Origin of the sequence: Pseudomonas sp. HLMP (assembly GCF_046365545.1) — a bacterium.
Lineage (GTDB): Bacteria > Pseudomonadota > Gammaproteobacteria > Pseudomonadales > Pseudomonadaceae > Aquipseudomonas > Aquipseudomonas guariconensis_B.
Genome location: NZ_JBDLLR010000001.1, coordinates 3,375,517 through 3,432,436 on the forward strand (window position 1 = coordinate 3,375,517; position 56,920 = coordinate 3,432,436).

Sequence of the window (56,920 nt, forward strand, 5' to 3'; positions counted from 1 at the left end):
AGCCCTGACACCACCGACATATGGCAAGGGCTACGCCCTTGATCGCGGGCAAGCCCGCTCCCACGGGCCCCTGCAAACCACATTACTTGTGATCGACTCGACCACCCTGGGAGCCGGCTTGCCGGCGATTGGGCCAGCCCTGACACCACCGACATATGGCAAGGGCTACGCCCTTGATCGCGGGCAAGCCCGCTCCCACGGGCCCCTGCAAACCACATTACTTGTGATCGACTCGACCGGCCCTGTGGGAGCCGGCTTGCCGGCGATTGGGCCTGTCCTGACACCACCGACTATGGCAAGGGCTACGCCCTTGATCGCGGGCAAGCTGCTCCCACGGGCCCCTGCAAACCACATTACTTGTGATCGACTCGAGCACCCTGTGGGGGTTTGCCGGCGATAGGGCGATAGGCTGCAAAGCAGCCCCTGGGTCCCTCACCGATACCCCTGCCCGACCAGCCATCCCTTCACCATCGCCCGCTGCTGCATGGTCAATGGCTCCAGCAGCGCATCCAACGGCCCACCCACCTGCACCTGGCGCACCAGCGGCGCCAGCTCGATGCCCTGCAGGTGCCAGATCCCCAGTGGCTGGTCCTGGGTAACCACCACCTCGGCCTCGTCCACCCACCCTTCGCGCAGCACCGGCCGACGCTCCACCCGCACGGCCTGCCAATCGGCCTCGGCGTGCACCGGACGATCATCCGGCCAGGCACGCCGCCGGGCCCAGAACGCATGCTCGCCGCGGGCCTGCTCCTGGGCATAGAAATCCCGCCCGATCCGGGCGAAACGCAGGAACAACTGCTCGATACGCTCCTGGTGAAAACGCCGCGCCAAGGCCTCCCGCCGTGGCTCGCGCAACAGCGTGTTGATCACCGCTGGAGCCTGCAGCGCCGAGGACAGCGACTGGAAAATCCCATTCCCCGACAGGGGGTCCACGGCCATGGCCGCATCTCCCACGCGCAACCAGTCGCCACCGCTGCACTCGCCCGCCAGGATCGCCGTGCTGCTGCGCGCATGCACGGCAGCTGGCAACAGCGCGCGCTCGTCGAAGAACCCGGCCACCAGTGCCGAGCGCCGGCGCCGTTCGGCGCAGTACGCGGGCAGTGCCGCCTTGCCCGGCAATTGCGCCGCACCGGCATCCAGGGTGATCTGCCAGTAGCAGCGACCATCGGCCAGGCGCGCCATCCATGCCCAGCCATCGTCCAGGCTCTCGACCGCCGAGGCCGGCGTGCCTGGCGTGGACTGCCAGAGGTTGAGCAGGCTGACGGTCTCCGGGCCACGCAGCCGGTCGGCGGCCAGCGGTGCCTGGCGGCCACGGGCCTCGACCAGGAAATCGGCCTGCAGCAGCTGGCCGTCGTCCAGCCGCACCTGGTGGCCATCCACGCGCATGATCTCGCGTACCCGGCCTTCGATCAGCCTCACCCCGGCCTGCAGCAAGTCATCGCGCAGGGCCTGGTCGAAGCGCTGGCGGTCGAGCAGGAACTCCTGGTTCAGTTGCAGGTGCTCGCCGTTCCAGCGTACCTGTCGCGTCGCCGCTATCGCCGCCTCGGCCAGCCCGCCGGCGAGCCCGGCATGGCGCAGCCCTTCGAGCACCCGCTGGGACACGCCCTCCACCGCGGAGAAACGACGCCAGTCGCAGACCACCGTGACCGGGTAACCCAACCGGCGCAAGCCAATGGCGGTGGCCGCACCAGCAGGGCCGGCGCCCAGCACCAGGATCCGCGCTTCAGCCATCGCGGCCACCTCGCCGCTCCGGGCCGATGAAGCAAGCGCCCGCCCGCAGCCGCTCCACGACCTGCTGGCGGTCCAGGCCCGGGCACTCGCGCAGCCAGGCAGCGACCTGCCCACTCACCGCCGCGCAAGCCAGGCTCGCCCCGGCCAGCCCTTGACCGCCGACATAGCCACCGACATCCGCCTGGGCACTGCCCAGCCACGACCATTGCCCTGGCGCGCAACGGGCATCGCCGGTGATGCGCAGCACGCCCGGGTAGCTCGCCGGGTACACCGGCCCGCCACGCGCCGGGCTGGAGGCGCACAACAGCGCACCGGTCGCCAGGGCTTCGTCGCAGGCCTGGCGCAGCACGGGCCGGTCCTGGTGCAAGCCCAGGCTGAGATTGATCACGCTTGCGCCCTGCTCCACCAACCACAGCAACGCCGCGGCCACCTGCAGGGCACTGGTGCTCCACTGCTGACCGAATACCTGGGCCAGCAGCACCGGCATGTCGCCGGCTTGCGTCTGCAAGCAGCCCAGCACGGCACTGCCATGCCCCAGTTGGTCGGGCAGCGCTGGGCCTTCGCGCAGCACGCCGTCGTCGAGCCAGAAGCGCCGCGCCGCACGCAGCGCCAGGGCCTGCCCGGGCGAACAGCCGCTGTCGATCATGCCGATGCAGGCTTGACCGGTCATTTGTCGGCCATCGCCTGGGGCAGCACGCGCAACTGGCCATCGCCCAGGTGCAGGTGCAGGTCGGCGTCGGCCAGGGTCGAGGCACGGTGGCTGATGAGGATACGCGTGCGCCCGGCGAACAGCTGGTCGATGGCGGCGATCACCTCACGCTCGGTGGCTTCGTCCACCGCCGAGGTGGCTTCGTCGAGCACCAGGATCGCCGGATCCTGCAACAGCGCCCGGGCGATGGCGATGCGTTGCTTCTGGCCACCGGAAAGCTGCTGGCCACGTTCGCCCAGCAGGCCATCCAGACCCAGCGGCAGGCTGTCCACCAGGCTGTCCAGGCGGGTCAGGCGCACCACCCGCTCCAGTTCCGCGCGGCTGGCCTGTGGGCTGCTGTAGGCCAAGTTCTGCGCCAGGGTACCGCGAAACAGGACGATGTCCTGGCTGACCACGGCGATACGCCGGCGCAGGGCGGCCAGGTCCAGTTCGCGCAGGTCGGCGCCGTCGAGCAGGATACGCCCGGCGTCCGGGTCGTAGAAGCGTTGCAGCAGGTCGATCAAGGTCGACTTGCCCACCCCCGAGGCGCCGCTGATGGCGACCTTGAGGCCACCGGGGATGCGTACCTGCACGCCGCGCAGTACCGCGCCCTGGCGCCCGGCATGGGCGAAGTCCACGGCCTCCAGGCGCAGTTCGCCCGGCCCCTCCGGCATCGGCCGCGGCGCCTGCGCCTCGCGTACCGCCAGCGGCTCCTGCTTGAGCTCCATCACCCGCCCCAGGCTGACCGCCATGCGCTGCACCGCCACGTACAGCCCCAGCAGGCTCTGCACCGGGCCGACGGCCATGCCCAGGTAAGTGGAAAAGGCGATCAGCGCGCCCAACTGCCAGGTGCCCTGGATCACCCACCAGCCGCCAACCAGGAAAGCGCAGGCACGGCACAGGGAGGTCAGCGTGCCCGGCACGGCCTGGGTGAAGAATTCGGTGACCTGCACCTTGAGCAATTGCCCCATGTAGCCCTGGCCCAGTTGCTCCAGGCGCCCAGCCTCGCGCCGTTGCTGGCCGGCGGCCTGGATGAACTTCATCGCCGGCAGCGTCTCGACCAGGAACGACGACACGTCCGCCGAACGCTCGCGCAGGCTGCGCACCTCGCGCTCGACCTTGCGCCGCATCCAGCGCAACCACAGCACCTCGATGGGGATCAACAGCGCCAGCAGCAGCGACAACTGCCAGGACAGCATCAGCATCAGACCCACGGCGCCGAGCAGGCCGATCACGCTGGAGACCGCCGAGAACAGTGAATCCACGGCAAAACGCTGAATCTCGGCGACATCGCCATCGAGCCGTGACAGGATGTCGCCGGTACGCCGCCGGCCATAGAACGACGGCGACAGCTGCTGCAGGTGGCGATAGAGGTCATCACGCAGGGCGAACAGGATGCGCCCGGACAAGCGGGTGTGCAGGTAGCGGTTGACGCCCGCCAGCACGGTGCCGAGCAACCCGGCGCCGATCATCAGCGCCGCCATGTGCCAGAGGGTCTGGTAGTCCCGTGCCAGCAGGCCCTCGTCGATCAGGGTCTTGACCAGCCACGGCTGGGCCAAGGCCAGCAGCGAGGCGGACAGCGACAACCCCAGCAGCACGGCGATGGCCTGCCGCTGCGGGCGTACGAAGCCATACAGCCAGGCCAGGGCCTGGCGCATCAGCACGGGGTCGCTGGACTCCACCAGCCGCGCGAACAGGCCACCCATGGCTCAGCCGCGCAACTGCTTGAGCTTGCGGTACAGCGTCGCCCGGCTGATGCCCAGCGCCTCGGCGGCGGCCGAGACATTCCCCTGGTGGCGCGCCAGGGCGCCGCGGATCAGTTCCAGTTCGTTCTCGCGCAGGCTGCCGGAGGGCGCCGCGCCGCTGACCAACTCGTCCAACAGGCAGTCGGTAAGATGATCCAGGCCCAGCACCTGTTCACCGTCCTCACGCATGGCCAGGGCGGTGCGCAGCACCATCTCCAGCTGGCGGATGTTGCCCGGCCAGTCGAAGCCATCGAGCAGCTCGGCCAGGGCTGGGTCGAGGGTCACGCCCTTGGCGCCGAACTTGTCCAGCAGGCCCTCGATGATGCCTGCCAGGTCGTCGCGCTCGCGCAGCGCCGGCAAGCGCAGGGACACGCCGTTGACCCGGTAGTACAGGTCTTCGCGAAACGCCTGTTCGGCCACCTGGCGCTTGAGGTCGCGGTGGGTCGCGCAGATCAGCGCCACATCGATCGCCTGCTCGTCGGCAGCCCCCAGCGGCGCCACCCGGCGCTCCTGCAGTACCCGCAGCAGGCGGGCCTGCAGGGCCAGGGGCATGTCGCCGATCTCGTCGAGGAACAGGGTACCGCCATGGGCCTGCATCAGGCGCCCGACCATGCCGCCCCGGCGCGAGCCGGTGAAGGCGCCTTCGCGGTAACCGAACAGCTCCGACTCGATCAGGCCTTCGGGGATGGCCGCGCAGTTGACCGCGACGAAGGCTTTGTCGGCACGCGGGCTGGCCTGGTGCAAGGCACGGGCGACCACCTCCTTGCCGGTCCCGGTCTCGCCCAGCAGCAGCACCGGCAGGCCATTGGCCAGCCCCTGGCGGGCCATACGCAGCCCACGGGCCAGGCGCGCATCGCCGCCGGCCAGGGCCTGCAGTGCCGGCGACTTCGCCGAGGCGGCCGGCTTGCCGACGCCCGCTGCGCCATTGAGGTTGCCATGGCGCGGCAGTTGCAGGACCCGGAAGAAGAACTCGCCCTTGGCGGTCTGCACGCTGCTCACCCCGCCCTGCCACAGGCGGGCGATGAAGGCCGACGAGCGCTCGCCGAGCAGGTCGCTGCTGCGCCGCCCGAGCAGCGCCTGGCGCGGCACCTGCAGCAACTGGCAGGCGTTGTCGTTGGCCGCCAGCACCTCGCCATCCAGGCTCAGGGCCAACAGCCCCTGCCAGGCGCTGGCCAGGTACTGGGGCCGGCTGTGGAAGGCCAGCACCCACTGCTCGGGGTGGCACAGGCCGAACAGCCGGCCTTCGATATTGCCGGCCGCCAGCATGAGGGTGCAGAGGCTGTCCTGGGGCTGGGTCATCACCCCCTCGCGGGTGATGTCCAGCACACCGATCACCTCCCCGCGCGGGTCGCGCAGGGGCACCGAGGTGCAGGAGAACGGGCTGAGCCGGTCGAGGTAGTGCTCGCCACAGTTGATCAGGGTCGGCCGCCCTTCGACCACCGCCGTGCCGATGGCGTTGGTGCCACGCAGCGACTCGCTCCAGCAACTGCCCGGGTGCAGGTCGCGCAGGCCATCGCGGTTGAGCACGTGCTTCTGCCCTTCGATGGCCAGGACGTTGGCCTGGGCGTCGCCGAGGATGACGATGCCGCTCTTGCCCTGGCGCTTGACCAGGTAGTCCAGCTCCGGGGTGACCGCATCGATCAGCAGCCGGTTGTGCTCCAGCAAGGCGCGCAGGTCATGGCCGTGGCGCATGCCCAGGCCCACCTGCTCGCCTTGTAGGCAATCCAGGCCATGGCCGAGGCTACGGCGCCAGGAGGCATCGATCTCGTCGCGCAGCATCCCGGAGGGCAGTTCGCCTTCGTTGGCCAGCTTGAGCCGGGCCTGGCGGGACTCGTGCAAGGGGTTGCGGGCGTTTGTTATGGGTATGTGTCGCGCCATCGTTCACTCCAGCGGTGCCTCCGCGAGCGGGGCAACGGGCTTCGGGACTTGTTGCAGTGTGCTTCAGAATCCGCGAGCCGTCATCAGGCTGGGGTGGAGGGTGGCACAAAGCTTACGTTTACGTAAAGGCAGGGGGAGATGCTGCCGCTGACATTGGGGCCGCTTCGCGCCCCATCGCCGGCAAGCCGGCTGCCACGGACCAGCGGTGTTCACCCAGCATATGGGAGCCGGCTTGCCGGCGATGGGCTGCAAAGCAGGCGCGGTCCCCGATGGGTGCATGCAGGCTTGCCCGCGAAAGCGCCAGCCCGACCCACCACAAAAGCAGCCCCAATTCCCCAATGCTGGGGCCCCCAGCCCACCCGCCCAGCGCGCCAACCGATCCGGCCAACATCACCGCAGCCCTTGCGCCACAAGGCCTGCAGGGCAAGATCCACAAACTGGCACGGCTGTTGCCGATCCCTCGTCAGACGCCCCAACCCCTTGGGCCCGTTTGCAGGAGGGATTGACTCATGCACCGACCGATACCCCACCCGCTGGCAGTGGCGATCCTTGCCAGCATGCTCCAGCTACCGGCCCAGGCTGCGCTGTATGCGGTCGACCCGGGCCCCTACCTACCCGAGAACGGCAGGTTCGCCGCCTGGTACCAGGACACCCACGGCCGGACCCTCGACCTGTGCCTGTCCAAGGCCGTCAGCTCACGTGTCGGCGGCGCCCCCGGCGCACCGTCCTACATGTGCCCACTGACGCCGGCGCCGGGCGTGTTCGACGATACCCAGCCGATCCAGTTCCCTGGCAACTTCCCCGACGAAGCCTTCTGGTTCACCGCCGATGCCGAGATCGTCGATGCCGCCCGTGGCATCGAGTTGAGCTATGGCACGGCACTCGAGGCGGCGTTCAGCGTCGAGGAACCCATCGATGGCGACCAGATCAGCTTCGCCCGGGTGCGGATCCGCGTGGACGTGCCCGTGGCCGGTACCTACGTGGTCACCCACCCCTATGGCGTCGATGTGTTCGACGTGGAGACTCCCGGCCGCCGGGCGATCAACATGACCCGCGACCTGGGCATCGGCACCCCGCTCACCTACGACGGCGCGCTCACCGGTGACGTCGGGCCGTTCCTGCGCAGCGTCAATGGCCCCTACACCGAGACCAACCCGGTCACCGGCGCCAGCGAACGCTACATCGGCGACCCGAACCTCGAGGAGGCTGTCACCGGCAGCCCGTTCAACACCAACTACGTGCGCATCGAGGGCCCCAACGGCCTGGACCTGCGCACCGAGCTGTTCGCCGTCTCCGGCAAGCTCTCCGAGGTGCACCGGCCGACCCCGTTGCTGCCGCTGCGCAGCACCTACTCGCGGCACAGCGAGAACGGCGACCTGCGCGCCCAGCAAGATGTCTTCGTCATGGCCCCACCCCAGCCGGCCAGCGTCACCCTCACCAGCCAGACACCCAACCTGACCCTGACCGAAGCCAACAGCACCGGTGCCTGGTACGCCCAGTCGGCGCTCAACCCGAGCCTGCCCACCACCCTGGTGGTCAACGCCGACAACAGCGTGGCCATCCCCACCAGCAGCGCCACCAGCGCCAACCTGCCACTGACCGACCTGGTGACCATCAGCCGCGCCGAATACAGCCTGGCCAGCGGCCAGCTGACCCTGGTGGCCAGCAGCAGCGACGAAACCAGCCCGCCCGCCCTCACCGCCCATACCGGCAACGGCGCCCTGATCGGCAGCCTCTCCGGCAACGGCGCGGTGAAGACTCTCACCACCGGGCTCTCGCCGATCCCCCCGGCCAAGGTGCAAGTCACCAGCGCCCACGGTGGCAGCGACAGCGAAGACGTGGTGCTGGTGCCATGAACAGACAAAGGCTCCGCCTTCAAGGAGGCAGCATGAACACTTGGCCACGCCGGGCGCTATGCGCCGCCGGGCTCTCCTTCACCCTCTCCGGCGTGGCCTGGGCCGCGCTCTCCGAGGTCGATCCAGGCCCCTACACCCTGGCCACCGGGCGCTACCCGATGTGGTACAAGGACTCCACCGACCTGTCCCTGGAACTGTGCCAGTCGCGGGCGATCAGCTCGCGGGCGCCCGGCACCCCGGCAGCGCCGAACTACATGTGCATGCTCGCCGCCGAGCCAGGCTACGACGACAGGCTGCCGATGGTGTTCCCGGACAACTGGCCCTCGGAGCTGTTCTGGTTCCTGGCCGAGACCGAGATCCCGCAGGTGGGCAACAGCGGCTACGAGCTGGAGGTCTACGTCGCAGGCCTGGAGGCGGCCTTCGCCTCCGAGGTGCCGGTCGATGGCGACCAGCAGAGCTTCGCCCGCATCCGCATCCGCGCCACGATCCCACGCACCGGCGTCTACACCATCACCCACCCCTACGGGGTCGAGACCATCAACGTCACCTCCACCGGCCGACGCGCGATCAACATGACCCGCGACATCGGCATCGGCGGCCCGGGCAACTTCACCGGCGCGCTCAACGGCAACCTCGGGCCGTTCCTGCGCAGCGTCGACGGGCCCTACACCGAAGTCAACCCGGACACCGGCGCCACCGAGACCTTCGTCGGCGACCCGAACATCACCCAAGCCGTCACCGGCAGCCCGTTCAACACCAACTTCGTGCGTATAGAAGGCCCGGCCGGGACCATCCAGACCAACCTCTTCACCGTCTCCGGCAAGGTCCTCGACGCACGTGCCCAGACCCCGGTGGAGCTGCAGCGCGCCACCTACCAGCGCAATGCCGCCGGGACCCGCGTCGAGCTGTTCGCCAAGGCACCGAACAGCGCCAGCCTGTGCATGCGCAACGGCCTGGAGCTGATCGGTACGCCGCCCTCGCCCTGCCAGTTCAACCTGCTGACCGACAACAACGGGCTGTTCTTCAGCCAGCAACTGAGCCAGGCCGCACCGCCTGCGGTGGTGGTGGTCACCGCCAGCAGCACCGGTGCCACCCGCCCAACGTCGTTGTCGAGCACCCTCAGCGACGTGGTGAAGATTCGTACCGCGCGCTACGACTGGGCCAACAAGCGCCTGGTCATCGAGGCCAGCTCCAGCGATGAAGTGCAGGTCCCGGACCTGGTCGCCCAGGGCTATGGTCGCCTGTCCAAGGCCGGTACCCTGCAGAGCCTGACGGTCAATGACCTCGCCCAGCCACCTGCCAGCGTCACCGTCAAGTCCGCCGCCGGCGGCAGCGACGTCGAGCCGGTGGTGGTGGTCGGCAGCGCGCCGGTGGAAGCCGAGAACCAGCCGCCGCTGGCCCAGCCCGACAGCGGCAGCACCAGCGTCGGCGTCCCCGTGACGCTCAACCTGCTGGCCAACGACAGCGACCCGGACGGCAACCTGCCACTGAGCATCGCCGACCTGACCCAGCCCGGTACCGGCCTCGGCTCGGTGGTACTCAACGGCAGCACCGCGGTGATCTACACCCCGCCGCCCGGTGCCACCTCGCCGCTGGTGGCCACCTTCAGCTATCGCGCCCAGGACGCCAAGGGCCTGAAGTCGGAGCCGGCCACCGTGACCGTCAATGTCGCGCCCAACCAGCCGCCGACGGCAGTGCCGGACAGCGTCGCGACCCTGGGCGTGCCGCTGACCATCGACGTGCTGGCCAACGACAGCGACCCGGAAGGCAACCTGCCGCTGAGCGTGGCCAGCGTCACCCAGCCACCGGCCGGCCGAGGCACGGTCAGCACCGATGGCAGCGTGGTCACCTACACACCGCCGGGCACCGTCACCGCCCCGTTCAGCACCAGCTTCACCTACGTGGCGCGCGATGCCCTGGGGGCGCTCTCCGGCAGCGGCACGGTCACCGTGCAGGTGTCGCCACGCCCGGCCCAGGAGACCTTCACGGTCACCGCGGCCAGCGTCACGGCGCGCTCCAACAACCGCTTCAACTGGGATATCAGCGGCACGTCGTCGGTGACCACCGGCAACACCGTCACAGTGCAGGTGACCACCCCGAACGGCCTGGTGACCCTGGGCAGCGTCGCAGTGCCGATCACCGGCCGCTGGCGCCTGGCGGTGAGCAACAGCACCACGGTGATCCCGACGGCCAACCCGACGGCGATCATCCGCAGCAGCCAGGGCAGCGAACGCACCGTGCCGGTGAACGTGCAGTAGCCAAGGCCAGAGAGAGACGCCATGCAACGCCTGTATCCACTGCTGCTCGGCCTGGCCCTGGTGGGCCAGGCCATCCCGCCCGGCTGGGCCGATGACCTGATGGACAACGCCGACCTTGCCGCCGGCAACGACCTCGGCGAGCCGTCGATCGTCCGCCTGCTGCCGGCCGGCGCCGGCCAGTTGGCGGTGATCGAGCAGCAGGGCACGGGCAACCGCGCCGCCCTCGACCAGAACGGCCAGGCCCTGCTGGGCCGCATCGTCCAGGCCGGGGGCGCGCAGGAGGCGTTCATCCTGCAGGAAGGCAGCGACCTGATGGCGTCGATCACCCAGCAGGGCCAAGGCAACAGCGCGTCGATCCAGCAGCGTGGCAGCCGCAACAGCGCGTCGATCGAACAGATCGGCAACTACAACACGGCCAACATCGAACAGCACGGCAGCGGGCTCACCAGCGCCGTGACCCAGGCCGGCAACGGCCAGCAGATTCACATCACCCAATACCGATAGACCTGGAGGCACCATCATGTTCAAGCTCGCTCCCTTAAGCGCCGCCATCGTGCTGGCCCTGGCCGGCCAGGTCATGGCCGACGACAGCACCTCGACCCAGACCCAGCAGGGCAACGAGAACATCGCCGAGGTCCTGCAGAGCCTCGCGCCCTTCGCCTCGGCCACCCAGCACCAGACCGGCCAGGGCCACAACCACATGGCCGTGCAGGACAACAGCACCAGCGACATCCAGCAGAGCGCCACCGGCTCGTACAACGCCGGCTACGGCGAACAGCTGTACGAGAACGGCAGCCAGATCACCCAGCAGTCCAGCGGCACCCTCAACGACAATTTCGCCAGCCAGTCGATCGGCGAGAACAACCAGTCCCTGCAGGCCCAGCAAGGCACCGGCAACGTCTCGCTGGTGTTCCAGGACACCCAGGTGGGCAGCCAGGCCACCACCCAGCAATGGGGCAGTGGCAACGAGGCGGTCGTCGAACAGTTGTTCGGCGGCACCAACAACCGCAGCCTGATCATGCAAGGCGGCAGCGGCAACTTCGCCGCCGCCGAGCACCTGAGCCACCAGGACGGCGACATCCAGATCTACCAGGACGGCTCGGCCAACTGGGCCTACGGCGACCAGCGCGACGGCCTGGGCGGCACCATCGGCATCCTGCAGTACGGCACCGGCAACTCCATGGAGGTCTGGCAAGACAACCAGAACGCCAGCCAGGCCGCCGTGTACCAGCAAGGCCAGCTCAACGAAGGCTACATCGACCAGAGCTTCGGCCAGGCCAACACCGCCAGCCTGACCCAGAACGGCCAGCGTAACGCCAGCTGGTCGGATCAGTACGAGACCACCCAGTCGGTGACCAGCATTTCCCAGAACGGCAGCGACAACCTGCACTTCACCTACCAGACCGGTGACAACCACAGCCTGAGCATCACCACCACCGGCAATGGCAACAAGATCATGGCCAGCAACTGGAAGGGCGAGAAACCCGGCGGCCAGTTCGGCAGCGGCCAGCGTGCCGAGATCAACCAGACCGGCACCGGCAACGGCGTCAACCTGACCCAGGACGGCATGAACCAGCTGGCCCAGTTGAACCAGAAAGGCACCGGCAACCAGATGCAGACCAACCAGGTCGACAGCAACAACGAGCTGTACTTCGAGCAGAACGGCAGCGACAACCTGCTGATCGCCGACCAGCGCGGCAGCGACAACTACGCCACGGGCCTGAGCGCCGGCAGCGGCAACGCCATCACCCTCGAGCAGTCCGGCTATGGCAACCAGAGCTACACCTACCAGCTGTACGGCAGCGGCAACGAAGCCACCATCAAGCAGGCCGATGGTGTCAACGTCGCCTTCGTGACACAGGGAGGCAACGCCAACCTGGCCTTCGTCGACCAGAGCGGCGCCAACCAGACCGCCACCATCACCCAGTACGGCAACGCCAACCTGGCGACCGTGACCCAGCAATAACCCCCTCCCCCTTGGACCGCGGTGTGCTTCTCCCTGGCGCCGCGGTTCCTTTTTGTCCCTCTCCCCCCGTCGGCAAGCCCACCCAAGTCAGCACCGCAGTGAACCTTTGTGAGAAGGCTTATCCACGAAAAGCCCCACAACGCTACAATGGCCAGACCTCCGACCCGTGCCAGCACCATGATCCAGTCCGACCTCGACCTGTTCGGCCCCCAGCCGCAACGCCTGGCCAGCCAGACCGTGCTGCTGCCCGGCTTCGCCGTGCCCGAGGTCGAGGCGCTGCTCGACGCCTTGCGCCCGGTCCTGCGCGCCGCGCCCTTCCGGCACATGCGCACCCCGGGCGGCCTGCACATGGCGGTGGCCTTGACCAACTGCGGGTCGCTGGGCTGGGTGAGTGACGAAAAGGGCTATCGCTACAGCCCGACCGACCCGGTCAGCGGCCAACCCTGGCCCGCCCTGCCGCCGATACTGCTCGACCTGGCCGGCCGCGCTGCGGCCACTGCCGGCTTCGACGGTTTCGTCCCGGACGCCTGCCTGGTCAACCACTACCTGCCCGGCACCCGCCTGAGCCTGCACCAGGACCGTGACGAAGCGGACTTCGGCCAACCGATAGTGTCGATCTCGCTAGGCTTGCCGGCGGTGTTCCTGTTCGGTGGGCTGCAACGGTCGGACCGGCCCCGGCACATACCGTTGGGCCACGGCGACGTGCTGGTCTGGGGCGGCGAAGATCGCCTGCGCTTTCACGGTGTGCTACCAATCAAGCCCGGCGTGCATCCACGCCTGGGCGAGCGGCGGATCAACCTGACGTTGCGCAAGGCGGGTTGATCCCCTATCGACTCAGTCTCGTTGGCCACCAGGCTCGGAAACGCGCATGCCTCCCCGTGTTTTGCAGCACCGCTCGATTTTTGGCAGGAAGAACTGGAGGATCTTCGGCATCGTATGGATGGGTAATTGACAACAAGCAAAATACAACGCCATGGTTGGCGAAACCGTTACCCCCAGTGCAGACCATAACAAGCCCACATTGCGATTACCGCCATTGAGGGCCATGGTGAACTTAGACATCAAACTGCCAGGGTAAAGCCCTCCAAACATCAACTGAAGCGCGAAGTTCACGCCGTATGCAACGGCGATCATGGCAGCAACCCCCACCGGTTTTTCAAGGATGGTGGACTGAAGACCGGCCATGGTGCCGATCGAAAAAATAAACAACGCGAGCACCACGATACCGTCGATGGCTAACCCATGACGAGCAACGATGTCATGTGAGAAGTGTCTGATCAGAATCGCCACCCCTTCCGCCCCGCCGATCAGCAACGCTAATCTTGCTGCCAGTTCCCAAGGATCGATTAACAACAAAAGGCCATTGCCGAAGACATGCAGTACTGCTGGGGCCGTAACGGGGATGAGCACCATGGAACACAGGACAACGACCAACGACATCGAAGGGTCCAGCCCCAGCATTCTCGCAACCGCTACATTGCCACTGGCTGGTGGCGCCGCAACAGCCACAGCGATAGCCAGCGATAACTCCTGATTGCCGCTGATAGCATATGCCCCCATACCGAACAGATAGGGACATGCGACAACCATCAATAACGGGAATATCACGGAAATTTTCAAATTTTTTGCCGCGATGACGACTTCGCGATTATCGATGCGCAGCAGCGTTCCCAATACGAAGATGAAGACCATCATCGGGAGCAACGGGCGAGCCGCTTCAGCGCTTGATGGCAACAGCAGGCCAATCGCGCATCCTGACGCCAGCACCGCAGGCCCACGCCGGGTAATACCAACTAGAAGATGGAGCATAATCTGGCCCTGTGAGGCGCCCCCATAAGGGGGGCACCTTTATCTGAGGTACTCTTGGATATCCGGTGAAACCGAAGGTGGTGGGGAATTCCGCGATTGCCGAATAACCAAGCGTCCATCAATCAGGATCGAGGTGATACTGGGCAGGTCGCCACTACTCAAACTCTTCAAGACACTGGGCTCCGTACCGCCCAAAGGGCCACAGGCAACGATCAGATCAGCTTCCCTGCCGATAGCAAGAATGCCTCGATTGAGCTTGCGGATTTTCGCGGTATTTCCTGTGGCAAAGCAGATGGCCGTTTCTGCAGGTATCCCACCCACGCTACTGAGCAATGCAATCGTCCGTAACATACCCAAAGCAGGTACGCCACAGCCGGCAGGAGAATCCGTACCAATGACGATCCGATCGAGTTGATTGAGTTCACGTGCATAATTCAGGGTGGTGACAGCAGCCAATTCATTGCCATTGTGGACAATCTCCAAAGCGCCTAGACACCCCTCACATAGGCACCTGATCTGACGCGGTGCCAAGGCGGTATATCCACCATTTATATGCCCGATGATATCCGGATCAATTTCGAGGATCTCTTCTTCACCCATGCGCTGCGAAGCAGATATTGAGGGTCCTCCTGTATGAGTGATCGAGGTCAGGCCATACTTGCGTGCAAGCTTGACCAGCGCAGAAGCTGTGCTGGCCGACTTGACCGGACCGATACCTACTTCACCCAGGTGACGTATTCCTTGATTCGACATTTCAAGGAAATCTTCAGGGCCAAATTCGTCATTCAGTAATGGCGCGCCTGCCTCCATCTTGATGCCTGAAGGCCGGACGTTGGCAAATGAACGTTGCGCGGCGATCGCCATGGCAATGGCGCCAACCCGATCGGTCGGCAAGCCTGGTACGTGCACCTCTCCGGCCGAGATCATCGAAGTTACCCCGCCCTGCAGCGAGTGCCAGATCCAACTGTGGTTCCCTGAACGCGGACTGTATTCACCCAGCGTCGGGTGAGTATGATTGTCGATAAGCCCAGGCATGACGGTCGATTGCTTGGCATCGATAATGAGCTGGGCATCAGCCAGGTCCACGTCCTTGAATCGCCCAATGAAAGTAATTATTCCATCCACACTCACCAGCGTGTCAGCCTCAATCAAAGGTTGCTCCAGATCACCGGAAATCAGTGTGCCGATATTATGAACAACCGATGTATAGGGCTGCGAAAAATGTGCACTCATTTCGTACCCTCGCCAACCGTAGCACTCACAGGAAGAAATATTCTCGCCCCCGTTCTCTCGAAAGCTCGAAAGTTCCAAAGGTCATGGGTCAGAAATAGACGCTGCACCCATCGATAGGCCAGACCATTTTCGTCATAGGTCGGAGTGAATTTTTCTCGTGCATGCAAGGCAAAACGATTGTTTACGTAGAGAAGCCTACCGGGCTGTATATCTACTGCTAAAGCCACCCGTTTGACAGCCCTGTAAAATTTTAAATAGGCGGCCTGCGCAGCATCATTCACGGCGGTAACCATGCCTGGATAAAAAACAGCCGTGACCCTAGGGTACAGGCGCGGACCCGAGAGTATCGGATAGAGCACGCTTGCACGATTGTCGGCCGTTCGCCAACGATATGGCTGACGAATAACGAAATGCCTGCCGTAGAGTAGTTCAACTTCATTTTCGGTCAATGCGCCCAATGCCGCTCGGGCGTCAGACACCCAGGTTTTCGGACCACCCGCGTTCTGATCGCTGCGCAGCCCCAAGAGCATCAGTCCCGCAGGTGACGTGTCGCCTCGGGGATCATAGACCTGGCAAGCATTCTCAGTATGAAAGTCCAACTCCATCTCAGAGCCGTTACCGGTGTATTCGCATGACGCGTCCGGATGAGGCACTAGGTCGTTGACCAATCTCGCACCTTCATGGTGAATGGAGTACGGCTCGGCTATGAGACTGCCGAATGCAACCAGTACGTTCTCTGAAAGACATCCGGTTTTATACCCGAGGTGTTCAGCCCCCCTGGGTGGGCTGCCATGAACCGTATCTATCGGTACATTATCGAACACACAACATGAAGCATCGTTCTCTTTAAGCCCCTCAAGTTTCGCAACCAACCTTTCAGGGAAAACTCGATAAGCGAGCGCACGAATGCACTGCACATACTCACGGCACCCTTCGGGACTGTATTCAATATCAGAAAACGCTTTTCGTATCGAGCCCCTTTCTTTATCAGACAGAAAAAACACTTGACCTTTTTGTTCTGTTCGCTCCATATCTTCCTCGCTCAGGTAATGACTTGTCGAGCACCCTGCAAAGGTGATCAAAGACAAGCGGCCTACCTGCTCTTGTCATTTCGAACAATGCATCATGAGCGAGCAACTAGCCAGCCAAAGTCCAGATCGACCACAACACTGAACCGACCGTTCAGAGTCGAGTCATTTGCACCCTAGAGCGCAGACCAAGTTAGCGCAACAGTTTGCAAGGCAAAAATACGCATTCCGGAAATGGACTACAGAGGCCAGAGAAAGTCTTAGGACGACGCCAAGTTCTTGCGCAATGCTAAACACAATGTTTAACGAATTCGAAAAACTTGAAGACCGCTAGAAGTCAGTCACACCTGAATCCACTCTGAAACTGAGCCTCCAGACCAAAAAAGTAAAAAAACCGGGTCGGACTTCTCCGACCCGGCGAGGTTACTCAGCTTGCCACGGCGCAGGTTTGCGCCTGTCCTACCGAGACGCTGATTTGCTGTCCATTCACATTCACTGGGCTGGACTGGCTTACAGCCAGAAGCCACCTACTCCTACTGATTCTGGCTCAGGTACTTCTCCAACACCGCCTTGTCGCCACCGCCGTCCCCCGCCACCTGCCACAGCCGCCTCTCGATACCTTGCGCCAAAAGGTGCCCCACCGCCGCCTCGATCGCCGAGAGCACGCACAGTTGGGCCGGTTCGTTGGTGGTGTAGCCCACCTCGGCCTCGAGCAGTTCCTTGAACTCGATGAACTTGAACACCCCGGCGCTGCGCCCGACCGAGTAGATGGTCTTGCTGGTCATGACGTTGGCCAGCACCTGCCCGGTGCGCACGTCGACCGCGCGCAGGTTGACGGTGACCTGGTCGACCCGGTACTCGCGAGAGGCGCCGATGCCCAGGTAGCGGGCGCCCTCCCCGCCGCTGCGTACATTGGTGTCGTAGGCGATGATGCCGCCCTCGAGCATCAGGTTGGCGGCCTGCAGCGGTGGCAGCTCGCTCTGGATGTTGGGCGCGACGTCGGGCTTCTTCTGCGAGGCACGGATGATCTTGCGCTCGGTCAGCAGGTTCTGCAGGCCTTCGCGTTCGAGCACCACGAACCAGCCGCTGGCATTGAGGGCATCCATCAGCATGCTCGCCGCGCCCTGGGTGACGCTGGTGGAGAACGAACTGGCCGGGGTCGGCTTGTACTGCCCGGTCTGGTCGCGAAAGCCGTACACCACCGCCATCAGCCGTCCCTTGGGCCGTGGCATGTTCAACAGGTCGTAGTAGGTGGAAGCCCGAGGCGTCAGGGTCGGCGTCTCGGTGTCCTGTTCGGCGGGCATCGGCTCGCGCAGGCCGCAGCCTTGCAAGGTGGCGAGGATCAGCAGTGTGCTCAGCAGGCGTTTCATGGTCGTTCTCCCCTATTGACCCGTCCCTCTCAGGGGTTCAGGCCGCTGACCTCGATGATCGAGACTTCGCCTGTGGCACGGTCGGTGACCTTGATGCTCAAGGCGCCGGAATCGTCGATGACGTCGATCAGGAATGAGTCGGTGGACATGCTGCCGGTGGTGCCGTTGCTGATGTTGTCCAGCAACTGCGACAGCAGCCGCGACTCGAGCTGGTTGCTGAAGCGCTCCAGGGCCGAGGTGCCGCTGAACGAGGTACGCTTCTTCAGGTCTGGGTCGTCGTAGTCGTTCTGCGCCTGGGCGTTGTTCAACAGCCAGGTGCCGTTGAGCGGGTTGCCGCCGAACGCCGGGTTGACCGGCGTGTACACCAGCTCCGTGGCCTGGGCCAGGCCCGCGGCGGCGCCGGCCAGCAGGCAGGCGGCGATACAACGGGGAATGCGGTTGTTCATAGCTCGTCCCTCTCCAGATCGGTGGTGTCCTGTAGCAGGCGCTGCAGCTTGCGCTGGATGATCTGCTGCTTGACCAGGTCGGCGGCCGCGACGGCCTCGTCTTTGAGTTGCGTGGTGTTGGGCGGCAGGAAGCGCCGGTACAGCACCTCGCGTTCGTACTCCACCGTCACCAGGCTGCCCCAGCGAGCATCGGGGCGCTCGCGCACCACCAGGTTGAAATCCAGGCGGCTGGTGGCGCGCAGGCGGTCGGTGAAGGCGTTGTAGAAGTCGTGGCCGATGTGCGAGATGGTGTGGTCGACGATGAAACCCATCATCTCGTCCTCGGCACTGGCGCGGGCCGCACCGTTGGGTAAGGCGCCCAGCAACAGGCACAGCCAGCCGATCATGACCAGGCGTTTCATGGCGTATCTCCCGGGCCGGCATGACGGAACGTGGCGTTGCCACTCTCGGCGAAGGCCTGCTCGGCGACGAACTGCCAGTCGCTGTAGTGCTCCAGCCCTTCGAACGCGGACCACTGGGCGTCGAAGCCGGCGCGCTTGTGCGGCGTGGCATCCGAGCGGCTGTGCACGCCGGTGATGCGGCCATCGATCGAGCGCAGCAGGCCCCAGTCGTCGCTGCCCTCGATCGGGTCCGGGTAGAGCCTGCGGATGTGCCGTTTCGGCGAGGGAAAACGGTTGTCCTCCAGCAACTCGCGCAGCTCCTGGGGGTACTGGGCCAGGCCCGGTGAGGCCCGGTAGTAACTGCGCAGGGCCTGGGCGTACTGGCCGCCGACCCACAGCAACTGGCGCTCACGCTCGCGCTGGGCGGTCGCCGACCAGAGGCTGCCGCTGGCGGCCAGGGCCAGGCTGCCGACCGCGATCAGCAAGAGCACCCCCAGGTAGGTGAAGCCCGCGCAGGCCTTACCATTGGGCATAGAGGCTGCCATCACGCGCCCTCCCGGTTGCTCCGCTCTTGATATCGGCCACACCGCCAGCCACGCCCTCGGGCGGCGGCACCAGTTGCCAGGCATCGCTGCGCTCGGTGATCGGGTCGACCGGCGTATTGCGCAGGTAGCGCGCCTCCACCAGTTGCTCCAGCGACTCGGGGTAGCTGCCGGTGTCGCCGTAGTAGTGGTCCAGGGCCTCGCGCAGCACCGCCAGGCTCTGGCGCAGGGTCGCCTCGCGGGAGGCCTCCAGGCTGTCGAAGTAGCGCGGCATGGCGATGGTCATCAGGGTGGCGATGATCGCCATCACCACCAGCAGTTCGATCAAGGTGAAACCCAGGCTACGTTTCATCGCCGTCACCATTGCCCGTAGGGGATGCCGTTGAGGCCCTTGCCGCGGGCCCGGGAATACACGTCGAACACGTCCTCGCCCTGGCGCGGGTCGTCGGCACTGCTGTCGTAGGCGCGCAGGCCCCAGCCGCCCTGGTCGTCGTCCTTGGCCGCGAGCAATGGGTCGCGGGGGATACGGCGCAGGAAGTAGAACTTGGCACCCTTGGCGCTGCGCACGTCACGCACGCCGTCCACCAGCACCTGCAGGTTCGGGGGATAGCCGCTGGCATTGAGGCGCTTCTCGATGTAGCCGGCGTCGAAGGCGCGCTTGTAGGCATCGATGGCGTCGCGGATCTGGTACAGCGCCTCGCGCAGTTGCTGTTCCTTGTTGCGGCGCACCACGGTCTCGGTCAAGGGCGCGGCCATGCTGGCGAGCAGCCCGAGCAGCGCCAGGGTCAGCACCACCTCGATCAGGCTGAAACCACGCTGCGGGCGTTTCATGGCCGTGGGCTCCGGGTGGGCGGCACGACGGCCATCTGGCCTTCGGCCAACGGCGCGTCGGCGGGCGCATCGAGCGGAGCCTCGGCCGGCAGCCCGCCCGAGGGCAGCGGCTGGGCCAGTTGGCGTACCTGCAGGCTGGACTCGGTACCGGTGGCGAACTCCATGTCCGACGGGCTCTGGTACGGCAGGTTGCGCACGATGCGCGGGGTGATCGCCAGCACCAGTTCGGACTTGCTCATGTCGTCGCGATGACTACCGAACAGCCGGCCCAACCCAGGGATGTCGCCCAGGCCTGGGATCTTGTTGCCGTTGGAGCTGTGATCGTTGCGTACCAGGCCGGCCAGCACCTGAGTCTCGCCATCGTGCAGGCGCAGGCTGGTCTGGGCATTGCGGGTGTCGACCTGGACCGGGATGGTGCCCTGGCGGGTCGGCTCCAGGGGCGTGGCATTGCTCACCTCCAGGGCCACCTTGATCGCCACCTCGTTGTTCAGGTGCACGGTGGGCTGCACTTCGAGCTTGAGGCCCACATCCAGGTAGGTGATGCTCTCGGTGATCACCGGGCCCTGGGTCGAAGGCACCGAGGTGGCGCTGACGATCGGCACCCGCTGGCCGATGTGGATGCGCGCCTGCTCGCGGTTGCTGACACGGATCACGGGGCTGGCCAGGGTGTTGATGCCCTTGTCCGCGGCATTGATCTTGGCCTGGGGTGCCGGGCCGATGCTGATGCGGCTGGAGTTGATGCCGCGCAACTGGTCGAGCACGCTGACCGGGTTGCCCTGGTCGTTGAGCACGCCGAAGGTGTTGGGCCATTGCAGGCCGAGGTCGAGGATGCGCGAGCGGGCCACCTCCATCACCTCGACTTCCAGTACCACCTCGGGGTTGGACTGGTCCTGCGACTGCAGCAGCTTCTCGGCCATGCGCACGGCGTCGGGGGTGTCGCGCATGGTCAGGGTGTTGAGGCGCTCGTCGACGAACACGTCGCGGGTCTTGAGCATGGTCTTGAGCATGTTCAGCGCGGTGTTGGCGTCGATGCTGGTCAGGTAGAAGGTGCGCATGACCAGTTCCTGGTAGTCCTTGGTCTTCTGCGGCGACGCGGGGTAGATCAGCAGGGTGTTGTCGTTGACGATCTTCTGGTGCAACTGGTTCTGCTCCAGCAGCAGGGCCACGGCGTCCTCGATGCGCACCTCGCGCACGAAAATGGTGGCCTTCATGTCGGGGCGCAGGTCCTTGTCGAAGATGAAGTTGATGCCGGCCACCTGGGCCAGCACCTCGAAGATGGTCTTGAGGTTGGCATCGCGGAACTCCAGGGTCACCGGCCGCTCCAGCTTGCTGCGCAGTTGCGGGAACGGCTGGGCGGTACGCGCCTGGACGTTCTCGATGTCGCTGCGCAGGATGATGCCCTTCTGGTTCTGCGGGTCCAGGCGCAGCACTTCGCGCATGTGGCGCTCGGCACCGAACAGGTCGCCCTGACGCAGCGCCGCCTGGCCCAGGGCGACGCGCTCATCGAGGGTACGCATCAACTCCAGCTGGCGGATACCTTCCTGGGCGCGGCGGTTGTTCGGCTCGATGGTCAGCACTCGGCCATAGCCCATGCGCGCACCGCTGAAGTCATGGCGGCTACGGTCGCTGTCGGCCTGGGCCAGCAGGGCCTCGACCGCGCGCTGGCGGCCATGGGCCAGGGCGATGTTCAGCTCGGTGTCGCGCGGTTTGTCGCGCAGTGCCTCTTCCAGGCGGGCGATGCCGGCCTCGTACTGCCCTTCCTTGAACAGCGCGTCGCTGTCCTTGCGCACGGCGCTCGAGCCACAACCGGCCAAGGCCACGCACAGGGCCAGGAGCATGAACGGAGCAGGCTTGCACGACTTCGATGGCTTCATGGTGCGCTCCCGACAGACAGCGTCTGTGGCTGGTGCAGTGGCAGATAGACCAGGCTCAGCTCGGTGGCCGAGACGTGGTCGAGGCGGTAGGTGTCGTCGATGACGTCGCCCTGGCGCACGACGTAGAGCTTCTCGCCGTTCTGCAGGAACACCTGCAGGTCATCGCGATCGCCCAGGCGGCCAACGAACTGGAACGGCAGCGTCGGCGCGGTGGGCGCGACGGCGGCCACCGGGGCGGCGATCACAGGGCGTTCGGTCACGCTGGCCAGGACCTTGGGCTGGCTCCATTGCTGCACCGGGAACAGGTTTCGTGGGGCCTGGGCCGGCCCTGTCACGGCGCCTCGACGCCCCGACGAGCGCTCGCCCACGGGTTCAGCGGCGCCCACGACGCCTGTGGGAGCGGGCTTGCCCGCGAAGGGAACGACGCTGTCTTCCTGGCCGAACCAGTGCCCCGGCGCCCAGGCCAAGGCAGCGCTCAAGCCCAGAAAGCCCATCCACATCACCACGCGCTGAGTGTTCATCACGACCTCGACAGGTAGAGGGTCATGCGCAGGCGGCCATTGAGCTCGCCGTCGCCGATGCGCTTGCGTTGCAGCTCCAGGTCCTCCAGCACCAGGGTCGGCAGCGCGCCGGGCAATGCCTGGAGAAAGCCACGGATCTGTGGGTAGCTGCCGCGCACCGGCAGGACGATCTGGTAGCGCGCCAGCCGGGTCTTGGGATCGATGCCCAGGGCGTATTCACCACGGGCCAGGCTGATGCGCTCGGCACTGGCCAGGCGGTACAAGCGCTCGATCAGTTCGCTGGCCTGGGGCTGGCCGGGCAGTTGCCGGCGCAAGCCATCCAGCACCTGTTGCTCGGGCTTGGCCGCCACCTTCAGTTCGCCACGCTGCAGGCGCTGGACCTGCACACGGGCATCCGCCTCGCTGGCGCGCAGCTCGCGCACGGCCTGCCACTGGGGCAGTACCCAGGCACAGGCGACGAACAGCGCCAGCAGCGCCACCAGCACCGCGCCGAGGCCGGCCCGGCCCAGGCGAGCCAGGTGTTCATGGACGATCAGGCTAGGGACGTGCATGGCCGGTCTCCCAGGTGGCGGTGAGGTTGAAGCGCACCGGACGCTCGGGCTGGCCAGACACCACCTCGTGGTTGAGCAGCGAGACATCGTGCAACTCGGCGCTGCGCTCCAGGCGCTGGTGGTACTGCAGCATGGCCTCCAGGTTGCGCGCCTCGGCGGCGATGCGGACCTGGCCCTTGCGTGCATCGGGGGTGAGGCTGAGCAAGGCGACGTCTTCCTGGGGCTGGGCTTCGAGCATGGCGAACAGTTGCTCCCAGGGCCGTTGCAACTGCTGCGAGACGTGGCGCATCTGCGCCAGTTGCTCGGCCTGCTCGCGGCTGGCGGCGCTGCTCTGCGGCGCGGCGGTGGCCGGGCGGCGGCCGAGCTGCTGCTCAAGCTGGTGCACCCGGGCCTCCAGGTCCAGTTGCTCGCCTTGCAGCCGTTGCTGCACCAGCACCAGCAGTGCCAGGGCGCAGCAGCCCAGGGCCAGCAACGCCCAGGCCAGCGGGCTGCTGCGCCGGGGCTGGAATTCCAGGTCCAGGCGGCGCATGTCAGGCCACCGCCCGCCACATGGCGCACAGCGGGTCGCTGTCACCCGCCGGCGGGCACAGCTGCACCGCCGCCAGTTGTGGCGCCTGCTCACGCCCCGGGGCGTGCAGGTAGATGCGCGGCAGGCGCTCGCCATACAGCTCGCAGGTGCGCTCGATCAAGGCCTGCAAGGCCTGGTCGTTGTCGGCGCAGCCCTGGGCCAACACTTGCTGCCAGGCGCCCCCGGCCGCCAGCAACAGCACGCTGCGGCGCGGCTCGGCGAGGACGAACAGGAAGTCGCCCTGCTCCAGCTGGGCCAGGCTGCGGTTGTAGGCGGCCATCAGGTACGGCTGCACCGAACGCAGTCGCAGCCGGCTCTCCTGGCCTAGCGCCTGCAGCCCCTGCAGCAGGCCCTCGGGCAACGCCGTGGCGATGCGCGCAACCCCCGCCGGCTCCGCCGACAACACGATGCGCCAGTCGTCCAGGGGCTGGCCGTAGAGGTGCTCGAAGCAGGCCCGGGCATAGGCATCCCGCTCCCGTGGATGGCCAATGGCGTCGCTCCAGGGGACCAGGCAAAAACGGCTGTAGCGGGCCGACAGCAAGACCCGCAACTGGGCACCGCGTACGCCCTGCTCGGCCAGCAGCGCGGCCAGCGCCTCCAAGGGCGCGACCCAAGCCGGCTGGCCGGCTGCGCAGGCGAAGCTGCGGCTGCCCAGCCACTGGTGTTGACGTGCGTGCCAGCGACCCAGGCCGACACCCTCGGCGCCGAGCACGGCGCAATAGCGATCAGGCGATAAAGGTGACACGGTTGATCTCCTCGAGTGTGGTGCGGCCTTCGCGGACCAGGTCCAGGGCCGAGGCGCGCAGCAGGCGCAGGCCGCGCTGGCAGGCCAGCGCCTTGATCTGCGACAGGGGGCGACGTTCGACGATCATCTGCCGCAGGTCGTCGTCCAGGTGCAGCAGCTCGGCGATGGCGCTGCGTCCACGATAACCACTGCCACGGCACTGGCCGCAGCCCTGGGCGCGGACGAAGATCCAGCCGCCGACGGCCGCCCGGGTGAGGCCCGAGGCGGCCAGGGTTTCGTCGCTCGGCGCGCAGGCCTGCGCACAGTGCGGGCAGGCCAGCCGGATCAGGCGCTGGGCCAGCACGGCGTTGAGCGCGGAAACGAAGCTGTAGGGGTCGACCTGCATCTGGCTGAAGCGGCCGATCACGTCGAAGACGTTGTTGGCATGGATGGTGGTGAACACCAGGTGCCCGGTGAGCGCCGACTGCACGGCGATCTGCGCGGTGTCGGGGTCGCGGATCTCGCCGACCAGGATCTTGTCCGGGTCGTGGCGCAGGATCGAGCGCAGACCACGGGCGAAGGTCAGGCCCTTCTTCTCGTTGACCGGGATCTGCAGCACCCCCGGCAGTTGGTATTCGACCGGGTCCTCGATGGTGATGATCTTGTCCACGCCGTGGTTGATCTCGCTGATCATGGCGTAGAGGGTGGTGGTCTTGCCGCTGCCGGTGGGGCCGGTGACCAGGATCATGCCGTAGGGTTCGGCGGCCAGGCGGCGCAAGGCGCACAGGGTCTCGTCGGCGAACCCCAGGGCCTGCAGCTGTACGCCGCTGACCTGATCGGACAGGTCCTGCTTGTCGAGCACCCGCAGCACCGCGTCTTCGCCGAAGATGCTCGGCATGATCGACACGCGAAAGTCGATCTGCCGCTCGCCCACGGCGACCTTGAAGCGGCCGTCCTGGGGTACGCGCTTCTCGCCGATGTCCAGCTCGGCCATGACTTTGATGCGCGAGATGACCTGTTCGGCGAAGGCGCTGCCGCTGGCCTTGCCAGCCCCATTGAGCACGCCGTCGATGCGGTACTTGATGGTCAGGCCCTGGCCAGTCATGCCCAGGTGGATATCGCTGGCGTGCTGCTTGAGGGCATCGTAGAGGGTCGAGTTGACCAGCTTGACCACCCGGCTCTGGTCTTCGCTGATGCTGGCCAGGGACAGGCGCTGCAGCGGGTCGGCCTCGGCGCCGGGCTCGGCGTCCTGGCCGAGGGCGTCGATGGCGTGGAAGCTCTCTTCCTGGCGCGCCAGGAAGGCAGCCAGGTCCGCGGCATGGGCCAGGTACAGCGGCGCGCCCTGCAGGCAATCGTCGATCCAGGCCAGGCGGGCGTTGTCGAACGGGTCGGCGAATACGCCGATGACCTCGCCGCCACGCAGCACCTGGGCGAACTCACGTTTCAGGCACTGGGCCAGGCTGACCTGTTCGAAGACCGGCGTGCTGGCCAGCAGCCCCTGGCTGTCGAGCACCGGGAAATGCAAGGTGGCGCCCAGGCGCTGGGTGAAGGTGGCAGGGGTGTCGCCGGCAAGGCGTTCGAGGCAACTCAGCAGGCGCTCGTCACCGGCCTCGAGACGGGCCTGGGCGAGCAGTTCGCGGGGGTAGGCGCAAGGTTGAGACGTCGGCAGCGGCCCTTGCACGGGCGAGCCTGCTTCTACAGGGTATGCGTCGACGGCTGGATCGGTGGCTTCGGGCATGACCTGCGACTCCGCTCAGGGGGCGCGTCGCAGGCTGGTTCGGGAGTTCCAAAGTGGCCGCGGGCGCCGCTATTCCCCGGTGAGCAGTTGGTCGTCGTCGGGTTCGGGGGGCTTGGCGCCGTTGCGGCGGCGATCGGCCAGGACCCAGCTGCCATCGTACAACTGCAGGGGGAACGTCTCGTTCCTGTTCTGGCGTCGTTCGACGAAACCCTCGGCCTGTGTGTCCGCTGCCGCGCGCTGGCGCTCCATGCCCATCAGGTCGAACACCGCGCGGGCCAGTTCCGCCAACGGGAACGGCTTGAACAGGACATGGGTGACGCCAAGCTCGGCGGCCCGCTCACGGACCTCGGCGGTCGGGTGGGCGGTGATCAGCACGAAATGGCACTGCCTGTTCCTGCGCACGGTCTCCAGGACCTCGAACCCCTCCATATCGGGCAAGCGGTAATCCAGCACGATCACATCCGGCGCCAGGGCTGTGGCCTGGCCGATACCCGTGGCACCGTCATGGGCGACATGGACTTCCAGGCCTTGCGCCTGCAGGTAGGCCTGCAGGTTCTGTGCAAGGGTCTGCTCGTCATCGACTACCAATACTCTGTTCACCAAGGTCGACTCCCAAGAACTGCCCGGTTTCCCGGTCTGCGAAGTGCGGCCTCATACAGGCTTGAGCAGGCTTCGTGCCAGGCGTGAATAGTCATGTCGCACCGTTGTAAGTCATTGATCTGCTGGGTTGCCTCCACACTGTCCGGCGCATGCCAGGCAGGCTCCCCCCAGATGCGGGGAAACCTGATGGCCTTTTGCCCTGCGTTATCCCCCAGAAGTGGGGAAAGCCAGCTCGGCGGTGGGTCAGCGCGCCCGCTCCACCTGCGCCCCTTCACGCAGGCGTTGGCGCACCGACTGCCACGCCTGGGCCTGCAACTGCCCGACCAGCGCGGCCCTGGCCATGGCCAGGCCCTGTTCCCCTTCGACCGAAGCGTTATCACTTTGGTTCTGCGTCCCCTGCAGTCTTTGTCGATTCGCCTGATAGAAGGCCTCGACCTCGGCCTCGCTGGGCGCATCGATGGCGGTCAGCTGGGCGAACACCTGCTGGGCGGCCATCTCGTGACGAGTGTAGTCGGCGAACCCTGCCCTATCGAAGCCGGCCTCGGCCAGGCGGCGCTCGAACGCCGCGGCGCTGCCGAAGGCCCGTTCCAGCTGGTCGAGCCGCGCGGCCACCTGTGCCTCATCGACGACGATACCCCGCCGACCGGCCTCCTGCCACAGCAGCTCCTTGTCGATCAGCTGGTCCAGGGCCTGGTCGCGCAGGCGCTTGTACAGGCTCGGGCTGCGAATGCTGGCGAGCGCCCGCCCCTGTTCCTGGAGGTATTCACTGAAGTAGCGCTCCAGGCGCATGACGCTGATCTCCACGCCATTGACCCGCGCCGCCACCAAGTCGGCCCAGGCATTCGGCAGGCTACCGAGCAACAGGCACAGCAACAGGATTCGCATGGCGACCTCCATTCAAGGGGTATCAGGAATGGCCCGGTACGGGGCGACGGCGTGAAAGCGTGGCCCAGGCAGAGCCACCTGGACCACATGGGCGCCGGCCAGCCCCTGGCGCCGCCCCGGGCCGAAGCCCAGGGCCGGGGTCAGGCCGGTGTCCACGTCGTGCAGGCCTTCCAGGGTACGCACCAGTTGCTCGCGGCTGGCGTCGCGGCCCACCTGCTTCAGGGCCTCGGCCAGCAGGCGCAGGGCGCACCAGGTGCCCACCTGCAGCGACGCCTGGCGGCTGTCCAGGCCCTGGCGGCGTTGCAGGCCGGCCAGGGTGGCACGCCCCTGCTCGGTCCAGTCGCCGGGGAGGAACGGGTAGGCCAGGAACAGCCGCTGCGACCAGGGCTGCGCAAGGCCAGGCACGGCGCCAGCCACCTGGCTGGAGGCGGCGAACAGGTACGGCTGGCGCCCGGCGGCGTGCAGCGCTCCGGCAAGTTCGGCGAAAGCCTGGGCACGGCCGAGAAAGACGATGCCCTGGCCGTCCGGCGCCTGGCCCTCGAACGCCTGCGTCGGCGGTGGGGCCCAGCCGGCGCCTTGCAGGCGCTGGCGCACGGTCTCGGCGAGCGCCGCCTGCTCTGCCCCGGCATACACCACCTGCAGCCCGTCGGAGGCCAGGCCCAGGCTGTCGCGGGCATGCCTGGCCAGGCTCAGCAGTTGCTCGGGCAGGCCAGGCAACGGGTCGAAGATCTGCGGGCTGGCGCCGCTGCGCGGTGTGCTGCCGACCAGCGGCACGCCACGCCGTTCGAGTTCGCCGGCCAGGTGCGCGTCGAGCATCGGGGCCAGCGGGGCGACCAGGGCGAACACCTGCTCGTCGTCCAGCAAGCGCGCCAAGGCCTGCTGGGCGCTGTCCCGGTCCGGCCCCGGGTCGAGCGCCACCAGTTGCAGGCGACGGCCATGGAGGCCGCCCTGCTGGTTGAGCTGCGCCAGGCCATCCTCCAGGACCGCGCGCACCACCCTGCCCGCCTCGGCCAATGGCCCGTGCGTGGGCAACAGGGTGCCCAGGCGCAGCACGGCCTCCTCCACGCCGGGGTCGCGCTCTTCGGCCAGGCGCTTGAGGTAGGCGGTCAGGTTGCGCTGGTCGGCCAGGCTCAGGTCGAAGCGCGGCATGGCCGGGTCCAGGCGGTTGCCGGCCGGGTCCAGGCCATGCTGGATGGCCCGGGCTAGGCTAGCCTCGGCGTAGGCCGGGTAGCGCCGGTTGTTGACCTGGCGCGCCCCCTGCCCCACGGCCAGGCGCTGCCAGTCCAGGCTCGGCGGGCGCACGCCGCCCTCGGCGCGGCCACGGCCATCGTTGCCATGGCAGCTGGCACAGGGCAATACGCTGGCGGGCACCTGCACGTCGCTGGCGCCGACCCGTGCCAGCACCTGGGCATCGCTGCTCGACACACCCTCGCGGTATAGGCGCCTGCCGGCCTGTTCCTGCTCGTTCAGGTCAAGGGCCACGGCCGCTCCGCACAGGGACAGGCCCAGCCACAGTGCCAGCAGCCGGCCCATGGCGTTCACCGACCTGCCAGTGGCTGGGCCAGCAACTGCATGCGCTGGGCGATCGCGACGGCGGGCGCATCCGGGCGGATCCTGCTCCAGCGCTTGCCGGCCACATCGCCAGCGATCAGTTGCGTCGAATGCTGCTCGGGGCTGGGCAGGAACTGCCCGAGGCGTCCCAACACCTGTTCGACCTCGTCCTGCCCGCCGGTCAGGAACAGCCAGTTCGGCCCGTCCACCCCCTGCTTCTCAGCGAACGCCTTGAGCACCGCCGGCGTGTCGTTGGCCGGGTCGCTGCTGATCGAGACGAAGGTGACCTGGCTGGCCAACTCCGTCCCCATGGCCTCGCGCACCTCGCGCAACTTGCGGGTGATCAGCGGACAGGCGTCGGTGCAGTGGGTGAAGATGACATTGAGCATCACCACCTTGTCCTTGAGCACGTCGCTGTAGAAACGCAGCTCGCGCCCGTTCTGGTCCTTGAGCAGGGTATCGGTGAACCAGGCCTGGGCATCATGGGTGCCGCCGCTGGCCATCGGCGGGGGCGCCGGTGGCGGCGACGGCGTTGCCGGGCCATGGCCCTCGTGGGCGAGCGCCACCGAGGCGAGGATCCACAGGCAGCCGGCCAGGGCCAGCCAGTCGAGGCCGCGCCTGCTGGCGCGGCGGGTGGCCGGGTTGCTCATGGGTGCACCTCCTGGTGGTCAGGCGTGGCGGCGATGGCGGTGCTCTTGGCGTGCACCCGTCGGGCGCTGAGGCGGTTGACCTCCTCGATCAGCACCTGCGGGTCGGTGAAGCCGTAGTAGCGTGTCCACTGGCCACTGCGCCCGTCGCCGACCATGATCAGCGGCGGGTGCTGAGCCAGGTCGGCGCTGAAGCTGCCCAGGCCCTTGAGGGTTTCGCTGATGGCATAGGGCGAGCCGGTCAGCCAGCGCCAGCCCGGCCCATGCTGGAAAGCCTTGGCGTAGCCCAGCAAGCGCTTGGGATCGTCACGCTGCGGATCGACGCTGATCGACACCAGCTGGACCTCCTCGCCAACCCGCCCGCCCAGTTGCTGCTGGACCTTGGACATGATCGACGAGACCACCGGGCATACCGTGGTGCAACTGGTGTAGATGAAGCCCATGACCACCAGGCGGTCGCCCACCAGGTCCTTTTCCAGGCGTACCGGCAGGCCGTCCTGGTCGAGCAAGGCAACGTCGGCGAAGCGCACGCTGGCCTTTTCCTGGTGAGCCACCGGCACCTGCGCGGCATGGCCGGCATGCTCCTGGGCACTGTGGTCATGCCCGGCGTGGGCCAGGGCCAGGTTACTGGCCAGCAGCAGGCCGAGGGCGAGCAGCTTGGGACGATTGGCGTTCATCGCACACTCCTGGGTTCCCCTTGGGAAGCGGTGGATGCTGCGGCGGGCAAGACGCGCAGGCTGGTGTAGTTTTCTTCGGTGAATTTGCGTCCGAGCGAAGGCGACTGCAGGTGCAGGTACCAGGCACCCGCCTCGGCCAGTTGCAGCGACACCTGGTAGACCCCGTCGCCAATTTCTTCCAGCGGCAGGCTGCGCGGCATCGACGAGGGCGCCAGGAAGTAGCGCAGGCTCAGGTCACGCAGGCCCAGGCGCGGCTGGCCATCGCTGCCGAGGATGCGTACCCGGGTGACGAAGGGGTTGTGCTGTATCGCCGGCTGGTCGCTGCCGAGGAACTCGGCGTGCACGCCCTTGCGCCGGGCCGCCGCGCCAGGCACCGCCGCCACGTCGGTACTGAAGCAATGGATGATCTGCGGCTGGTTGAGCAGGAAAGCCACGTCGAAGGTCCCGGCCGCCGGCATCTTCACGGTCGAGCCGTACACGCCTGGGGCCAGCTCGCGCAGGCTGCGGTCGATGACGATCGCCGCGCGGGCCTGATGGCCACGGTTGTTGTAGCCGGACATCGGCGCGTTCATGCCCTCGGCATAGAAGTAGGTGGTATTGTCCACCGGGTTGACCACGAACACCGAGTTGTCATCGCGCGCCACCGACAGGCCCTGGGCCAACGGCAGGTCGCCGGCCTGGCGCGGTGCGGCGGCGCCGGCCTCGAAACCCTGGACGATCGGCTCGCGCCCCTCGCCCAGGCTGCCCAGGTTGATCATGCTGACCTTCGGCGAGGCCAGGCCACGCACGTAGGCATAGCCCTTGGTGAACACCAGTTGGTACGGCTCGGCCGCCACCGGGATACGGTGGATCAACCGGTCGTTGCTGGCATCGATCACCACGGCCTGGTTCTCCAGGGTATTGAGCACCACGCCGTAGCGCCCGTCGCCACTGAAGCGCATTGGCCCCAGGCCCTGGCTGGCCTTGACCGTATGGCGCAGTTGGTGGCTGCGGGCGTCGATCACCTGCACCGTGCCTTCCTTGCCGTCGACCACGTAGACCGCCTGGGACAGCGCCGAGTAGGCCACCGACAGCGGGTGCGGGCCGACCTCCAGGGTCTTGACCAAGCGCATCTCGGCGGCATCGATGACGCTCAGGGTACCGGCATCGCGGTTGCTGACGAAGGCGTAGCGCGAGTCGGCGCTGAAGGCGATCTCGTGATGCCCGGAGCCGGTGGCGAAGAACTTCAGGGTGCCGCGGCTGGGCACGTCGATCACCGTCACCCCGCCCTTGGCCGGGTCGCTGCTGTTGTTGCCCACCCACAGCCGGCGCTGGTCCGGCTGCAGGGCCACGCGCAGCGGTTGTTCGCCGGCGTCCAGGCTGGTCACGTGGCGGAAGGTCTCGGTATCGATCACCGCCACCTGGCCACGCTCGGGCATCGACACGAACACCTGCTTGTCGTCGCCGGTGGCCACCCAGTCCATGGGCCGCCCCGGCAGGTCGATGCGGGCCAGGGTGCTGGTGACGCCCCCCACCGACACCGTGGGGTCGATCACCGTCAGGCTGGCGTCCCTGTTCAGCACCAGCAAGAAGTAGCTGTTGAGGTCGAGCAACGGCCGGGCGCCGATGCTGCTCTTGAGAAACAGCGCCACGCGGGCCTTGCAACTGCTGTCACGGTCCCCGGCGGGGGCCGCTTGCGCCGGGTCCAGCCAGGCCCCCGGGGCCATGCCCGACAAGGGCTGGCCGCTACTCTGGTCGCTGACCTTGAAGCGGATGTTGGCGAAACTGCCTTCACGCAGCTCGCCGCCCTCCAGTGGCCGGGCCTCGAACTCCACGGTCACGCCATCCCGGCTGAGCCGGTGCAGGGCCTGCGGATCGGCAGGTGCCTGCAGCAGCTCGCGGGGGTCGCACCAGAGTTTGTCGTAGGCCACCCCCAGGCCGATCAGCGCCACTCCCAGCAATACCCCCAGGTAGGCGGGGCGGGTCTTCTTGTCCATGCTCACGCTCCCCCTCTTCTGTCATTGCGCCGGTGCGGTGGCCGGCGGCGCTTCGTGGGTGACCCGCAGCAGGCCCCACAGCCCCGAGACGTTGCCGTAGGCGGCGTAGTCGCGGAACAGGTAGTCCCCCGGCACGGCGTTGGCTCCCCCGGCGCTGGGCAGCATGAAACTGAAGTGCGCCGCCGGCAGCACGCTTTCCTGGGCGCCGATGTAGACCGACATCGGGTTGTAGCCAAAGCGCACCGAGCCGATGCCTGGCAGGCCCATGGGGTAGCCATCGAGGTCGTTCTTCTCGGCCTGGTAGGCGTGCAGCGGCCACAGGTGCCCGTCCAGTTGGTAGGTGATGCCACGGCTGCCGCCACTGGGCATCAGCACGTGGCTGCGCAGTGGCTGCCCGGGCTTGGCCCAGAGCACCGGGGTCTGCGGGTCGCCGCCGACCAGGTCGTTGCTGTAGGCCATGTGGGCGTTGGGCACATCGGCGAAGCCATTGCCGTCGGCGTGGCCGAAGGGTGCGTCCGGCGCCAGGCCGAAGCGCAACCACAGGGGCTCGGTCTTGTAGTTCATGGCCATGTTGCCGTTGTCCTTCGGATCGCCCGGCACACCGTTGCCCTCGGTGTTGATGCCCTCCACCGGCCGGCCATCGGCCCAGCGCATGTTCATCGCGCGTTGCCACACCGTGACGAAGTCGCGGTAGTCGGGCTGGCCGGCGACCTTGACCGTGGCCTGGGCACGGCTGGCTGCGTCCTCGGTCCAGGTGGCGCCCTGCGCCAGGATGCTCATGGCGCCGACCAGGCCTTTCTGCGGCTGCTTGATGAAGTCCGCCGGGGTCAGGTTGAGGCCGCCGAACTCGATGGCCGTGGTGTTGATGTTGTCCACCGTGCGGCCCAGTTGCAGCACCGGCTTGCCTTCGCGCTCCAGATGCCCGGCGTAGTACTGGTACACCTTGCTCGGGTACGCGCCGCTGCTGCCTGCGCGCGGTGGCACGGTCTGCACCGGGTTCAGGCCCACGTTGGCGCCGTCGGACTTGGTGATGTCGTAGGCCAGCAACTGGGCGTGCAGGCCCACGTGGCTGGACGGGCGCATCAGGTTGTTGTTGAAGGCGGTGGAGCCCTCGCTGCCGTTGCGGTCACGCTTGACCACGTGCTGCATCACGGCCGTGCTGGGCAGGTCGGGCATGACCAGCGGCAGGCGGTTCTCCAGGGTGATGCTCAGGCAGTCGCCGGCGTTGGCCCGCAGCACCAGCGGCTCCACCGGGACCCCGGCCTTGAGCTTGCCGGTGGCCGGGTCCAGGTCGGCCTTGCGCACGTACAGCACCGCGGTCGGGTCGTGCAATGGGGCGCTGTGGCCGCCGATGGTGAAGGTGGTGCCCTCCTCCTCGTCGGTCACCGTCACCTGCGGGATGCTGGTCTTGCGGCTGTTGAACACCAAGGTGCCACCGTTGGCCTTCAGCGGGCCGCCGACGTGCTGGCCGACGCCGGCCGGGTCGTCGATGCTGACCCCGTGGTTGTTCTGCAGGATGTCGTTGGCCAGGGCGGCGACGATCTCGTAGCTGCGCTTGACCGTCGGCCGGCTGCCGATGCCGTTGGGGTTGGCGGTGGTTCGCGGGCAGATGCCATCGAACGCCACGGTGTTGCGCATGGCCACCGGCTGCGGGTTGTTCGGCAGCGCGATCAGGTCCGGGCGATGGGCGGTGTAGTTGCGCATGACGCCCCAGATGCCGTTCCAGTAGCCCTCCAGTGCCGCGTCCAGGGAGTACAGGTAGTCACCGTTGGTGGCCGCGGAGCTGGAGATCATCGACACCGGTGCCATGAAGCCCATCTGCTCGGAGATGCCGACCATCTGCGAGGATTTCCACCCCGAGTTGGAGCTGCTGCCATAGCCGGAGCCGTTCTGCAGCCACTTCACGCCGTGCAGGGTGATGTTGTGTTCCTCCTCGTGACCACCGGCATGGATGCGCAGGCGCACGTTGTCGCCGGAATAGGTGCGCAGCATCGGGGTGAATGGGTCGCCCGGCTCGCTGCCCTGGTTGATGTGCGGTGGGAACAGCGTGGTGCCGCCGGTAGGCCCGACCGCCGCGGTGATCGCCGACGGCGCCAGGTTCATTGCCGGGATGGCGCGGTCGGTACGGCTCTGCATGGCGTAGGCCAGGTCGCCGCCGAGGCCATCGGCCTGCATGCCGCGCTTGCCGTCCGGGCCGACCTTGTTGGGATCGAACACGCGCAGGGCCAGCGGCTCGTTGCGGTAGTTGACGACGAACATGCCCGGATCATCCACCGAGATCGCCTGCGGGCACGGCCGGGTCGGGCAACCCGGGGCCAGGCCGCCACGCGACTCGACCACCGCCTCCAGCAGGTTGGACGCCTTCTGCCGCACGGGCGGGTTGATGGCGTAACGGAAGCTGTCAGCCGTGGCCGGATAGGCCTGGCTGTCGGGGATGCCGTCCGGGCCCGCGCCCACGTACACACCCGCCTCGTAGGCATGCTGGAAGTCGCTGTACTCGAGGAAGAACTCGCGGTAGCTGTCGTTGCGGCCATCGCCATCATGGTCGCCGGTGTGGATCACCGCCTGCCACGAGGTCGGCCCGCCATCCTGGCGCACGGCCGGGTCGTACAGCTTCTCGCCGGTCTCGGCGTGGTACCAGGTGGAGCCGGCCGGCTCGGCCAGCACGGTGGCGTACAGGCCCAGTTGCTGGTGGGTCGACGGGCCGAAGTGGTCGTGGGTGAAGATGGTACCCAGGCCACGGTCGACGTTGTGCACGTTGACCAGCGGGTCGGCGAACCAGCGCTGCATGGCCGTGCGTGCGCCCAGCCAGTCGGCCCTGCCGAAGCGGCCGAAGTACGGGTGCTGCTTGGCTTTCGGGCAGGCGGCGGTGCCCTCGCGTTCGTCACCCTCGGTGCAGCCGTTGAAGCTGCGGATGGCCTGCACGCGCTCCACCAAGCTGCCGGGCGAGAGAACGCCGTCTTCATAGTTCCAGCCGTTGGCCGAGCCGTCGGAGGCGGTCAGGTCCCACTTGGGCAGGTGGATATGCTGGCCGATCACGTCGGTCGGGGTGCGCACCTGATAGTCGTCCATCTCGTAGAACGCCGGGATCAGGTTGGTGTGCTGGTACAGGGTGCAGTCGAAGGTGTTCATGCGCATCACCAGCGGCTCCGGTGGGCGCTGCTTGGTGATGACTGGCCAGGCGTCTTCCCAGAGGGCGATGATGCGCGCCTGCGGAAAGTGGTAGCCGACCTTGTTGTACACCGCGTCGAACTGGATGTTGGCGCCCTTGTAGATGCGCGGGCGGTCGGCGGTGAAGCTGGAGCCGCCGCGGAAGTTGAGGCCGGTCAGGCTCTCGCCGCTGAAGAACTCGCCAAGCCCCGAGGCCTGGGTCAGGCGCTTGCCGCGATCGTCCATGCACGGTTCATAGAAGGGCGCGCCGGCGCTGGGCAAGGCACCGTTGGTGCGGAAGTTGCCAGGCTGCAACTGGCCGCCTGGCAGCAGGGCGAAGCTGGCGTGCTCGGCCTTGGCATGGAACAGCATGGCCGCCTGCTCGACCTCGGTGCCCTCTTCCGGCAGGTAGATCGGCTTGGCCTTGTGCACCACCTTGGAGAAGTCCAGCCGGGTGGTGGTGGTCAGGGCCTGGCCACCGGAGGAGAGGCCGTCCAGGGTGTGCCGGCTCAGGCCGCCATCCCAACCGTCGACCTGGTTCGGGTCGAGGTCGGCCCACAGGGCATTGCCACTGTCCTTGAGCTGACGGGCCAGGGCCGGGTCGAGCATGTCCAGCGGCGGGGTCGGCGGGCGCTGGCCGACGCTGCTTTCCATGCCACCGATCCAGAACGGGTAGCCGGGGTTCTTCAGGCTGCCATCGGCGTTGCGGTTGCTCTCGCTGCGATCGACCAGGGCCAGGGAGCCCACTGCGCGGGGCCCTGAGGCGCCATGCCCTGAGTGGTCGTCGCCTTCCTCGTCGTCTTCGTCATCGTCGTCATGGCCGGCGACCAGGGTCTGGGCGAGTTTCGGCACCACCGTCACCTTGCCCGGCATCGGCGCCATGGCCTTGCCGGGCAACGGCACGATCGCCGGGATCGGCGTGCCGACGATGATCTCGCCGTCCGGCAGGGCCCGGGCACCGGCAGCGGGCTTGCCGCTGCGCAGGGCGAACGGGGTGCTGTGGAAGCCGTTCTCGCTTTCGCCGCTGACCGCCAGGCGGGTGCCCTCCTCGAACACGTCGTGGACCCGCCACATGCCCCACATGCCCTGGGCGAAGTGCGGGTAGAAGTGGCAGTGGTAGATGGCATCGCCCGCCACCCGGTTGCGGTTGCCCGAACCACCGTTGGCGATCTCGTAGGTGTAGCCGACACCCGGGCCGATGCCTTGGGCATCGAGGTAATCGGAGTTGTCGTCATTGGGGTTGAACAGCCACTGGTGGCCGTGCAGGTGGAAGATGTGCTGCTCGTGGCCATTGTGGGTATTGCGGAACTTGGTGAAGTCACCGATATAGCTGTGGTGCACGTTGGACGGCTCCGACGGGTACAGGGCCATGCTGGCCTTGACCCCGGTCGCGCTGGCCGGCGGTGTTTCGCCCGGGCGGATTTGCTCCAGGCCGACGTTGGCCGGCACGTCCACCAGGGTGCCGATGTCGCCCACGGTGTGGGCGCTGAGGAAGAACTCCTCGTAGGCGCACGACAAACAGTCGTGCATCGGCCCCACGCCGAGGCGATTGGCCACCACCTCGGCGCCCATGCCGCCAGAGCCGTAGTTGATCATGAAGGAATCGCGGGTCGGCTCCAGGACGTGGCCCATCACAGGGTCGGCCCAATAGCCCGGAAAGGCCTGGGTGGCGGCCACTTCGTCAGCGAACTGCGAGGCGAAGTCGCGGAACGCCTCCAGGCGGTTGGGCAGTGCCGGGTTGCGCTTGCCGACGCTTTCCAGCGGATAGGTCGAGCGTGGGAAGCTGCCGTCGGGGTTGGGGCCCATGACGATGGCGTCGGTCTCGCTGCTGAGGATCTCGTTGCCGTCGACCATGGCGATGATCGGCTTGCCGGCCTTGCCTTCGGCGATCCACGGCTCGACCTGCGGATAGCGAGCCTCGTAGTCGATCACCGGCTGGCCGGTGGGCGCGCGACCCGTGGTGGCCAGGCGCATTTCCTCCTCGGTGAGGGTGTTGCGGTAGGTGCGGCCGCCCTTGGGCACCACCACCACCTGGCCGAACAGCCCGTTGGCCACGTTCCCGGCCCCGCCCTGGCCACCGAAGGTGGCGCCCAGGCTGGTGGCGGCGAAGGCGCCCTCGCGCTCGGCATAGAGGGTGTAGCTGCGGGTATTGCCGGGGGCGACCAGGAAGCTGCCGTTGCGGCCGGTGTTGGCGGCGATGTCGCTGATGCCGTTGACCGCCTGCATGCCGTTGACCTGGAAGCCCACGTGGCGGTCGGTCACCTGTTCGTCGGCGATGAAGTGTTCTCCGCCCGGGTGCCCGGCCTGGGCGTCGTCTTCTTCCTCGCCTTCGACGTCGTGCTCGTCGTGATCGAGGCCGTGCTTGTTGGGGTTGGCCTGGTAGGCCAGCAGGTTGGTCAGGTTGACCGTCAGGCAGTCACCGGCGGCGACCCGCAGCACGATCGGCCGCGGGCGCTTGTCCGGGCGCAGGGTGACCTTGCCGGGAACGGCGGCACCGCCCTTGGACAGCGGCACCAGGTGCTCGTCCACCACATCCTGGCGCAGGGCGAACATCATGCCGTTGGCGTTCTGCGCGCCAAGGCGGTTGAACATCAGCGGCTGGTCCAGCGCCACCACGTTGGCCACCAGCGTGCGCTGGCATTGCACCGCCGCCTCGCTGGTCGCCTGCCAGCCGAACAGGGCCAGCACGAGTGAAGTCAGGACGGAGCCTTTGAGCGGGGTCATCATGCTGCACCTCCGGGGGACACAGGGACTCTGCGAAGGGCCGGAGCAAGCGGCATGCCATAAATATTCGTGTGGTTTTTCAGTGGGTTGCGGTGACAACCGGAACGAGTTGGGGAGGATTCCCCAGTGGATTCCCCTGAATCGGGGGGCTGTGCAGGTCTTGCGGCTTGTCGCTGGGTTTGGCAGATGCTGGGGCCGCTATCGCCATAGTAAAAAGCCCTAGGACCGGGCTACACCTGCCGCCGTTTTTCTGCCAATGTCTGCCCCGCAGTGCGGACCAGCGCACCGCGCCTTGCCAGGACGTCGAATGAAAACACAAGAAAACGGCAACAAGCACAAAGGCTACCGGCGCATCATCCCGTCGATGACTGCGCTCCTCGAGTTCGAGGCGGTGGCCCGTCACAACAGCTTCACCCTCGCCGCCCGCGAGCTGGGCGTCACCCAGGCGGCAGTGAGCAAGCAGGTCAAGCAGCTCGAGGAGAACCTCGGCACCCAGTTGTTCCAGCGCCTGCACCGGGGCATCCGCCTGACCAGCGAGGGCCAGGCGCTGTTCGCGGTGATCTCCGACTCCCTGCAGAAGATCGCCGCGGTGTTCGACCGCATCAGCGAAGGCAGTGGCGAACAGGAGCTGGTGCTCAGCACCACTGCGACCTTCTCCCAACTGCGTGTCATGCCGCGCCTGGGCAACCTGCGCGCTACCCTGCCGCAGATCCAGTTGCGCCTGGCCACGCAGATGTTCACCGGCGACCTGCGCAACCATGACGTCGACCTGCTGGTGCGCTACGGCAACGGCCGCTGGGAAGACGGCAGCGCGGTGCTGCTGTTCGAGGAAGAGATCTTCCCGGTCTGCTCGCCCGCCTGGCTGGCACGCAATACGCCACCGACCTCGCTGCACGACCTGTACACCAGCGACCTGCTCGACGCCGACGCCACCAGCGAAGGCTGGATGACCTGGCCCACTTGGTTCAGGGAGCAGGGCCATACGCCCCCCAAGCTGCGCTACAGCCTGCACTGCCACCTGTACACCGACACCATCCAGGCCGCCCTGCACGGCCATGGCGTGGCCCTGGGCTGGGGGCGGATGATCGATCACCTGCTGGCCAGCGGCGAACTGGTACGCCTGACCGAGCTGACGGTCAGGCCGCGCGAGGCGTACTACGTGGTGATCCCCCACGGGCGCAGCGCCACCCCGGCCATCCTGGCGCTGATCGACTGGCTGCGCGACGCCCTGCCAGAAGCCGCGCGGTAAAGCCGCCGCTCGCATAACCCTGGGTAATGCGAGCGGTAAAATTAGGCGCGTTGACGCTTTTTCGGGCCGTTCTGATACTGCGGGCACAGCCTCCGTAATGTCTGACAAAGTGCCTGAGGAAAACAATGAACATTGCGCCTGTCCAAAAGAGCCATCGTGAGCTCGTCGCCCTGCGTCAACCCGGCTTCGGCATGAACGGCGAACTGTTCGGCCGCCAGGATATCTTCGACACCGACGTGGATATCTTCTTCACCAAGCACTGGATCCTGGTCGGTGTCACCGCCGACATCGCCGAGCCCGGCGACGTCTCGACCCTCGACATCGGCAAGTCGTCGATCCTCCTGGTGCGCGATGACGACGAGCAGGTCCGGGCCTACCGCAACGTCTGCCGTCACCGCGGCGCGCGCCTGAAGGAGGCCGGCAAGTCCACCGTGGGCATGCTGGTGTGCCCCTACCACCAGTGGACCTACGACCTGGACGGCAGCCTCAAGCATGCCGCGCACATGGGCAAGGGCTTCGACCCCAAGTGCCGCAGCCTGATCCCGGTGCATTGCAAGGTGATCGGCACGCACATCTTCGTTTGCCTGGGCGACAACCCGCCCGAGGACATCGCGGTGCTGGAGCAGACCATGACCCCGCGCTTCGCGCCCTATGACCTGACCAACACCAGGATCGCCCACGAGCAGGAGATCATCGAGAACGGCAACTGGAAGCTGGTGATGGAGAACAACCGCGAGTGCTACCACTGCGCGGGTACCCACCCTGAATTGACCGCCTCCTTCCTGCCGGAGGACTTCGGCTTCTGCACCGACGGCATGGGCGAGGACTCGCTCAAGGCCCTCGACGAATACTACCAGCGCAACGCCGATGCCCAGCGGGACTGGGAGCGCGACGGGCATCTCTGCGCCGCCGTGGAATACCTCGACGAAGACGCCGTGACCCAGTTTCGCACCCAGCGCCTGGTGATCGCCGGACGCGGCGAGTCCCAAACCCTCAGCACCGCAGTGGCCTGCACCCGGCTGTTCGGCGAGCTGACCCGCCGCGACCTGGGCGATACCCACTTGTGGACCCACAACTCCTGGACCCACGTGATGAGCGATCATGCCGTGATCACCTACATCATCCCGCTGTCGCCGGACAGGACCCTGGTGCGCTCCAAGTGGCTGGTGCACAAGGACGCCGTGGAAGGCGTCGACTACGACCTGCAGGCGCTGACCGAAGTGTGGATCGCCACCAACCAGCAGGACGCCAGCCTGGTCGGCATCACCCACAGCGGCACCCAGGACCCGGCCTACGCACCCGGCCCGTTCTCGGCCTTCACCGAGCGCTACGTCGATCAATTCTCCCGCTGGTATGCCGCGCGCCTGGCCGCGCATGGCGTGTGAGGCCAGACATGAACAGCATCCATGTGATCCCCAGCCTGATGGTCGAGGAACGTTTCAACGACCCTGCCCACTGGAGCACCTTCGGTGCCCAGTGGGGCAGCGCCGACAGCCAGCGCCTGGAATGCGTGAGCGTGGTGGACGAAACCCACGACGTGAAGACCTTCACCTTCCGCAGCCCGGTCCACCACGCCATCGCCTACGAGCCTGGGCAGTTCCTCACCGTGTCGCCGCTGATCGACGGGCAGACGGTATCGCGCTGCTATACCCTGTCGTCGACGCCGACCCGGCCGTTCACCGTCTCGATCACCGTCAAGCGGGTGCCCGGCGGTGTGGTGTCCAACTGGCTGCACGACAACCTGCGCAGCGGCCACACCCTGGCCGCGTCGGGGCCGGCGGGCAACTTCACGCCGGTGGCCGGGCCCGCGCGCAAGCTACTGTACCTTTCGGCCGGCTCCGGCGTGACGCCGCTGATGGCCATGACCCGCGCCGCCGCCGACCTGCATGCCGAGCTGGACATCGTCTTCGTGCACAGTGCGCGCACCCCGGCAGACATCATCTTCCGCGCCGAGCTGGAGCGCCTCGAGCGTACCCTGCCCCAACTGCGCACGCTGTTCTTCTGCGAAAACGTCGGCGACGAGCCTGGCTGGAGCGGCCCCATCGGCCGCCTGTCGCTGCAGGCGCTGCGCCAGCAGGTGCCGGACTTTCTCGAGCGCGAGGTCTTCACCTGCGGCCCGAAGGGCTACATGGACGCAACCCGCGCACTGCTGGCCGAAGGCGGTCTCGACCTGTCCCGCTACCACCAGGAAAGCTTCGACATCAATGCCGAGCCGATCATGGAACCGGCCCCCGCCGAACCTGCCGCAGGCCAGGCCCAGGCCACCTTCAACGTGCGCCTGGCCCGCTCCGGCAAGACCTTCACCATGACCGCCGAGCAGACCGTGCTCGCCGCGGCGAAGAAGGCCGGCGCCATCGTGCCGTCCTCCTGCAGCCAGGGCGTATGCGGCACTTGCAAGACCGCCCTGCTCGAAGGCGACGTCGAGATGAAGCACAACGGCGGCATCCGCCAGCGCGAGATCGACAAGGGCCTGCGCCTGCTGTGCTGCAGCCGGCCGACTTCGGACCTGGTCATCGACCTCTGACCGGGCGCCTCGGCGCCCCTTCCCTTCACCCTGCCACCTCTGCAGCACCTGTGCCTTGCCGCGCAGAGGCTTGGCGCGAGCCCACAGGTTCACCCACGTCCATCCTGCCGCCAGCGGCCTGACACGCCGCGCCATGGACCCACTCGCTGAACAAAGGCCGCCTGACGGCCTGAAAACAACAAAAGCTCAGCTGTACCAGGAGAAACCATGACTCACCCCGCTCAATCGATCGAAGACGTCCCCCTGAACCACTTCCATCGACTGCTCACCCTGCGCTCGGCCGGCGGCTCGTTCGTCGACGGCTACGTCCTCAGCCTGATCGGCATCGCCCTGATACCCACCGCCGCCGCCCTCGGCCTGGACAGTTTCTGGGAAGGCATGATCGCCGCCTCGGCGCTGATCGGCATCTTCTTCGGCGGTTTCCTCGGCGGCTGGCTGACCCACCGCCTGGGCCGTCGCCGTGTGTATTTCATCGGCCCGCTGCTGTTCATCTTCGCCTCGCTCGCCCAGTACTGGGTGCAGGATGCCCAGACCCTGTTCATCCTCAGGTTGATCATCGGTGTGGCCGTGGGCATCGAGTACCCGGTGGCCACCTCGATGCTGGTGGAGTTCATGCCGAAGAACGCCCGCGGCCCGCGCCTGGCCGGCTTCATCGTCATCTGGTTCGCCGGTGCTGCAACGGCCTACGGGCTGGGCGAGATCATCCTGCGCCTGGGCGATGCCGAAGCCTGGCGCCTGGTGCTGGCCAGTGCCGCGGTATTCGGCGCGGTGCTGCTGCTCCTGCGCCTGGGCACGCCCGAGTCGCCGCGCTGGCTGCTGAGCAAGGGCCGGAATGCCGAGGCCGAGCGGATCATCAAGCAGGTCTACGGCCCGGCATTCTCCCTTGCACACCTGCCGGAGGAGCCGCGCAGCAGCACGCTGTCGGCCTGGGACCTGATGCGCGCCGGCTATGGCCGACGTATGTTGTTCGTCAGCGCGTTCTGGAGCTGCTCGGTGATTCCGCTGTTCGCCGTGTACGCCTTCGCCCCGAAAGTGATGGACGCGCTCAATCTCAAGGGCGATTGGGCCTCCCTCGGTTCGATGGCGATCACCCTGCTGTTCGTGGTCGGCTGCATCCTCGCCGCGCGGTTGATCAACAGCATCGGCCGGCGCAACCTGCTGATCGGCAGTTTCCTGTTCTCTGGACTGGCGCTGTTCGGGCTGGGGCTGTTCCACGACAGCAACGCCCTGCTCATCCTCATCCTGTTCGGCGCCTATGCCGTGGCCATCGGCGGTGCCCAGGTACTGGCACTGGTCTACCCCAACGAGATCTTCCCCACCGAAATCCGCGCCCAGGCGGTCGGCGTCGGCACCTCGCTGTCGCGCATCGGCGCGGCGGTGGGCACCTACCTGGTGCCCATCTCCCTGCAGGACTATGGCATCGCCCATACGATGTACGCCGCCGCGGCGGTGACCCTGGTGGGGTTGCTGGTCAGCTGGGCGCTGGCGCCGGAAACCCGTTCGCTGAACCTGCAGCAGGCGGCAGCCTTGAGCTGAGCCGTTGGCGGCGCTTCGCCCCCCGGCAAGCCTACTTGCGCAGGGACAGCGCCAAACTTCAGGATTGCGCTGTACCCTGTGGGCTTGCCAGCGATGGGCAGCAAAGCAGCCCCGCGATGGCATGGCAACACGAGCACCGGGCGTCTTTACTTGCAGGTAACTGCCCACAGGAAGGATGCATTGCCTATGAAGATCGTCGTCACCAGCATTCTCGTCGACGACCAGGCCAAGGCCCTGGCGTTCTACCACCATGTACTGGGCTTCGAGCCCAAGCACGACATTCCCATGGGCCAGCACCGCTGGCTGACCCTCACCTCGCCCAACGACCCCGACGGCGTCGAGCTGCTGCTCGAGCCCGACGTGCACCCGGCCGCCAAGGCCTTCAAGGCGGCGATCAAGCAGGACGGGATTCCCGCCACCTCCTTCGGCGTCAAGGACATCCAGGCCGAGTACGCACGCCTGTGCGCCGCGGGCGTTCATTTCACCCAACCGCCGACGGCCATGGGGCCGGTCACCGTGGCCGTGTTCGACGACACCTGCGGTAACCTGATCCAGATCGCCCAGCGACATTGAGCGACCACGCCAGGCGGTTCTTCCGCTACAGTGCCCTTTCCCGCCAAGAAGCGCAGCCACAATAAGGAAACCCAATGCGCTACGAATTCAGCGAAGTCCTCAACGACCTGGTCGATTACTTCCTCGTCGGCGACATCCAGTTGCTCGAACGCTTCAAGGAAGAGAACGACCTGCCCGACGACCTGGCCTACGAGTTCACCCACAACGACAGTGGCGACCAGGCGGTGCTCGCGGGCGTCGTCTTGCCCCTGGCCGGCATCGAGAACCTGCCCTACCGGATCATCTTCAGCCTGAACGAAGCCACCCCCGTCCTGCGCGAGGCCGGCAGCCGGCTGCAGCACCGCCGGGCTGGCTACCTGCTGCGGGTGGAGCATCGCACGCTGATGCTGTTCACCTGGCGCATCCTGCAGCACTTCACCAACAAGACCCTCGGCGACCTGCTGGCGCGCTACCAGCAGCCTGGGCGGCCGATCATCGAGCTGGACAACGGCTGGTACGAGGTCGAGGTGCTCGCCGGCGCGGTGTTGCGCGATGGCCTGTACGAACCGGCCTTCGAGTTCATGCTCAAGCGAACCGGCGGCCCCGGGGCCGCCCGTGAAATCGACATCGGCTATCGCTTCAGCCTGCAGGACTGTTTCGACTGAACCGGTGTGCCCCCATTCGCGGGCAAGCCCGCTCCCACAAGGCCCTGCAAACCACCGCACTCGCGATCGACGCAGACCCTGTGGGAGCGGCGCTGATGCGCCGCGAACAGCGCTGTTCAGGCGTGATGGATATCCCGGTCCTTGGTCTCTGGCAGGAAGAAGATGCCGAGGATCGCCGTCATCACTGCAATGACGATCGGGTACCACAGCCCGTAGTAGATATCACCGGTGGCCGCCACCATGGCGAACGCCACGGTCGGCAGGAAGCCGCCGAACCAGCCGTTGCCGATGTGGTACGGCAGCGACATGGAGGTGTAGCGGATGCGCGCCGGGAACAGCTCCACCAGCCAGGCGGCGATCGGACCGTAGACCATAGTCACGTAGATCACCAGGATGGTCAGCAGCAACAGCACCATCGGGTAGTGGACCTTGTCTGGATCGGCCTTCTCCGGATAACCCGCCTCCTTGAGGGCGTTGCCGAGGGTCGCGGTGAAGGCATCGTTCTGGGCCTTGAACGCCTCCGGCGCCAGGCCACTGCCTTCGAAACTCGGGATCACCTGCTCGCCGATGCGGACCTGCGCCACGCTGCCAGGTTCGGCCCGTTCGTTCTCGTAGGGGATGGCACGCTTGGCCAGCAGGCTCTTGGCCAGGTCGCAGGAGCTGGTGAAACGGGCCTTGCCCACCGGGTCGAACTGGAACGCGCACTGGCTGGGGTCGGCGATCACTACCACCGGGTTGCGCTCCTGGGCGACGAACACGTCCGGGTTGCCGTACTCAGTCAGCCCCTTGAAGATCGGGAAGTAGGTCAGCGCGGCGAGGATACAGCCGGCCATGATGATCTTCTTGCGGCCGATGCGGTCCGACAGGCTGCCGAACAGGATGAAGAACGGCGTGCCGATCAGCAAGGAACCCGCGATCAGCAGGTTGGCCGCCTGCGGGTCGATCTTGAGCGTCTGCAGGAGGAAGAACAGCGCATAGAACTGCCCGGTGTACCAGACCACCGCCTGGCCGGCGGTGCCGCCGAGCAGCGACATGATCACCACCTTGAGGTTGTCCCAGCGGGCGAAGGACTCGGTCAGCGGCGCCTTGGACGCCTTGCCCTCGGCCTTCATCTTCAGGAACACCGGTGACTCGTTGAGCTGCAGGCGGATGTACACCGAGATCGCCAGCAGCAGGATCGACAGCAGGAACGGGATGCGCCAGCCCCAGGCTTCGAAGGCCTCGGTGCCCAGCAAGGTCCGGCAGGCCAGGATCACCAGCAACGAGAGGAACAGCCCCAGGGTGGCGGTGGTCTGGATCCACGAGGTGAAGAACCCACGCTTGCCCTTGGGTGCGTGCTCGGCCACGTAGGTCGCGGCGCCGCCGTACTCACCGCCCAGCGCCAGGCCCTGGAGCAGGCGCAGGGTGATGAGGACGATGGGTGCGACCACACCGATGCTCGCGTAGCTGGGCAGCAGGCCGACCAGCGCGGTGGACAGGCCCATGATCACGATGGTGATGAGAAAGGTGTGCTTGCGCCCGATCATGTCACCCAGGCGACCGAACACGATCGCGCCGAACGGTCGCACGGCAAAGCCTGCCGCGAAGGCCAGCAAGGCGAAGATGAAGGATGTGGTTTCGTTGACGCCGGCGAAGAAATGCTTGGCGATGATCGCAGCCAGCGAGCCATAGAGGTAGAAGTCATACCACTCGAATACGGTGCCCAGGGATGAAGCGAAGATGACCTTGCGCTCCTCCCGGGTGATGCCGCGTTGGGGCGCACTGCCCGTGGATGTGCTGTCGATTGCCGCCATGGGTTGCCTCCGTCTTGTTGTTTTCAGGCCGGAGTACCTTGCACGCAGTTGATCATCGCACCCTGGCCCTGGATTGACACTCGGTTGCGCGAAGCACGACGAGGCGTACCGCCCCGCATCGCAAAGCCTGTTGAAGCATAATCAGCTTTGCCGGGATATCCACCGCCCCCGGCCTGCGGCCTCCTTCAGGAACGTGACTGGCGCAGCAGCGCGACGACCTCCGTGTCGGTGGTCTGCTCGAACGTTTCGTAATGCAGGCCCACCGCGCGAAACGGCTCGGGCATCTGCAGGCACACCAACTCATCCACCAGGGGCCTGAGCCGCGCCACCGACTCCCAGGCACCGACCGGCGCGGCGAACAGCAATCGGGAAGGCCCGGCGGCGGCCAGCGCCATCAGCGCAGCGCGGGCGGTGTTGCCAGTGGCGATGCCGTCGTCCACCAGGATCACCTCCCGGCCAGCCACCTCAGGCAATGGCCGGTCACCGCAATAGACGGCGCGCCGCCGGGCGATCTCCGCCAGTTGCCGGTCGCGCTCGGCATCGAACCAAGCCTGGCTGGCACCGAACATGTCCATCACAGCCTGGTCGGCCACGCAGAATGGCGGGTTGCCTTCGGCCACCGCGCCGATGGCGAACTCCGCATTGCCCGGTGCACCGATCTTGCGCACCAGCACCACGTCCAGCGGTGCCTGCAAGGCCTCGGCGACCTCGAAGGCCACCGGCACCCCGCCCCGTGGCAGCGCCAGTACCAACGGCTCGCCCTGGACCTTGGCGCGCAACACCGCCGCCAGGGCTCGCCCGGCCTGGCGGCGGTCGCGGAAGGCGGGTCCATCCGGGAACGCGCGATTCATGGTTTCAGGCTCTCGCTGGCAAGGTGTGTTTTCGCATGGCCGGCACCTGTGGGGCGGTTTGCCGGTAATGGGCCGGCCCTGATATCCGGCAGACACCAGCACAACCCAGGATGTTCCTCCCGACAGTCAACGCCGTCGTCGCCCCGCAACGCCCAAATGCAGGGGAACCGCACCACGGCAAAGCCCTGAGCCGGCCTGAACGCCTGGTTTAGAGGGCCACGCCAAGGGAAAGGTCATCGCAGCCCATGGCCGTGTCAGGCCAGGAACCGGCCGATCGCCTCGAGCACCGCCGCTGGTTGCTCGCGGTGCGGCACATGCCCGCAGCCGGGCAGCAGTTGCATGACACTCGGCCCACCGGCCAGGGCGGTGATGCGCCGGGGGTGTGCGGGCGAGCCGAATTCATCCTGGTCGCCGTGCAGGCTGAGCAGCGGGCAGTGCACCCTGGGCAGCAGTGCATCCAGGCTCCAGCCGGCGAAGGCCTCGCTCAGCCAGGTGTCCACCCAGGCCCGCAGCACCCATTCGGCCTTGTCGCCATGGTACTTGCCCAGCCGCTGCAACTGCCCGGGCTCGGCGAACTGCCGTTGCGCGGCACGAATGCCGTCGAGGGTAAGGGGCTCGACGAAGGCCTGGGCCGACTCGCTGACCAGGCCCCGGCACTGCCCGGCGAAAGCCGCTGCGCAGCCAACGGCCATGCCACCGCCCACGCTGTGACCAAGGACGAGGAAGTCGTCGATGCCGAAATGACCACGCACGGCCGCGAAACCCTCGTGCGCCTCGGCCTCGACGAAGCCCGGGCGCAGATGGCCGGGCTGGGCATCGGAACGGCCGAAGCCCAGCCGGTCGTAGGCGACGACCCGGCGCCCGGTGGCCTGCGCCAGTTGCGCGGGGAAGTCGCGCCACAACGCCACGCAGCCGAGCGAGTCATGCAGCAGGACGAAGGGCTCGCCCCGCGCCTGAGTGGGAGTCCAGGCTTGGGCGAACAGCCTGCCCTGGGGGGTGCCTATCATGTGCTGGCTGACGATGAGGTCCTTCATGCAGTCTCCTGATCCCGGCGCCGCCGGGGTACTGGGCTTTCCCTATGGGCCGGCGGAGGGCCCCTTGAGCTCGACCTGGTTGCCATCGGGGTCGAAGCAGTACAGCGACAACCCCTCGCCCTCGGCACCGTAGCGTTTCTCGGCGGGCTCCACGACCACGCCCGCCGCGTTCAGGTAGCCGACCAGGGCTGCCTCGTCGAACGGCTCGATGCGCAGGCAGAAGTGATCGACATTGCGCCCCTCACGGGCTGCGGCTCGCCCACCTCGACGCCCCAGCGGGCCGTCGAGCGCCACCAGGTCGATCATCGCCGTGCCGGCGGCGAGGTGGATCATGCCCAGGTCGTCCCGCTGACGGCTCACCTGGCAGCCGAGCAGGTCACGATAGAAAGCGACGCTGCGCGCCAGGTCACTGACCCGCAGCACCACATGGTCGATGCGCTGGATGGTGAAAGGCCGCATGCGCAGTTCCTCCTTGCAAGGCACAGGGAAAGGCTTGGCAGCACCATAGCCTATCGGGCGCCGGCTCGACCAGCGCCCGGTCGCGCTCATTCGTTGACCAGGCGCTGCAACTGGCCCAGGTCGTGGCTGGCCAGCACCCGCAGGATCTGGTCCACCAGCGCCCTGTCCGGCGCCTCCAGGTGGAAATGATGCCCTCCGGGGTGCCAGGACACCCGGGCATGTCCAGGCAAGGCTGCGCGGCGCTGCTCGAAACCACTGCCCGCGAAGGCCCCCTGGCGGCCGAGCATCAGGTACAGCGGGCAGTTTATTTGCCTGAGCAGGTCGCAGGCTTCGCGCTCGGTCAGCGGCATGGGCTCGGGCAATACCAGGCGCGGGTCGTGCCGCCAGCAATAGCCCTCGCCCACCTGCAGCAGGTCACGCAGTGCCAGCAAACGTGCGGCCTCGTCCGACAGGTTGCCGTCGAGGCGGTTACGGCGTTGCTGCAGCGCGGTTTCCAGGCTGTCGAACTGGCTGCCGTCCGGCTCGGCGAAACCTTGCAGGCGGCTGCGCCGCACCAGACGCTTGAGGCGGTAGGCCCGGGCCAGGTGCTGCACCCGGTCATCCTCGGCAACGGTGAAGGGTGCCCCCATGCCATCGAGGAAAATCATGCTGGCAATCGAACTGGACAACGCCGCCAGCACCGAGGCGATCCCCGTGCCCATGCCGTGGGCCAGCACATGGACGTGCGAAAGGCCCAGGCTGTCGAGCACCGCCAGCATGTCTTCGGCGTGCTCCCACAGGTAATAGCCGCTGTCGTCGCGGCGGTGATCGGAACGGCCGTGACCGACGAGGTCCGGGGCCACCACGAAGCAACCGTCGAGCAGTGGCGCCAGGCGCTCGAAGGAGGCCGCGTTGTCCAGCCAGCCGTGCAAGGCCAGCACCGGAACGCCATCCTCCGGCCCCCAGGTACGGACGGCGATCTCGATGCCATTGAGGTCAAGCAGGTGATCCTTGGGTGTCGCGGTCGAGCGCATGGGCATTCTCCTGGCCAGGGCCCGGCGCCTGCGCGCCAGGCCGGACATGCCGCCGCCCTCATGCCGGCGGCTACTACGCAGCGGACGTCCGCACAGCGTCCGGCATCCCACCTTCGCGCATGCGGCGACGCGATGCTGGCCCCTCAACGACCGTCGCATGCGCGACACCGACCCCTGGCCACGACACGGCTACTGGCCGCGCAGGTCCTCGAAGAACACGTGCCGGCCATCGACCTGGGCCGAGGCGCGAAGCTGCCCCGCCTCGCCGCTGGCCGGCTCCACGTGCCAATAACAGTGCCTGGCCGCCCGGGTCACGGCCACGTAGGCCAGGCGTTGCACCTCTTCCTTCTGCGCCGTGTCGAACGGCTGGGCATCCCCGGCACGGCCAAGGCCTGCCTGGCGATAGACCTGGTTCTTGTACGGCGAACTGGTCAGGTACTGGCAGTCGCCGAGCATGAATACCGCGTCGGCCTGCAGGCCCTTGGCGCTGTGGTAGGTGAGCTGGCGCAGCCGGCGCTGATCCGGCGGCAAGCTGGACTCAGCTTGAAGAACCGAAACCAAATGCTCGTTTATCAACGATTTATCGCTTGTTTTTCGAAACAACATCATCACCGTCTCACCCTGCTGGTAATGCTCCATCAGGGTCTGGGCCAGCGCCGCCTCATCGCGCTCGCAAACCTTCACCGGCGACAAGGGCAGCTCGGCCGCCGGGCCGCTGGCCCTGGCCTTCTTGCCGGCGATGGCCGGCGCGCCCTTCACCAGGTGCTCGGCGGCCGCGATGATGTGCTGCTGGCTGCGGTAATTCTCCACCAGCATCACCCGGGTATTGGCCGGCGACGGAAAGGTCTTGGCGAATTCCATGAAGTACTTCGGCGAGCTGCCCCGCCAGCCGTAGATCGACTGCCAGTCATCACCCACGCACATCAACGAGGAATGCCCGGCGTTGCGCCCGACGTGCATACCCGGGCCGCGTCGGCGGATCTCTGCCAGGCTCGCGCGCAACCAGCTGACGATCTGCGGCGAGACATCCTGGAATTCATCGATCATCAGATGCGCCATCGGGCGCAGCAGCGGGTCGGGCAACAGGCGCAGGTTCTCCGGGTTGTTCTCACCGAACAGGGCGAACATGCGGTTGTAGGTCATCACCGGTGGCGACTGGGCCAGCAGGTGCGCCTCCAGCGCCTGCCAGTACAAGGCCAGGGCCTCGAAGAACAGCCCGTCGCTGTCGCCTGGGGCAAAGCGCATCCCGGCCACGGCGGTGCCTACGTCCAGGCCCAGGTTCTCGATGAAGCTGGCCGCACTGACGAAGGCATCGAGCAAGGGCGCCGGCGCCAGTTCGCCCTTGACCTTGTACTCGAACCCCGGCCCGGCCACGGCATCGCCGGCCAGGGACGCGGCCAGGCGTTTTGCCGATGCGTAGTTTTCCAGCCATATCAAAGGCTTGTCGCAGAAAGCTTGAAACAGGGTGCGTTTCACCGCCCACTCCGCACGCACTCCAAGCCTGGCCCCTGGGCGCTGGTACTGCGCGCTCTCGGACGGGTCGAAGCCCAGCACCACCCAGGCGTCCAGGCCTTCCAGGCGGCCATGCACGTGAAAACGACTGCCGCGGATCTGCACGGTGTCGCGGCATGGCTCGATCCCCTTGATCGGCCAGGCGCCGGCGGCGAACCAGAGGTCCTCGATCAGGTCGCACAGCTCCTCGTCGCGTTGTGCGGCCAGCTGGGTCACCTGCACGCGCTTCTGCACGTCGGGGTGGTCCGGGTCCAGCGGCTTGAGCTGCAGGGCCTCACGGCGCATCGCCGCCACCAGTTCGGCGAAACGTGGGTTGCCTTGCAGCAGGTCGCGGTAGCAGAGGTTGAGCTGCTGACGCTGGGCGTCGTTCAGGCGCAGGTCGAAGGGGTTGCCCTCGGCGTTGGCCTCGTTGCCCGCGGGCAGTTCCTGGCCGAGGGTCTCGAACGCGCGCAACTGGCCGAAGCCCGGCAGGCTGCGCACCAGCGGCAGGATGCGCGAGTGGAAGGTGCGCACCAGCTCACGGGCCTGGGCTGGCGGCAGTTCGACTTGCCAGAGGGCGAAGACCTGTACCAGGCGCTTGATGAAGTCCTTGCGCGATTCGCGAGTGAAGGTCACCACGGTCATGGCGTCCAGCTCGAAGCCCAGGTAATGGCGCAGCAGCAGCAGGCGCAGCACCAGCGAGGTGGACTTGCCCGCCCCCGCGCCAGCGACCACGCAGGTGGACGGCGTATCGCTGAAGATCAGCTTCCATTGCGCCGCGCTGGGCTGTGCCTGGGCGGGCAGGCGCTGGGCGACGTCGGCCTTGAAGCGTTTCTTCAGCTCGGCACTCAGCGGCAGGCGCCAGTCGTCGAACAGCGCGTCGTCCTGACCGGGGACTGCGGCGCTGTCGGGCCGCACGTCGCGGATCACCAGCACCTGGCGCCCGGCCTCGTAGCCTTCCGCCCGGCCACGCTCGTAACCTTCGCGCAGGCCGTCGGCATGGCCACTGCGCTGGCCGGTGGCATGGCCGAGGAACCAGGAGTCGCGGTGCTGTGCCCGCAGGCGGGTCAGGCCACGGCCCAGCAGGCGCGCGGCCAGGCGGCGGAACCAAGGCAGTTGGGCCGGTGGCGTCAACTCAGCCGAGGCTGGGGGAAGCTCGTGGGGCACGGTCACTCCATTGCAGGTCGAATCAGCAGGCCATGTTCGCCGCATCTGCAAAAAATCGCCAGCGAATGCTTGAGGATCAGGGGATTAGGCGATGAATCGCAGGGAGTATCGCACCTTTATTTATCTATTAAATAGATAATATAAAGCCGATATTTACGCTTATTTTCGATCTTTCATTAGCGCATCATGGCGTCATTCCACCCATTCAAGGAGCACGATCATGCTGCAACTGCGACCGTTCGAAAGCCTCGGCCACGCCAACCATGGCTGGCTCGACGCCCATCACCACTTCTCCTTCGCCGAGTACTACGACCCGGCTCGCATGCACTGGGGCAACCTGCGCGTGTGGAACGACGACCTGATCGCCGCCGGCAGCGGCTTCCCACCGCATCCGCACCGGGACATGGAGATCGTCACCTATGTCCGCGAAGGGGCCATCACCCACCAGGACAGCCTGGGCAACAAGGGCCGTACCGAGGCTGGCGATGTGCAGGTGATGAGCGCTGGTACCGGCATCGTCCACAGCGAGTACAACCTGGAGAAGGTCGACACGCGCATCTTCCAGATCTGGATCGTCCCCGAGCGGGTCGGCGAAGCACCGTCGTGGGGCACCCGGCCGTTTCCCAAGGGCGAGCGTGGCGAGGGTTTCGTGACCTTGGCCAGCGGCCGGGCCGGGGATGAAGACAGCCTGCGTATCCGTACCGACGCACGCTTGGTGGCGGCCACCCTGCGGGCCGGGGAAAGCGCCGAGTACCGCTTCGATGCCGAACGCCGGGGATATCTGGTGCCGGCCAAGGGGCTGGTGGAGGTGAACGGGGTGCGGGTCAAGGCGCGGGATGGCTTGGCCATCGAGCAGGAGCCGGTGTTGAAGGTCACGGCCGTGGAGGATAGCGAGATCGTCCTGGTGGATGTGGCCTGATCCGGGGGCGACAGGGCTTGCCTTTGGCGGGCAAGCCCGACCCTACAGGGTACCCGTTGGGCTTTCGGGCGCTTGTTCTCTGCAAGACAACGCAGCCCTGTCCTTGCCGCCCACCGCCCGAAGCCTGTAACGTGCCGCCACCCCACCCCGGAGGCCGTTCGCATGTCCCTCAAAGCCCTGCGCACCCTGGTGACCATCGCCCGCCACGGCACCTTCGCCCGGGCTGCCGACCTGCTCAGCCTGACCCCTTCGGCGGTAAGCCTGCACATCAAGACCCTGGAAGACGAACTACAGGTCACCCTGTTCGACCGCAGCCGCCGCCAGGTGGCGCTGACCGAGGCCGGGCAGTTGGCGGTGGCTCGCGCCGAAAGCATCCTGGCGGCCTACGACGAACTCGCCGACGCCCTGGCCAGCGGCCCGAGCCTGCGCGGGCGGCTGCGCATCGGCGCGATCCATACGGTACTGGCGCGGCGCCTGCCCAAGGCCCTGGTATGGATCAAGGCCCATCACCCACAGCTGCACATCAGCGTCGCCTCGGGGATGTCGGCGGAGCTGGCGCGGCGGGTCGAGGACGGCGAGTTGGATGCCGCGATCACCACCGAGCCGGTCAGCCCCTACCCCCAGTGCCTGCAGTACACCACCTTGTTCGAGGACCGCTTCTGGGCGGTGGCCAGCACCGAGCTCGCCGGCCAGAGTCTGCCGCAGTTGCTGGCCAGCCAGCCGTTCCTGCGCTTCGACAAGCGCGCCTGGGCCGGCCGGCAGATCGAGCAGGAACTGCGCCGCCAACACCTGCAGGTCAGCGAACAGATGGAGCTGGACAGCCAGGAAGCCCTGGCGCGCATGGCCGCCATGGGCCTGGGCGTGGCCATCATTCCCATGGCCGACGATGACCTGGAACGCCTGCCGCCGGCGATCCGCCTGCCCTTCGGCGAACCGCAGCTGACCCGTCGGGTGGTGCTGCTGGAACATGAAAAGAGCCAGCGCCGGCACCTCAGTGCCGTGCTCGGGGCAGCCCTGGCGAGCTGATCCCCCTCGCGACCATGCAGTTTTCCTCAATAGTCACTGCAGAAAACACCGTTTTTTCCCATCGTTGCTCAGCGGTAGTCTGTGCCAGACCCGACAACGGAATGCCGCCATGCTCCACCTGCTGCTGACCACCCTGGTGCCCATCATCCTGCTCATCGCCCTGGGCGCTTTCCTGCGCACCCGCCATTTCCTCGCCGACACCTTCTGGCCCGGCGCCGAGCGTCTGAGCTACTACGTGCTGCTACCGTCGCTGTTCCTCCACGGCCTGGCCACCGCCAACCTCGACGGTGTGCCGGTGCTGGGCATGGTCGGCGTGCTGATGCTCTCGACCGTGCTCGGTGCCGCCCTGCTGGTGCTCTACCAAGGCGTGGTGCACCACGATGGCGCCGACTTCACCTCGGTATTCCAGGGCGGTGTGCGTTTCAACAACTACATCGGCGCCACCCTTGCCGCCGGGATCTACGGCAGCGCGGGCATCGCCCTGGCGGCAGTGGCCAACGCCGCTATCGTGCCGCTGGTCAACCTGCTCTGCGTGCTGGTGTTCGCCCGCTTCAGCGCACGCCACAGCTCACCGCTCACGGTGCTGCGAGCGATCTTCGCCAACCCGTTGATCGTCGGTTGCGCCGGCGGCCTGTCGTTGCGGGTGAGCGGGCTGGGCCTGCCGGCGGGGCTGGAACCGACGGTCAAGGCATTGGGCCAGGCCGCCCTGCCCCTGGGCCTGCTGTGCGTCGGCGCGGCGCTGGGCGGTGCGCGCCTGGGCCATCAGGTGCGGCCGCTGGCGGCGGCCTCGGCGTTCAAGTTCCTGGTCCTGCCAATGACAACCTGGGGCCTGTGCCGCCTGCTCGGGCTGGGAGGCCAGGCAGCCGTGGTGGCGGTGCTGTTCCAGGCGTTGCCCACGGCGTCGTCATCCTACGTCATGGCCCGGCAGATGGGCGGCAACGCCCCGCTGATGGCCACCATCATCGCCTTGCAGACCATGGCCGCGGCCATCACCCTGCCACTGGTGCTGGGCCTCATGCTCGATTGAAGCCATGCGGGGCACTAGACTGAGATTCACTTCACACTTCGGAGCATGGCCATGCGCCTCTCGTGGATGCTGTCCGGTCTGACCCTGGCCCTGCTCGCAGGCCCGTTGCACGCCGCCGACAGCCCCCAGGCCGCGGTCGCCGAGGACAAGGCCGAGGTGCTGGAGGAAAGGGTCGTCGAGGACGCCACGCCGCCGAAGCCACGCGAAACCCTCAGCCCTGGCGAGGTGCAGGCAGTCGACCCGGCCGGCCAGTCGCCCATGGACGACAGCATCACCTGCCTGGCCCGTACCCTCTACTGGGAAGCCAAGGGCACCGATGCCCGGGACATGGCCGCGGTGGCCAGCGTGGTGCTCAACCGCCTGGGCCACGACGGCTTCCCCGACAGTATCTGCGGCGTGGTCAAGCAGGGTGTGGAGCGCGGGAGCTGCCAGTTTTCCTGGTGGTGCGACGGGCGTCCCGACCAGGTGGAGGAAGCGCAGCGCTACGCGATGGCCAAGGAGATCGCCCGCAAGGCGCTCAACCAGCAGCTCGAGGACTCCACCGGCGGTGCCCTGTACTTCCACGACCGCCACGTACTACCCGACTGGGCCAAGGCCTACCGCAAGACGGCCGAGACCAGCCACTTCATTTTTTATCGGCCGAACCAGGCGCTGGCGCACTGAGGATGGGCGGGGCGTGTCGGTTGCAACCCGTTCGCGACGATTCGGCGCCCGACAAGCCCGCTCTCGCAAAGTGAACTTTTCCTTACAGCGACCCCACGCCGGGCACCGGGCGTTAATCTGGACAGGCATCCCTGCCAACCCGCCGCCCGAGGTGCCGAGCCATGAACCCACGACTGCGCGTACTGTTCGTCTGCATTCACAACGACGCCCGTTCACTGATCGCCGAGGCCGTGCTGCGCCATGCCGATCCCGAGCACTTCGAGGCCTTCAGCGCCGGCGTGCGACCTACCGAGGTGGATCCACGTGTACGGGCAGTGCTCGAGCATGCCGGGATATCCGGCCAAGGATTGCAGAGCAAGCCGCTGGAGACCTTCGCCGGTGAAGCGTTCGACTACCTGATCGACTTGTGCGACAGGCGCACCAACGAACTGGCGGAGCTGCCCCAGTCCAATGCGACGATCACCTGGAGCTTCGTCGATCCGGTGGGGCAGGATGGCGAGGAAGGCTTCCGTCACCTGCTGCAAGAGGTGAGCGACCGGGTGAAGCTGTTCGTGATGGTGAAGAACCGGCCGCATGGGCGTGAGGAGTAGGCTCAATATCCAAGTAGTCCTGGAGCCGCTTCGCGCCCCCAAATGGCGGCTGTAAAACCGTTTGCCGGCAAAACCTTCCATGAGCCGTCCCGCACGTTATATCCCCCCTGCCCCCTCGGTGCGATATTGGAGAAAACAACACGGATAAAAAACATGTACAGAAACACCTCTACCCCCGCGGACGACAACGGTTGCGGCTGGTTCGACCTCAGCCCCAGGCGCCAGCCTCGTCCCGCTCACCGGGGGCGGAGCGAAGCGCGCTGGGTCGTGCTCGGCGCGGGCTTCACCGGCCTTGCCGCCGCCCGGCAACTGGCCCTGCGTCACCCCGGCGACCAGGTGATCCTGGTCGAGGCGCAGCAGGTAGGCTTCGGCGCCTCGGGGCGCAACTCCGGCTTTGCCATCGACCTGCCCCAC

49 protein-coding genes (1 of these 49 cut by a window edge) are annotated in these 56,920 nt (G+C 66.9%); 17 read left to right on the plus strand and 32 right to left on the minus strand.

Features of this window, described 5'->3' with window-relative positions:
* Positions 1-432: 432 nt before the first annotated feature.
* Genes ABFA30_RS15660 through ABFA30_RS15675 form a run of 4 tightly spaced genes read right to left on the minus strand, consistent with a single transcriptional unit; the run spans position 433 to position 6,042 of the window.
* Positions 433-1,731, minus strand: coding sequence for an NAD(P)/FAD-dependent oxidoreductase (locus tag ABFA30_RS15660; protein ID WP_410045658.1), 1,299 nt, complete (start codon positions 1,729-1,731; stop codon positions 433-435).
* Positions 1,724-2,401 carry a S8 family serine peptidase gene (locus ABFA30_RS15665; protein ID WP_253080091.1) on the minus strand — a complete coding sequence of 226 codons (678 nt, stop codon included), beginning with the start codon at positions 2,399-2,401 and terminating at the stop codon, positions 1,724-1,726. Before ABFA30_RS15665 ends, ABFA30_RS15660 begins: the two co-directional genes overlap by 8 nt.
* Positions 2,398-4,125: an ABC transporter ATP-binding protein gene (locus ABFA30_RS15670; RefSeq protein ID WP_225790704.1), complete on the minus strand. Its 1,728-nt coding sequence runs from the start codon at positions 4,123-4,125 to the stop codon at positions 2,398-2,400. Before ABFA30_RS15670 ends, ABFA30_RS15665 begins: the two co-directional genes overlap by 4 nt.
* A 3-nt stretch (positions 4,126-4,128) precedes the next feature.
* On the minus strand, positions 4,129-6,042 hold the full coding sequence (locus tag ABFA30_RS15675; protein WP_410045659.1) for a sigma-54-dependent Fis family transcriptional regulator: 1,914 nt from the start codon (positions 6,040-6,042) through the stop codon (positions 4,129-4,131).
* Positions 6,043-6,551: 509 nt separating this feature from the next.
* Here ABFA30_RS15675 and ABFA30_RS15680 point away from each other — a divergent pair.
* From ABFA30_RS15680 to alkB, 5 genes are all read left to right on the plus strand, one after another.
* Positions 6,552-7,898 (plus strand): hypothetical protein, encoded by a 1,347-nt coding sequence (locus ABFA30_RS15680; RefSeq protein WP_225790129.1) that lies wholly within the window; start codon positions 6,552-6,554, stop codon positions 7,896-7,898.
* 32 nt (positions 7,899-7,930) lie between these two features.
* Positions 7,931-10,156 (plus strand): Ig-like domain-containing protein, encoded by a 2,226-nt coding sequence (locus tag ABFA30_RS15685; protein ID WP_410045660.1) that lies wholly within the window; start codon positions 7,931-7,933, stop codon positions 10,154-10,156.
* Between the two features lie 21 nt (positions 10,157-10,177).
* A complete protein-coding gene (locus tag ABFA30_RS15690; protein WP_225790127.1) occupies positions 10,178-10,660 on the plus strand; it encodes a curlin in 483 nt (160 codons plus the stop codon).
* Positions 10,661-10,676: 16 nt separating this feature from the next.
* Positions 10,677-12,122, plus strand: a complete 1,446-nt coding sequence (locus tag ABFA30_RS15695) for a curlin (RefSeq protein ID WP_253080088.1) — start codon at positions 10,677-10,679, stop codon at positions 12,120-12,122.
* A gap of 177 nt (positions 12,123-12,299) precedes the next feature.
* On the plus strand, positions 12,300-12,944 hold the full coding sequence (alkB, locus tag ABFA30_RS15700; RefSeq protein WP_253080087.1) for a DNA oxidative demethylase AlkB: 645 nt from the start codon (positions 12,300-12,302) through the stop codon (positions 12,942-12,944).
* 12 nt (positions 12,945-12,956) lie between these two features.
* Here the strand turns inward: alkB and ABFA30_RS15705 are convergent, their stop codons facing one another.
* From ABFA30_RS15705 to mnxG, 22 genes are all read right to left on the minus strand, one after another.
* Complete coding sequence (locus ABFA30_RS15705) at positions 12,957-13,931, minus strand: hypothetical protein (RefSeq protein WP_410045661.1); 975 nt, start codon at positions 13,929-13,931, stop codon at positions 12,957-12,959.
* A 39-nt stretch (positions 13,932-13,970) separates the two neighbouring features.
* A complete protein-coding gene (locus ABFA30_RS15710; protein WP_410045662.1) occupies positions 13,971-15,164 on the minus strand; it encodes an amidohydrolase family protein in 1,194 nt (397 codons plus the stop codon).
* Positions 15,161-16,252 carry a TauD/TfdA family dioxygenase gene (locus ABFA30_RS15715; RefSeq protein WP_410045663.1) on the minus strand — a complete coding sequence of 364 codons (1,092 nt, stop codon included), beginning with the start codon at positions 16,250-16,252 and terminating at the stop codon, positions 15,161-15,163. The genes ABFA30_RS15710 and ABFA30_RS15715 overlap by 4 nt, the downstream gene beginning before the upstream one ends.
* 473 nt (positions 16,253-16,725) lie before the next feature.
* Positions 16,726-17,562: a CsgG/HfaB family protein gene (locus ABFA30_RS15720; protein ID WP_253080086.1), complete on the minus strand. Its 837-nt coding sequence runs from the start codon at positions 17,560-17,562 to the stop codon at positions 16,726-16,728.
* Positions 17,563-17,591: 29 nt separating this feature from the next.
* On the minus strand, positions 17,592-18,008 hold the full coding sequence (locus tag ABFA30_RS15725; protein ID WP_225790119.1) for a curli assembly protein CsgF: 417 nt from the start codon (positions 18,006-18,008) through the stop codon (positions 17,592-17,594).
* Positions 18,005-18,409 (minus strand): curli production assembly/transport protein CsgE, encoded by a 405-nt coding sequence (gene csgE, locus ABFA30_RS15730; RefSeq protein WP_225790118.1) that lies wholly within the window; start codon positions 18,407-18,409, stop codon positions 18,005-18,007. The genes ABFA30_RS15725 and csgE overlap by 4 nt, the downstream gene beginning before the upstream one ends.
* Positions 18,406-18,933 carry a type II secretion system protein gene (locus ABFA30_RS15735; protein WP_253102349.1) on the minus strand — a complete coding sequence of 176 codons (528 nt, stop codon included), beginning with the start codon at positions 18,931-18,933 and terminating at the stop codon, positions 18,406-18,408. Before ABFA30_RS15735 ends, csgE begins: the two co-directional genes overlap by 4 nt.
* On the minus strand, positions 18,908-19,282 hold the full coding sequence (locus tag ABFA30_RS15740) for a type II secretion system protein (RefSeq protein ID WP_253102347.1): 375 nt from the start codon (positions 19,280-19,282) through the stop codon (positions 18,908-18,910). The genes ABFA30_RS15735 and ABFA30_RS15740 overlap by 26 nt, the downstream gene beginning before the upstream one ends.
* A 5-nt stretch (positions 19,283-19,287) precedes the next feature.
* Positions 19,288-19,761, minus strand: a complete 474-nt coding sequence (locus ABFA30_RS15745) for a type II secretion system protein (RefSeq protein ID WP_225790115.1) — start codon at positions 19,759-19,761, stop codon at positions 19,288-19,290.
* Entirely contained in the window at positions 19,758-21,635 is a 1,878-nt protein-coding gene (locus ABFA30_RS15750) for a secretin N-terminal domain-containing protein (RefSeq protein WP_225790114.1), read from the minus strand. The genes ABFA30_RS15745 and ABFA30_RS15750 overlap by 4 nt, the downstream gene beginning before the upstream one ends.
* Positions 21,632-22,156, minus strand: a complete 525-nt coding sequence (locus tag ABFA30_RS15755; protein WP_253080084.1) for a hypothetical protein — start codon at positions 22,154-22,156, stop codon at positions 21,632-21,634. The genes ABFA30_RS15750 and ABFA30_RS15755 overlap by 4 nt, the downstream gene beginning before the upstream one ends.
* Complete coding sequence (pilO, locus tag ABFA30_RS15760; protein WP_225790112.1) at positions 22,156-22,707, minus strand: type 4a pilus biogenesis protein PilO; 552 nt, start codon at positions 22,705-22,707, stop codon at positions 22,156-22,158. Before pilO ends, ABFA30_RS15755 begins: the two co-directional genes overlap by 1 nt.
* The gene (locus tag ABFA30_RS15765) at positions 22,694-23,236 is read right to left on the minus strand and encodes a PilN domain-containing protein (RefSeq protein WP_253080083.1); all 543 of its coding nucleotides are present in this window, start codon (positions 23,234-23,236) and stop codon (positions 22,694-22,696) included. Before ABFA30_RS15765 ends, pilO begins: the two co-directional genes overlap by 14 nt.
* Position 23,237: 1 nt before the next feature.
* Positions 23,238-24,020, minus strand: a complete 783-nt coding sequence (locus ABFA30_RS15770) for a hypothetical protein (RefSeq protein ID WP_253102345.1) — start codon at positions 24,018-24,020, stop codon at positions 23,238-23,240.
* Complete coding sequence (locus ABFA30_RS15775; protein ID WP_253091199.1) at positions 24,001-25,737, minus strand: GspE/PulE family protein; 1,737 nt, start codon at positions 25,735-25,737, stop codon at positions 24,001-24,003. Before ABFA30_RS15775 ends, ABFA30_RS15770 begins: the two co-directional genes overlap by 20 nt.
* A 69-nt stretch (positions 25,738-25,806) precedes the next feature.
* Positions 25,807-26,340, minus strand: a complete 534-nt coding sequence (locus ABFA30_RS15780) for a response regulator (RefSeq protein WP_225790108.1) — start codon at positions 26,338-26,340, stop codon at positions 25,807-25,809.
* A 240-nt stretch (positions 26,341-26,580) separates the two neighbouring features.
* Complete coding sequence (locus tag ABFA30_RS15785; RefSeq protein ID WP_225790107.1) at positions 26,581-27,222, minus strand: SurA N-terminal domain-containing protein; 642 nt, start codon at positions 27,220-27,222, stop codon at positions 26,581-26,583.
* A gap of 12 nt (positions 27,223-27,234) precedes the next feature.
* The gene (locus ABFA30_RS15790) at positions 27,235-28,755 is read right to left on the minus strand and encodes an ABC transporter substrate-binding protein (protein ID WP_253102344.1); all 1,521 of its coding nucleotides are present in this window, start codon (positions 28,753-28,755) and stop codon (positions 27,235-27,237) included.
* Positions 28,756-28,760: 5 nt separating this feature from the next.
* On the minus strand, positions 28,761-29,423 hold the full coding sequence (locus tag ABFA30_RS15795) for an SCO family protein (protein WP_410045664.1): 663 nt from the start codon (positions 29,421-29,423) through the stop codon (positions 28,761-28,763).
* The gene (locus ABFA30_RS15800) at positions 29,420-30,097 is read right to left on the minus strand and encodes an SCO family protein (RefSeq protein ID WP_253080079.1); all 678 of its coding nucleotides are present in this window, start codon (positions 30,095-30,097) and stop codon (positions 29,420-29,422) included. The genes ABFA30_RS15795 and ABFA30_RS15800 overlap by 4 nt, the downstream gene beginning before the upstream one ends.
* Entirely contained in the window at positions 30,094-32,073 is a 1,980-nt protein-coding gene (locus ABFA30_RS15805) for a cytochrome D1 (RefSeq protein ID WP_253080078.1), read from the minus strand. The genes ABFA30_RS15800 and ABFA30_RS15805 overlap by 4 nt, the downstream gene beginning before the upstream one ends.
* 21 nt (positions 32,074-32,094) lie before the next feature.
* Positions 32,095-37,950, minus strand: coding sequence for a manganese-oxidizing multicopper oxidase MnxG (gene mnxG, locus ABFA30_RS15810; protein ID WP_410045665.1), 5,856 nt, complete (start codon positions 37,948-37,950; stop codon positions 32,095-32,097).
* Between the two features lie 304 nt (positions 37,951-38,254).
* On the opposite strand from mnxG, the gene ABFA30_RS15815 reads away from it, so the two are divergent.
* The 6 genes from ABFA30_RS15815 (at position 38,255) to ABFA30_RS15840 (ending at position 44,473) form a co-directional block, all read left to right on the plus strand.
* The gene (locus ABFA30_RS15815; protein ID WP_410045666.1) at positions 38,255-39,196 is read left to right on the plus strand and encodes a LysR substrate-binding domain-containing protein; all 942 of its coding nucleotides are present in this window, start codon (positions 38,255-38,257) and stop codon (positions 39,194-39,196) included.
* Positions 39,197-39,321: 125 nt separating this feature from the next.
* Positions 39,322-40,581, plus strand: a complete 1,260-nt coding sequence (locus ABFA30_RS15820; protein ID WP_368816191.1) for an SRPBCC family protein — start codon at positions 39,322-39,324, stop codon at positions 40,579-40,581.
* A gap of 8 nt (positions 40,582-40,589) precedes the next feature.
* Positions 40,590-41,720, plus strand: coding sequence for a hybrid-cluster NAD(P)-dependent oxidoreductase (locus tag ABFA30_RS15825; protein ID WP_253080076.1), 1,131 nt, complete (start codon positions 40,590-40,592; stop codon positions 41,718-41,720).
* Positions 41,721-41,927: 207 nt separating this feature from the next.
* Entirely contained in the window at positions 41,928-43,256 is a 1,329-nt protein-coding gene (locus ABFA30_RS15830; protein WP_253080075.1) for an MFS transporter, read from the plus strand.
* A gap of 186 nt (positions 43,257-43,442) precedes the next feature.
* Positions 43,443-43,829, plus strand: coding sequence for a VOC family protein (locus ABFA30_RS15835; protein ID WP_225790097.1), 387 nt, complete (start codon positions 43,443-43,445; stop codon positions 43,827-43,829).
* Between the two features lie 74 nt (positions 43,830-43,903).
* Complete coding sequence (locus ABFA30_RS15840; protein WP_368816194.1) at positions 43,904-44,473, plus strand: hypothetical protein; 570 nt, start codon at positions 43,904-43,906, stop codon at positions 44,471-44,473.
* Positions 44,474-44,589: 116 nt separating this feature from the next.
* Here the strand turns inward: ABFA30_RS15840 and ABFA30_RS15845 are convergent, their stop codons facing one another.
* The 6 genes from ABFA30_RS15845 to ABFA30_RS15870 form a co-directional block, all read right to left on the minus strand.
* Positions 44,590-46,266 (minus strand): MFS transporter, encoded by a 1,677-nt coding sequence (locus ABFA30_RS15845; protein WP_225790095.1) that lies wholly within the window; start codon positions 46,264-46,266, stop codon positions 44,590-44,592.
* A gap of 185 nt (positions 46,267-46,451) precedes the next feature.
* Positions 46,452-47,117 carry a phosphoribosyltransferase gene (locus ABFA30_RS15850; RefSeq protein WP_225790094.1) on the minus strand — a complete coding sequence of 222 codons (666 nt, stop codon included), beginning with the start codon at positions 47,115-47,117 and terminating at the stop codon, positions 46,452-46,454.
* A gap of 254 nt (positions 47,118-47,371) precedes the next feature.
* Positions 47,372-48,151, minus strand: coding sequence for an alpha/beta fold hydrolase (locus tag ABFA30_RS15855; RefSeq protein WP_410045667.1), 780 nt, complete (start codon positions 48,149-48,151; stop codon positions 47,372-47,374).
* A gap of 42 nt (positions 48,152-48,193) precedes the next feature.
* Complete coding sequence (locus ABFA30_RS15860) at positions 48,194-48,610, minus strand: VOC family protein (RefSeq protein WP_225790092.1); 417 nt, start codon at positions 48,608-48,610, stop codon at positions 48,194-48,196.
* Between the two features lie 86 nt (positions 48,611-48,696).
* Positions 48,697-49,623: an alpha/beta fold hydrolase gene (locus ABFA30_RS15865; RefSeq protein WP_368816198.1), complete on the minus strand. Its 927-nt coding sequence runs from the start codon at positions 49,621-49,623 to the stop codon at positions 48,697-48,699.
* A 189-nt stretch (positions 49,624-49,812) separates the two neighbouring features.
* Complete coding sequence (locus ABFA30_RS15870) at positions 49,813-52,326, minus strand: UvrD-helicase domain-containing protein (protein WP_253080074.1); 2,514 nt, start codon at positions 52,324-52,326, stop codon at positions 49,813-49,815.
* Between the two features lie 175 nt (positions 52,327-52,501).
* On the opposite strand from ABFA30_RS15870, the gene ABFA30_RS15875 reads away from it, so the two are divergent.
* The 6 genes from ABFA30_RS15875 to ABFA30_RS15900 all read left to right on the plus strand — a co-directional run.
* On the plus strand, positions 52,502-53,200 hold the full coding sequence (locus ABFA30_RS15875; protein WP_225790089.1) for a pirin family protein: 699 nt from the start codon (positions 52,502-52,504) through the stop codon (positions 53,198-53,200).
* Positions 53,201-53,362: 162 nt separating this feature from the next.
* Entirely contained in the window at positions 53,363-54,226 is an 864-nt protein-coding gene (locus ABFA30_RS15880) for a LysR family transcriptional regulator (RefSeq protein ID WP_225790088.1), read from the plus strand.
* Between the two features lie 109 nt (positions 54,227-54,335).
* Entirely contained in the window at positions 54,336-55,253 is a 918-nt protein-coding gene (locus tag ABFA30_RS15885) for an AEC family transporter (RefSeq protein ID WP_253080073.1), read from the plus strand.
* Between the two features lie 51 nt (positions 55,254-55,304).
* Complete coding sequence (locus ABFA30_RS15890) at positions 55,305-55,916, plus strand: cell wall hydrolase (protein WP_225790086.1); 612 nt, start codon at positions 55,305-55,307, stop codon at positions 55,914-55,916.
* Between the two features lie 161 nt (positions 55,917-56,077).
* The gene (locus ABFA30_RS15895; RefSeq protein WP_253102332.1) at positions 56,078-56,506 is read left to right on the plus strand and encodes an arsenate reductase ArsC; all 429 of its coding nucleotides are present in this window, start codon (positions 56,078-56,080) and stop codon (positions 56,504-56,506) included.
* Between the two features lie 153 nt (positions 56,507-56,659).
* Positions 56,660-56,920: the beginning of an NAD(P)/FAD-dependent oxidoreductase gene (locus ABFA30_RS15900; protein WP_225790084.1), read on the plus strand. Its footprint extends 1,059 nt past the window's final position; 261 of the gene's 1,320 nt are visible here — the first part of the coding sequence; its start codon is at positions 56,660-56,662; its stop codon lies off the right edge, out of view.

What these genes read in the sequence shown, in the direction of transcription:
- ABFA30_RS15660 (WP_410045658.1), bottom strand. Translation starts at nt 1,731, where the DNA reads ATGGCTGAAGCGCGGATCCTGGTGCTGGGCGCCGGCCCTGCTGGTGCG.
- ABFA30_RS15665 (WP_253080091.1), bottom strand. Translation starts at nt 2,401, where the DNA reads ATGACCGGTCAAGCCTGCATCGGCATGATCGACAGCGGCTGTTCGCCC.
- ABFA30_RS15670 (WP_225790704.1), bottom strand. Translation starts at nt 4,125, where the DNA reads ATGGGTGGCCTGTTCGCGCGGCTGGTGGAGTCCAGCGACCCCGTGCTG.
- ABFA30_RS15675 (WP_410045659.1), bottom strand. Translation starts at nt 6,042, where the DNA reads ATGGCGCGACACATACCCATAACAAACGCCCGCAACCCCTTGCACGAG.
- ABFA30_RS15680 (WP_225790129.1), top strand. Translation starts at nt 6,552, where the DNA reads ATGCACCGACCGATACCCCACCCGCTGGCAGTGGCGATCCTTGCCAGC.
- ABFA30_RS15685 (WP_410045660.1), top strand. Translation starts at nt 7,931, where the DNA reads ATGAACACTTGGCCACGCCGGGCGCTATGCGCCGCCGGGCTCTCCTTC.
- ABFA30_RS15690 (WP_225790127.1), top strand. Translation starts at nt 10,178, where the DNA reads ATGCAACGCCTGTATCCACTGCTGCTCGGCCTGGCCCTGGTGGGCCAG.
- ABFA30_RS15695 (WP_253080088.1), top strand. Translation starts at nt 10,677, where the DNA reads ATGTTCAAGCTCGCTCCCTTAAGCGCCGCCATCGTGCTGGCCCTGGCC.
- alkB (WP_253080087.1), top strand. Translation starts at nt 12,300, where the DNA reads ATGATCCAGTCCGACCTCGACCTGTTCGGCCCCCAGCCGCAACGCCTG.
- ABFA30_RS15705 (WP_410045661.1), bottom strand. Translation starts at nt 13,931, where the DNA reads ATGCTCCATCTTCTAGTTGGTATTACCCGGCGTGGGCCTGCGGTGCTG.
- ABFA30_RS15710 (WP_410045662.1), bottom strand. Translation starts at nt 15,164, where the DNA reads ATGAGTGCACATTTTTCGCAGCCCTATACATCGGTTGTTCATAATATC.
- ABFA30_RS15720 (WP_253080086.1), bottom strand. Translation starts at nt 17,562, where the DNA reads ATGAAACGCCTGCTGAGCACACTGCTGATCCTCGCCACCTTGCAAGGC.
- ABFA30_RS15725 (WP_225790119.1), bottom strand. Translation starts at nt 18,008, where the DNA reads ATGAACAACCGCATTCCCCGTTGTATCGCCGCCTGCCTGCTGGCCGGC.
- csgE (WP_225790118.1), bottom strand. Translation starts at nt 18,409, where the DNA reads ATGAAACGCCTGGTCATGATCGGCTGGCTGTGCCTGTTGCTGGGCGCC.
- ABFA30_RS15735 (WP_253102349.1), bottom strand. Translation starts at nt 18,933, where the DNA reads ATGGCAGCCTCTATGCCCAATGGTAAGGCCTGCGCGGGCTTCACCTAC.
- ABFA30_RS15740 (WP_253102347.1), bottom strand. Translation starts at nt 19,282, where the DNA reads ATGAAACGTAGCCTGGGTTTCACCTTGATCGAACTGCTGGTGGTGATG.
- ABFA30_RS15745 (WP_225790115.1), bottom strand. Translation starts at nt 19,761, where the DNA reads ATGAAACGCCCGCAGCGTGGTTTCAGCCTGATCGAGGTGGTGCTGACC.
- ABFA30_RS15750 (WP_225790114.1), bottom strand. Translation starts at nt 21,635, where the DNA reads ATGAAGCCATCGAAGTCGTGCAAGCCTGCTCCGTTCATGCTCCTGGCC.
- ABFA30_RS15755 (WP_253080084.1), bottom strand. Translation starts at nt 22,156, where the DNA reads ATGAACACTCAGCGCGTGGTGATGTGGATGGGCTTTCTGGGCTTGAGC.
- pilO (WP_225790112.1), bottom strand. Translation starts at nt 22,707, where the DNA reads ATGCACGTCCCTAGCCTGATCGTCCATGAACACCTGGCTCGCCTGGGC.
- ABFA30_RS15765 (WP_253080083.1), bottom strand. Translation starts at nt 23,236, where the DNA reads ATGCGCCGCCTGGACCTGGAATTCCAGCCCCGGCGCAGCAGCCCGCTG.
- ABFA30_RS15775 (WP_253091199.1), bottom strand. Translation starts at nt 25,737, where the DNA reads ATGCCCGAAGCCACCGATCCAGCCGTCGACGCATACCCTGTAGAAGCA.
- ABFA30_RS15785 (WP_225790107.1), bottom strand. Translation starts at nt 27,222, where the DNA reads ATGCGAATCCTGTTGCTGTGCCTGTTGCTCGGTAGCCTGCCGAATGCC.
- ABFA30_RS15790 (WP_253102344.1), bottom strand. Translation starts at nt 28,755, where the DNA reads ATGGGCCGGCTGCTGGCACTGTGGCTGGGCCTGTCCCTGTGCGGAGCG.
- ABFA30_RS15795 (WP_410045664.1), bottom strand. Translation starts at nt 29,423, where the DNA reads ATGAGCAACCCGGCCACCCGCCGCGCCAGCAGGCGCGGCCTCGACTGG.
- ABFA30_RS15800 (WP_253080079.1), bottom strand. Translation starts at nt 30,097, where the DNA reads ATGAACGCCAATCGTCCCAAGCTGCTCGCCCTCGGCCTGCTGCTGGCC.
- ABFA30_RS15805 (WP_253080078.1), bottom strand. Translation starts at nt 32,073, where the DNA reads ATGGACAAGAAGACCCGCCCCGCCTACCTGGGGGTATTGCTGGGAGTG.
- mnxG (WP_410045665.1), bottom strand. Translation starts at nt 37,950, where the DNA reads ATGATGACCCCGCTCAAAGGCTCCGTCCTGACTTCACTCGTGCTGGCC.
- ABFA30_RS15815 (WP_410045666.1), top strand. Translation starts at nt 38,255, where the DNA reads ATGAAAACACAAGAAAACGGCAACAAGCACAAAGGCTACCGGCGCATC.
- ABFA30_RS15820 (WP_368816191.1), top strand. Translation starts at nt 39,322, where the DNA reads ATGAACATTGCGCCTGTCCAAAAGAGCCATCGTGAGCTCGTCGCCCTG.
- ABFA30_RS15825 (WP_253080076.1), top strand. Translation starts at nt 40,590, where the DNA reads ATGAACAGCATCCATGTGATCCCCAGCCTGATGGTCGAGGAACGTTTC.
- ABFA30_RS15830 (WP_253080075.1), top strand. Translation starts at nt 41,928, where the DNA reads ATGACTCACCCCGCTCAATCGATCGAAGACGTCCCCCTGAACCACTTC.
- ABFA30_RS15835 (WP_225790097.1), top strand. Translation starts at nt 43,443, where the DNA reads ATGAAGATCGTCGTCACCAGCATTCTCGTCGACGACCAGGCCAAGGCC.
- ABFA30_RS15840 (WP_368816194.1), top strand. Translation starts at nt 43,904, where the DNA reads ATGCGCTACGAATTCAGCGAAGTCCTCAACGACCTGGTCGATTACTTC.
- ABFA30_RS15845 (WP_225790095.1), bottom strand. Translation starts at nt 46,266, where the DNA reads ATGGCGGCAATCGACAGCACATCCACGGGCAGTGCGCCCCAACGCGGC.
- ABFA30_RS15850 (WP_225790094.1), bottom strand. Translation starts at nt 47,117, where the DNA reads ATGAATCGCGCGTTCCCGGATGGACCCGCCTTCCGCGACCGCCGCCAG.
- ABFA30_RS15855 (WP_410045667.1), bottom strand. Translation starts at nt 48,151, where the DNA reads ATGAAGGACCTCATCGTCAGCCAGCACATGATAGGCACCCCCCAGGGC.
- ABFA30_RS15860 (WP_225790092.1), bottom strand. Translation starts at nt 48,610, where the DNA reads ATGCGGCCTTTCACCATCCAGCGCATCGACCATGTGGTGCTGCGGGTC.
- ABFA30_RS15865 (WP_368816198.1), bottom strand. Translation starts at nt 49,623, where the DNA reads ATGCGCTCGACCGCGACACCCAAGGATCACCTGCTTGACCTCAATGGC.
- ABFA30_RS15870 (WP_253080074.1), bottom strand. Translation starts at nt 52,326, where the DNA reads ATGCGGCGAACATGGCCTGCTGATTCGACCTGCAATGGAGTGACCGTG.
- ABFA30_RS15875 (WP_225790089.1), top strand. Translation starts at nt 52,502, where the DNA reads ATGCTGCAACTGCGACCGTTCGAAAGCCTCGGCCACGCCAACCATGGC.
- ABFA30_RS15880 (WP_225790088.1), top strand. Translation starts at nt 53,363, where the DNA reads ATGTCCCTCAAAGCCCTGCGCACCCTGGTGACCATCGCCCGCCACGGC.
- ABFA30_RS15885 (WP_253080073.1), top strand. Translation starts at nt 54,336, where the DNA reads ATGCTCCACCTGCTGCTGACCACCCTGGTGCCCATCATCCTGCTCATC.
- ABFA30_RS15890 (WP_225790086.1), top strand. Translation starts at nt 55,305, where the DNA reads ATGCGCCTCTCGTGGATGCTGTCCGGTCTGACCCTGGCCCTGCTCGCA.
- ABFA30_RS15895 (WP_253102332.1), top strand. Translation starts at nt 56,078, where the DNA reads ATGAACCCACGACTGCGCGTACTGTTCGTCTGCATTCACAACGACGCC.